The sequence below is a fragment of the Shimwellia pseudoproteus genome, from assembly GCF_016415625.1.
Classification (GTDB): Bacteria; Pseudomonadota; Gammaproteobacteria; order Enterobacterales; family Enterobacteriaceae; genus Shimwellia; species Shimwellia pseudoproteus.
The window spans coordinates 1-57671 of the sequence record NZ_WBXP01000016.1 but is presented as its reverse complement, the minus strand read 5'-3'; the positions used below and the strand labels follow the sequence as shown (position 1 = coordinate 57671).

Sequence of the window (57671 nt, the reverse complement as noted above, 5' to 3'; positions counted from 1 at the left end):
GAGGCCCAGGACGGGCCGAGGCATATCCTGCACGACCCGCCATTATGTAGAAAGCCTTCCCCTTCCCCTTCCCCTTCCCCTTCCCCTTCCCCTACTCCTCACTCCCCAGCGCCGCAAAATCCGCCGCAAACCGGGACAGGAGCTGCACCAGTTGCTGGTACTCCTCCGGGGCCCATGACTGGAACAACTGCTGATAAACCTGCGCCCGCACCTGATCAATCCGGTCGGTTAATCCCTTGCCCTGCGCCGTAATCACCGCCTCGTTAATGCGCTTATCGCGCACATTCTTTTGCCGCTGCGCCAGGCCGCTTTGTTCGAGCTTCGCCACCTGACGGCTAACCGTGGTGTAATCCCGCCCGACCCGATCCGCTAACTCCACAATACCAATCGGACCAAAACGGCCAATTTGCACCAGCAGCGGGAATAATGCCCTGTCCAGCGGAATACCAGACTGGGCTATCATCATCTCATCGCGCTGGGGGCGGTTAAACGTGCCAACGATACCCAGCAGTGTGTTATGCAGTTTGTCGTAGTTATCAGGGTTACCAGAGATATGTGTATTTTGCACATTTTCCATTGACAAGCGCTCCTTCAGGAAATAATGTGCATTATACACATATATTATCACGAGGTGTCCGATGAAAGCCGCTATCGTCTCAGCAAAAGGACAAACGCCCAGCTATCACGATTTTCCTGAACCCCAGGCCGATGATCAGCATGTGATTGTCACCGTAAAAGCCGCTGCCCTGAGCCAGCTCACTAAATCCCGGGCTGCAGGTACCCACTACAGTGCAGAAGGCCAGTTTCCTTTTATTGCCGGTGTCGACGGCACTGGCTACCTCGCCGACGGGCAACCGGTTTACTTCCTCGCCTTCACACCGCCCTGGGGAAGCATGGCCGAAAAGACCCGGGTGCCGGGTGCCGCCGTGGTGCCGTTCTCCCCCACCCTCGACCTGGCAGAGGTAGCCGCCCTGGCAAACCCGGGGATGTCATCCTGGGCTGCGCTAACCCGCCGGGCGCAGTTACGCCGCGGGGAAACCGTATTAATTAATGGCGCAACCGGTGCATCCGGCGGCCTGGCGGTCCGCATTGCCCGCTACCTCGGCGCCGGGAAAATTATCGTCACCGGCCGTAACCCCGATGCGCTACACCGCTTGTTAACCGAAGGGGCCGACATCGCACTGCCGCTGGACACGCTGGCTGCGAAACTCCCGGCCCTGATGGCTGGCGGCATTGATGTGGTGCTGGACTACCTCTGGGGGCAAAGCGCCCTTGATATTATGACTGCCGCCGTCACCGGGGGCGATCGCGCGCTGCGCTTCGTCCAGATAGGCTCCCTGAGCGGGGAAAATATAGCGCTACACAGCAAGCTGCTGCGCGCATCCGGCCTGACCTTAATGGGCAGCGGGCTGGGCAGCGTCTCAAACCGCGAGCTTATTGCATCAGTTGGTGAGCTGCTGGATGCCGCCACCAAAACAGACTTTACCGTGCCTTCACGTACCGTCCCGCTGGCCGGGGTCAATCAGGCATGGACTGAAGAGAGCAACCGCCAGCGCATTGTCTTCACCCTCTGACCGCGCAACCCGCCACATTACCGGTAACCATCGCCTCACCCCGGGCGGTGGTTGCCGGAGCAAAACAGCGGGTCCCCCTCTCTTTGCCGCGCCAGTGTACTCGCCTCATCCCGGACCAGCTCCCATATGGCCTGGGCCGCACTCGACAGCGAACGGTTCTTGCGCTTTGCCAGCATCAGTTGCCGGTCCACCACCGGCACCAGCGGCTTCACAACCAGGCCACGCCCTTCCGGCAGCGGCAGCGCCAGTGCCGGAAGAATACTAATCCCGATGCCCGCCTCGACCATCGGGAACAAGGTGGCCGGGTGGCCTATCTGCTGGACAATGCGCGGCACCACCCCCTGGCTGGCCAGGGCCTGGTCGATCAGCGGCCGGCTGCCGGAGGCATAATCCTGCAATATTACCGCCTTGCCCTGGAGCGCTTGCCACGCCACCTGGTCCTGCCCGGCAAACGGATGGTCATCCCGGCACAGTAATAAAAACGGCTCCGACAATACCTCAGTACACTCCAGATCGCTGGCCTGGCCCGGATCGATAACAATCCCGAAATCCACTTCCCCCAAGCGAATGCTTTCCAGCACCCACTGTTGGGGGCGATCATGAAGCACAAACTGAATCGCCGGATAACGCAGATTACTGCTGGCAATCGACTGCGGGATCAGATGGGCGGAAATCGTCTGGCTGGCGGCAACCCGCACCGTGCCGGTTAATTTTTGCCCGACAGTGCGGGCATCCAGTAATACGCCGTGCAAATCTTCCAGCACCGGCTCCAGTCGGCTGGCCAGCTGGGTTCCCGCATCGGTCAGCACCACTTCCCGGGTGGTCCTGTCCAGCAGGCGCACACCGATTTCGTTTTCCAGCTCCTTGACACTGTGGCTGACCGCAGACTGGCTCAGCCCGATAATCTCCCCTGCCCGACTAAAGCTCCCGGCCCTGGCCACCGCCACAAACACCTTCAACTGCCGTAATGAGTAATTCATCTGTTTTATTCATGTATACATGCAATAAATCAATTTTATTTCTTAAAACAAATTCCGTACAATCTTTAGTGAACTTTCTGAGGTGCGTCCATGAATCTATTAAAAATTTTCGATCCTTTTACCCTCACCCTAGTCATCACGGTATTACTGGCCACCTTTTTTCCGGCCACCGGTGTCTGGGTTGGTTTCTTTGACGGGCTAACCACCGCCGCCATTGCCCTGCTGTTTTTTATGCACGGCGCGAAGCTCTCCCGGGAAGCGATTATTGCCGGTAGCAGCCACTGGCGCTTACACCTGTGGGTGATGTGCAGTACCTTTGTGTTATTTCCGGTACTGGGGGTGCTGTTCAGCTGGTGGGCGCCGGTTAACGTCAGCCCGGAAATTTACGCCGGTTTCCTCTACCTGTGTATTTTGCCCGCCACGGTGCAGTCCGCCATTGCGTTTACCTCCCTGGCCGGGGGCAATGTGGCCGCCGCCGTTTGCGCCGCCTCGGCCTCCAGTCTGTTAGGGGTATTTGTCTCGCCACTGCTGGTGGGGCTGGTGATGCACGTCCACGGGGCCGGCGGCAGCCTGCAACAGGTGGGCAGCATTATGCTGCAACTGCTGGTGCCGTTCGTGCTGGGGCATCTGTCCCGGCCCTGGACCGGTAACTTTGTGGCGCGCCATAAGAAATGGATAGGAAAAACCGATCAGTCGTCCATTCTGCTGGTGGTGTACACCGCCTTCAGCGAAGCAGTGACCCACGGTATCTGGCACAAAGTAGGGGTGGGAACGCTGCTGTTTATTGTGGTGGTCAGCCTGGTATTACTGGCGATTGTGATTGCCATCAATACCCTGGTGGCCCGGCGCTGCGGGTTCAGTAAAGCAGATGAAATTACCATTGTGTTTTGTGGTTCGAAAAAGAGCCTCGCCAATGGGATCCCGATGGCCAATATTCTGTTCCCCGCCGCCACGGTAGGTATCCTGGTGCTGCCGCTGATGATCTTCCACCAGATCCAGCTGATGGTCTGCGCCGTACTGGCACGGCGCTATAAACGCCAGACAGACGCCGCCGCAAGGCAGGAAAGCGTGGCAGTCAAAAACTAATGGCCTTTCAGGGGGCGGACCAGATGGTCCAGCCCCTCGATTTTAATCAGCAAGGTGAGCGCCATCAGTTCCCCCAGTTGCCCCTGGGGGAATTCGCCCTTGCGGGAAAACCACAGCAAATACTCCTCGGGCAGATCGATCAACATCCGCCCCTGATACTTCCCGAACGGCATCACCGTATTGGCAATCGCCACTAATTGCTGTTTATCCATTTACTCACCCAGCAGACGTAACATTTCAGCTTCATCAATCACCGCAATGCCCAGCTCCTGCGCTTTAGCCAGTTTTGAGCCTGCGGCCTCCCCGGCAATGACCAGATCGGTTTTCTTCGAGACACTGCCGCTGACTTTCGCCCCCAGCGCCACCAGGCGGGCTTTCGCGTCATCGCGGGACATCAGGCTCAGGGAGCCGGTCAGCACCACGGTCTTACCGGCGAACGGGCTGTCTATCTCTTCCGCCCGGATAACCACCGGCGCATCCCAGTGAATACCTCGCTCGTCAACCAGCTGACGGATCACCTCGCGGTTGCTCTCCTCCTGGAAGAAATGAAACACGTGGTTTGCCACCACAACCCCGACATCCGGCACTTTTTGCAGCTCGTCAATGCTGGCGGCAGCCAGGGCCTCAAGAGTACCAAAATGGGCCGCCAGACCAGCGGCAGTGGCTTCACCCACTTCGCGGATCCCCAGCGCATATAAGAACCGGGCAAAGGTGGTATGCCGGGATTTATCCAGTGCATTGACCAGATTGGTTGCCGATTTTGGCCCCATCCGATCCAGCCCGGTCAGCACGCCGGCGGTCAGCCCGAATAGGTCCGCCGGGGTGTGGACATACTCTTTCTCCACCAGTTGGTCGATTATCTTGTCCCCCATGCCGTCCACGTCCAGCGCCCGGCGGGAAACAAAGTGCTTAAGGGACTCTTTACGCTGGGCACCGCAAATCAGGCCACCGGTACAGCGGGCCACGGCTTCACCTTCTACCCGTTCGATATCTGAACCACATACCGGACAATGCAGCGGGAACACAATCTCCCGGGTATCGTCCGGGCGTTCTGACATCACCACCCCCACCACCTGCGGGATAACGTCCCCGGCGCGGCGTACCACAACCTTATCGCCGATCCGCAGCCCCAGACGGTCAATCTCATCGGCATTATGCAGGGTCGCGTTGCTGACCAGCACACCGGCCACCTGAACCGGCTCCAGCCGCGCCACCGGCGTGATAGCCCCGGTGCGCCCCACCTGGAACTCAACATCGCGCACAATGGTCATCTGCTCCTGGGCCGGGAATTTAAACGCCGTCGCCCAGCGCGGAGCGCGTGCCACAAACCCTAGGCTTTCCTGAAGCGCCCGGTCATTGACCTTGATAACCACCCCGTCAATATCAAACCCCAGCCCCGGACGATCGGTGCCGATTTGGTGATAGAAATCCAGCACCGCCTGGGCGCCGGTACACAGACGGATGCGATCGCTTACCGGCAGACCCCAGGCCTTAAACTGGTTGAGGCAGCCCATATGGGTATCCGGCAATGTGCCGCCTTCCAGCAGGCCAAAGCCGTAGCAGAAAAAGGTCAGCGGACGTTTGGCGGTGATGCGCGGATCAAGCTGGCGCAGGGAACCGGCCGCCGCGTTACGCGGGTTAGCAAACACTTTGCCACCGGTGCGGCGGGCGTCGTCATTGATTTTCTCAAAACCGGCCTGGGGCAGAAACACTTCGCCGCGCACTTCAACCCGGGCAGGAATATTGTCGCCGTGCAGGCGCAGCGGGATAGCCCGGATGGTGCGCACGTTAGCGGTAATATTTTCCCCGGTGGTGCCGTCACCACGGGTGGAGGCGCGCACCAGCAGGCCATCTTCGTACAGCAGGCTCACCGCCAGGCCATCAAGTTTCAGCTCACAGCAGAACGTTATCTCCTGGGTGTCCCGCAACCGGTCCTGAACCCGTTTATAGAAAGCGAGGAAGCTCTCTTCGTCAAACACGTTGTCGAGGGACAACATCGGCACTTCATGGCGCACCTGGGTAAATTCACTGAGCGGCGCCGCCCCCACCCGCTGGGTAGGGGAGTCAGGTGTAATTAACTGCGGGTGGGTCTGTTCCAGCGCCCGCAATTCACGCATCAGCCGATCGTATTCGGCATCCGGGATCTCCGGCGCGTCCTGGACATGATAAAGGTATTCGTGATGGCGAAGCGTGGTGCGCAGATGAGCCAGCTGTTGTTCGATGGTGTCCATATTATTTACTCACCCTGGAAATATGAAAAACCCCCGGCTGGCGGGGGTTCTGGATAGAAATGATGTCGTAGCTGTCGGGGAAATTACCCGCCGATAACATCCCTGATGCGGTCCTGATACTCACGCAGTTTCTGGGGGGTCATCATGCGGCGCTGTTCATCCAGCACCACACCGCCAACTTCATCAGCAATATGCTGAGCGGACTGCAACATCAGTTTAAAGTTCTGCAACGCATCACCGTAGGACGGCACCTGCATAAAAATAGTGACGCCCGGCGTGGTAAAATCACGCATATTTTCCGGATCAAAAGATCCCGGCTTCACCATGTTTGCAAGGCTGAATAACACCTTGCCGCTACCGTCCGGGCTCAGATGGCGATGGAAGATATTCATCTCGCCAAACTTAAAGCCGGCCTGCTGAATACTGTTCAGCAGTATGCCGCCGTCAAGCTGGGTCCCGGCGTGGGCGGCAACGTTCATCACGATAACCGTCTCTTTCAGTACCGGTTTTTCCGGCACAGGTGCCGCTGGCTGTGGCACTGCCGCGGGGGCAGGCTGCTGCGGTACCGGCGCATCGGCTACCGGCTGGGGCGCAGGCTGCGCCACCGGCTGCTGCGGCGCGACAGCGGGCTGTTGATATCCCGGCTGCGGTTGCTGCGGTGCACGGTACTCCGGCTGGCCCGGCTGAGGCATAACCGGACGTGGCGGTTGTTGCCCTTGCAGCGGATCAGGTTGCTGAGCAGATTGATAAGGCTGAGGCTGCTGTTGGGGCTGCTGCGGCTGACGCTGCTGCGGCGCCCCATAAGGCGGCTGGTACTGGTGCTGCGGTGCCTGCTGTGGCTGACGCTGCGCCTCCTGCCCCCATGAGCCCTGATCCTGAGGCGGATTCACACGATGAACCCGGACCTCACCGACCCCTTCTTCTTGTTCGTTAAAGTCGTTCTCGTCGTCAGACTCTTCACCACGCCGCCCCGACGCACGCTTAAGCGGACGATCGCGAAAAACAGACGAACGCTCCTTACGACTGGTCCACAGTCCGTGCACCAGTAAGGCTATTATGGCTATCGCGCCAACAATGATTAATATCAGACGCAAATCCTGCATCATTATATTCTCTGTTGTTCTAACACCTTGCCACCGCGGCAATCATTCATTCCCTAAGAGTATTTGCCCCTTTCCATAAGTGCAAGCGGACTCTCAAGTTTCAGCCCATAAAGATGAGCCTAACCGTATTTTTTGCTGTTTTTTCGACCATTTCTTAACTGGTTATCCTTTTTCAGTTCGCTATCATAGTGTGGCACAACTTTTTTGGTTGCATTAACAGGAGTTCTTCCCCGGTATGGCTACTCATTTGTCGTCCACCCCGCATAGCGGATTTCACTATTTTTCCCAGGGATGGAAATTGATCCACCAACCCGGAATCCGCCGTTTCGTGATCCTGCCGTTACTCATCAATATTCTCCTGATGGGGGCCGCCTTTTGGTGGCTGTTTACCCGCCTGGAAAGCTGGATCCCGTCGCTGTTGTCATTGGTTCCTGACTGGCTCCAGTGGTTAAGCTATCTGCTCTGGCCCCTGGCCGTCATCTCTTTGTTTCTGATTTTTGGCTATTTCTTCTCGACTATCGCTAACTGGATAGCCGCACCATTTAATGGCCTGCTGGCAGAACAGCTTGAGGCCAGGCTCACCGGGGCAACCCCGCCAGACACCGGTATCCTGGACATCATGAAAGATCTGCCGCGCATCATGAAACGCGAATGGCAAAAATTGACCTGGTATCTGCCCCGGGCCGTTGTGCTGCTGCTGCTCTACTTTATTCCCGGTTTAGGGCAAACCCTGGCGCCGGTGATTTGGTTCCTGTTCAGCGCCTGGATGTTCAGCCTGCAATATGCTGATTACCCCTTCGATAATCACAAAGTGCCTTTTAAAACCATGCGTGCGGCCCTGCGGGAGCGCAAAATGATCAATATGCAGTTCGGTACCCTGGTGAGCCTGTTTACCATGATCCCGGTTCTGAACCTGTTCATTATGCCGGTTGCCGTCTGCGGGGCGACCGCCATGTGGGTTGAGTGCTACCGCGATAAGCACAATATGTGGAAATAATCCCCCCTGCCCTCACCACAGAGGCGGCATATGCCGCCTCTTATTCCATCTTGCGGTTCATTATTTCCCCTGCGAATATAGATATACTAAATCCTTACTTCCCCATATGATTTCAGGCGGTATGCTGGGGTGGTCGCTAAATTTCATACAGTTAAAGGATGGGCCATGAGCAAGATCTACGAAGACAATTCTCTCACCATCGGTCATACACCGCTGGTTCGACTGAATCGCATTGGCAATGGACGTATTCTGGCCAAAGTTGAATCCCGTAATCCCAGCTTCAGCGTAAAATGCCGTATCGGCGCCAATATGATCTGGGACGCAGAGAAACGCGGCATCCTGAAACCTGGCGTCGAGCTGGTGGAACCCACCAGCGGCAACACCGGTATTGCTCTGGCCTATGTGGCGGCGGCGCGGGGCTACAAGCTAACGCTGACCATGCCGGAAACCATGAGCGTTGAGCGCCGTAAATTACTGAAAGCACTGGGAGCAAACCTGGTGCTGACCGAGGGCGCTAAAGGGATGAAAGGCGCTATCCAGAAGGCGGAAGAAATCGTCGCCAGCGATCCGGTTAAATATGTGCTGCTGCAACAGTTCAGCAACCCGGCTAACCCGGAAATCCACGAGAAAACCACTGGCCCGGAAATCTGGGAAGATACCGATGGTGACGTGGATGTGTTCATTGCCGGTGTCGGTACCGGCGGTACGCTGACCGGCGTAACTCGCTATATCAAAAACACCAAAGGCAAAAAAGCGCTGATCAGCGTGGCCGTTGAGCCAACGGATTCACCGGTGATAACCCAGGCGCTGGCCGGTGAAGAAATCAAACCCGGCCCGCATAAAATCCAGGGTATCGGTGCTGGCTTTATCCCGGGTAACCTGGATCTGAAGCTTATCGACAAAGTGGTGACCATCAGCAATGAAGAAGCCATCTCCACTGCCCGTCGTCTGATGGAAGAAGAAGGCATTCTGGCCGGGATTTCCTCCGGCGCCGCCGTGGCCGCAGCGCTGAAACTCCAGCAAGATGAAACCTTTGCCAATAAAAATATCGTGGTTATCCTGCCCTCTTCCGGTGAGCGTTATTTAAGCACCGCCCTGTTTGCCGATCTGTTCACTGAGAAAGAACTGCAACAGTGATGCCAGGTCCGCGAAATTGACTAAAAAAACACCCTTCTGGGTGTTTTTTTGTGCCTCGCGTCATAAATTGAGCCCACGTAGCATTGCCTGCTGGCTAAAGCTCTGGTATTTAACCTGCATTATTTTGATGCGTGAAATCAATAGATCGCACATCACCACGGCTGAATCGATTTATCGGTTTGGTGGCCAGCAGCGTTTAGCGGCATAATGGATGGCGATGAGCGAACTCCCGGTGCAACATATTTGACTGGCTTGCTCCGCATCAGTGTCCAGCACCAGCTGGTACTGGCACCAATAATACAGGCTAAAGTGTAGCCGCCAGGCTAGACTTTAGTTCCACAACACTAAACCTATAAGTTGGGGAAATACAATGTTCCAGCAAGAAGTTACTATTACCGCTCCGAACGGCCTGCATACCCGCCCTGCTGCTCAGTTTGTTAAAGAAGCGAAAGGCTTCACTTCCGATATCACCGTAACCTCCAATGGCAAAAGCGCCAGTGCCAAAAGCCTGTTTAAACTGCAGACACTGGGCCTGACTCAGGGCACCGTTGTGACCATCTCCGCTGAAGGCGAAGACGAGCAGAAAGCAGTTGAGCATCTGGTTAAACTGATGGCTGAACTCGAGTAAGCTGCGGCTCTCAGAGGAAACTGGATTTCATTCAAATCAGTCACAAGTAAGGTAGGGTTATGATTTCAGGCATTTTAGCATCCCCGGGTATCGCTTTCGGCAAAGCGCTTCTGCTGAAAGAAGATGAGATTGTCATCGACCGGAAGAAAATTTCTGCTGACAAGGTTGACCAGGAGGTTGAACGTTTCCTGAGCGGTCGTGCCAAGGCATCCGCACAGTTAGAAGCGATCAAAACCAAAGCTGGTGAAACTTTCGGTGAAGAAAAAGAAGCTATCTTTGAAGGCCACATTATGTTGCTGGAAGATGAGGAGCTGGAGCAGGAAATCATAGCCCTGATTAAAGATAAGCTCATCACCGCCGACGCAGCGGCATATCAGATTATTGAAGGGCAGGCTTCTACTCTGGAAGAGTTAGACGACGAATACCTGAAAGAACGTGCCGCAGACGTACGTGACATCGGTAAACGCCTGTTGCGTAACATTTTGGGCCTGGCGATTATCGATCTGAGCGCAATCCAGGAGGAAGTTATCCTGGTGGCAACCGATCTTACCCCGTCCGAAACCGCACAGCTGAATCTTAAGAAAGTGCTGGGCTTTATCACCGATATCGGTGGCCGCACGTCACATACCTCGATCATGGCGCGCTCCCTTGAGCTGCCGGCTATCGTGGGTACCGGTAATATCACGACCCAGGTCGTAAGCGGTGATTATCTGATCCTCGATGCGGTTAACAACAACGTCTACGTTAACCCGACTAACGACGAGATCGATGCACTGCGCCAGCTGCAAACTCAGGTTGCAGAAGAAAAAGCCGAACTGGCTAAACTGAAAGACCTGCCGGCGATCACCCTTGATGGTCACCAGGTAGAAGTCTGCGCCAACATCGGTACCGTACGCGATGTGGCCGGTGCAGAACGCAACGGTGCAGAAGGTGTTGGTCTGTATCGTACAGAATTCCTGTTTATGGATCGCGACGCACTGCCGACCGAAGACGAACAGTTTGCTGCTTATAAAGCAGTGGCTGAAGCGTGCGGTTCTCAGGCGGTCATCGTCCGTACCATGGACATCGGTGGCGATAAAAAGCTGCCGTACATGAACTTCCCGAAAGAAGAAAACCCGTTCCTCGGCTGGCGTGCTATCCGTATCGCAATGGACCGTAAAGAAATCCTGCGCGATCAGGTACGTGCCATCCTGCGGGCGTCTGCTTTCGGTAAACTGCGCATCATGTTCCCGATGATAATCTCTGTTGAAGAAGTGCGTGCACTGAAAGCAGAAATTGAGAAATACAAAGCGGAACTGCGCGACGAAAACAAAGCATTTGATGAGTCAATTGAAATTGGCGTGATGGTGGAAACCCCTGCGGCAGCGACAATTGCGCATCATTTGGCCAAAGAAGTTGATTTCTTTAGTATTGGTACCAACGATTTGACGCAGTACACACTGGCGGTTGACCGTGGTAATGATATGATCTCCCACCTCTACCAGCCGATGTCTCCGTCAGTCCTGACCCTGATTAAACAGGTAATTGACGCTTCTCATGCAGAAGGTAAGTGGACCGGTATGTGCGGTGAGCTTGCTGGCGATGAACGTGCTACACTACTGTTGCTGGGGATGGGTCTGGACGAATTCAGTATGAGTGCCATATCTATCCCGCGCATCAAGAAGATTATTCGTAATACGAACTTCGAAGATGCCAGGGTATTAGCAGAGCAAGCTCTTGCTCAACCGACAACGGACGAGTTAATGGCGCTGGTTAACAAGTTCATTGAAGAAAAAACAATCTGCTAATCCACAAGATACGGCCCAAATTACTGCTTAGGAGAGAAGGCTAATGGGGTTATTTAGTAAACTTTTCGGTGACAAAGGCAACAGTGACACCGGAATCATTGAAATCGTTGCTCCACTGTCTGGTGAAATCGTCAACATTGAAGATGTGCCTGATGTGGTATTTGCCGAAAAAATCGTTGGTGATGGTATCGCCATCAAACCTACTGGCGACAAAATGGTCGCACCGGTAGACGGCACCATTGGTAAGATCTTTGAAACTAACCATGCTTTCTCTATCGAGTCCGATAGCGGCATTGAGCTGTTTGTTCACTTTGGTATCGACACCGTTGAACTGAAAGGCGAAGGTTTCAAACGTATCGCCGAAGAAGGCCAGCGCGTCAAGAAAGGTGATGTTGTCATCGAATTCGATCTGCCCCTGCTGGAAGAGAAAGCCAAGTCTACCCTGACCCCGGTTGTTATCTCCAACATGGACGAGATCAAAGAGCTGATCAAGCTGTCTGGTAGTGTGACCGTGGGCGAAACCCCGGTTATTCGTATCAAGAAGTAATCACTCTCCTGATTAAAAAATGGCGCCTGATGGCGCCATTTTTATTGCCGTTATCGCGCAATTCGTCGCTAGATCCCTTCCCCCTGGTGGAAGCTCTCCTCACTGAATACCCCGGTAGACAAGTAGCGGTCCCCGCGATCGCAAATAATCGCCACCACCACCGCCCCCGGGTTATCCCCGGCGACCCGTAATGCCCCGGACACCGCCCCACCGGAGCTGACGCCGCAAAAAATGCCCTCTTTCATCGCCAGTAGACGCGTGGTGCGTTCTGCCTCTGCCTGGCTGATATCCAGTACCTTATCCACCAGCGACGCGGTAAAAATCCCCGGCATATATTCTGCTGGCCAGCGGCGGATCCCCGGAATACTGCTGCCTTCACAGGGTTGCAGGCCAACGATGGTGACCGGCTTATGCTGCTCTTTCAGGAAACGGCCGGTACCGGTAACCGTGCCGGTTGTCCCCATGCTCGACACAAAATGGCTGATCCGCCCGCCGGTCTGGCGCCAGATCTCCGGGCCGGTAGTACGGTAATGGGCCAGCGGATTATCCGGGTTATTAAACTGATCAAGGATATACCCCTCTCCGCGGCGGGCCATCTCCTGGGCTAAATCCCGGGCCCCTTCCATGCCCTGCGCTTTAGTGACCAGCAGCAGTTCAGCCCCATAAGCCCGCATTGCCGCCTTGCGCTCAAGGCTCATATTGTCAGGCATCAATAGCGTCATCCGGTACCCTTTCAGGGCGGCAATCATCGCCAGGGCAATACCGGTATTGCCGCTGGTGGCTTCGATTAGTCGATCCCCCGGGCGAATATCACCCCGTTTTTCCGCCTCAACGATCATTGACAGCGCCGCGCGATCCTTCACCGATCCTGCCGGATTGTTGCCTTCCAGTTTGACCCAGACTTCACTGCCGTTTTCCGGCCCCATACGCTGGAGCCGCACCAGAGGCGTATTGCCAATGGTGGTTTCTAATGTTGTGTTCACGTTGCCTGTCCACTACCCATAAAAAAGCGGCCACGAAAGGCCGCCTGCTCATCGTTTGATTAACCTATCAGGCCGTCTGTGCCAGAGCAACACTCTGGATCGGCTGCTGGTCATGATAAATACGCGCATTTTGCAGCCCGACAAACAGACGCTCGCCCCGTAACGGGACGCGCTCCCCCGCCAGCACGACGGTGATAGGATCCGGATACCAGCCCTGGGGTTGCACCACCAACTGGACGAAATGCCCGCGTAGGCTGGCTTCAACAACCTGTACCGGCAGCGGTGAGTCGAGGCTGGTCCGGTCGCTGACATCCACTTCCCAGGGCCGCAAGAACAGATCAACATCCCCCTGCCAGGCCGGCGTGAACCCCAGCGGCCAGCGGTGAGCGCCCACATGGAACTGGCTACCGCGGATAGTCCCTTTCAGGCGGTTAACCTCCCCGAGAAACTCCAGCACAAAGCGGGTGGCCGGTTCCCGCCAGACGATTTCCGGGCTGTCGGCCTGTTCAATATTCCCCTGGCTCATGACCACCACGCGGTCCGCCACTTCCATGGCCTCCTCCTGGTCATGGGTCACAAATACGCTGGTGAATTTCAGCTCTTCGTGCAGCTCACGCAGCCAGCGGCGAAGTTCTTTACGTACCTGGGCATCCAGCGCACCGAAAGGCTCATCCAGCAGCAGGATCTGCGGCTCCACCGCCAGGGCCCGGGCCAGCGCCACGCGCTGCTTCTGGCCGCCGGACAGTTGCGCCGGATAGCGATCGGCCAAATGAGCAAGTTGCACCATTTCCAGTAACGCAGTCACCTTCTGCTTAATTGCCGCCGCCCCGGGCCGCGCCTTACGCGGTAACACCGTCAGCCCAAAAGCGATATTGTCAAACACCGTCATATGGCGGAACAGCGCATAGTGCTGGAACACAAAGCCGACTTTCCGGTCCCGGGCATGCAGGCGGCTGACGTCAGTGCCCTGGAAGCGGATATGCCCGCTGGTCTGGTGTTCCAGCCCGGCAATAATACGCAGCAGCGTGGTTTTCCCGGAGCCCGATGGCCCCAGCAGCGCCACCATCTGGCCCGAAGGAATGTCCAGTGAGATATCATTCAGCACCTGGGTATGACCAAACGACTTACGGATATTGGCTATCTGAATACTCATTGATGTTCCTCCTTCTGGCGTTTCTCCTGGTTGGCCAGGCGCCACTGTAATGCACTTTTCATAAACAGGGTCAGGATTGCCATCAGCGCTAATAGCGCCGCCGCCGTGAAGGACCCCACGGTGTTGTAATCCTGCTCCAGTAATTCAATCTGTAACGGCAGTGAGAGGGTTTCACCGCGGATCGAGCCCGATACCACGGACACCGCCCCGAACTCGCCAATGGCGCGGGCATTGGTCAATACCACGCCGTATAACAACGCCCAGCGGATGTTGGGTAACGTTACCCGGCGGAACATCTGCCAGCCGGATGCCCCCAGCAAAATGGCCGCTTCATCTTCCTGGCTGCCCTGGCTGTGCATCACCGGCACCAGCTCACGCACCACAAACGGACAGGTTACGAAAATGGTCACCAGCAACATACCCGGCCAGGCGAACATAATTTGCAGATTATGGGCATCAAGCCACGGCCCCAGAGGGCCATTGGATCCATAAAACAGCAGATAGACCAGACCAGCCACCACCGGGGATACCGCGAACGGGATATCCAGCAGGGTCAGCAGCAACTGGCGGCCCGGAAAGGTAAAACGGGTCACCAGCCAGGCCAGCAGGGTACCGAACACCAGGTTCACCGGCACCGAAATCAACGCAATCAGCACCGTCAGCCAGATAGCGTGCAGCATGTCCGCATCGGCCAGGTTGTGCAGCACCGGCATCAGCCCTTTGGCAAATGCCTGGCAAAAGATATAGATAATCGGCACCAGCAGGATAAACGTGGACAACAGCACGCCAATCCCGATTAACGCCCATTTTCCCCAGTTAATCGGCTGCCGCGCGCGCGCGGCGGTTGCCAGTGGAGTAACATTCGCCATTAGTGACCTACCACCCGCTGACCAAAGCGGCTTTGCAAGGTATTGATGCTAAACAGCAGTAACAGGGAAGCGCCGAGGATAACCGAGGCAACCGCACTGGCCGCCGGGTAGTCAAACTCCTGCAGGCGGACAAAAATCATCAGCGAGGTCACTTCGGTTTTCCAGGCAATATTCCCGGCAATAAAAATCACCGCCCCGAACTCGCCCAGGCTGCGGGTAAACGACAGCGCCACCCCGGCAATCAGCGCGGGGGACAGCTCCGGTAATACCACCCGGCGAAAACTCTGCCAGCGCGTGGCGCCGAGGGTCTGGGCCGCTTCTTCATATTCTGGCCCCAGTTCCTCCAGAACCGGCTGTACCGTGCGCACCACAAAAGGGATGCTGGTAAACGCCATGGCGACGGCAATCCCAAGCCAGGTATAGGTGACTTTAATCCCCAGGGTCGCCAGCCATTCACCGTAGAAGCCATTCACCGAGAACAGCGACGCCAGGGTCAGGCCCGCCACCGCGGTGGGTAACGCAAAAGGCAAATCCATCAGCGCATCCAGCAGGCTGCGGCCGGGGAACTCATAGCGGGTCAGGATCCAGGCCATCAGCATCCCGAACACGCCGTTAAATATCGATGCCACCGCCGCGGACAGTAATGTCACTTTATAGGCCGCCACAATTTGCGGGTTGGTTATCACCGTCCAGTACTCTGACCAGGTCATCTGCGCCAGTTGCATCACCAGCGCACTCAGCGGTAATAACAGGATCAGGCAGACAAACAGCAGGCTGGTGCCCAGGCTCAGGGTGAACCCCGGCAACACCCGCTTTGAGGCAACAGAAAACATTACTTACGCCCCGCCGCCAGTAACTTGTCCAGCTCACCGCCGCTGGCAAAGTGGGTTTTCATCACTTCCGGCCAGGAGCCAAACTGATCTTCCACCCGGAACAACTCGGTCTGCGGGAACTTGTCTTTCAGTTTATCCATCACCGCCGGGTTGTTTACCCGGTAGTAGTAGCTGGTAATGATCGCCTGGGCCTGCGGGCTGTAAAGGTATTTCAGGTAATCCTGCGCGGCTTTTTCGGTACCGTTGGCCTTAACATTTTTATCCAGCCAGGCCACCGGAAACTCCGCCAGGATATTGACCTGCGGCACCACCACTTCGTAACCCTCTTTGGCGTATTGGTTACGGATATTGTTCACTTCAGATTCAAAAGTGATCAGCACATCACCCAGGCCACGTTCCACAAACGTCGTGGTCGCCCCGCGTCCGCCGGTATCAAAAACCGCCACGTTTTTCAGGAACTGGGTCATAAACTGTTCGGTTTTGGCGTTATCGTTACCGTCGGCTTTAGCCGCCGCCCCCCAGGCCGCCAGATAGGTGTAACGGGCATTGCCGGAAGTTTTCGGGTTCGGGAACACGAGCTGAACATCCGGGCGCACCAGATCGGCCCAGCTGTGGATATTTTTCGGGTTTCCCTTACGCACCAGGAACGCCATGGTGGAATAGAACGGCGAGCTGTTATTCGGCAGGCGGCTTTGCCAGTTGGCCGGGATAAGGTTGCCCCGGTCATGCAGGATCTGGACATCTGTCACCTGGTTATAGGTTACAACGTCTGCTTTTAAGCCCTGCAAAATAGCCAGTGCCTGTTTAGACGAGCCCGCGTGGGACTGTTTAATGGTCAGCTTATCGCCGCCATTTTCTTTGGCCCATTGCTGTTCAAACGGCGGGTTCAGCGCGGCAAACAGTTCCCGGGAAACATCATAAGAGCTATTGAGCAATTCTGTTGCGTGGGCCTGGCCTGCCAGCAGCAGAGAAACAGCAGCAATACGCCATACTTTTTTAACTGACTTAACGGCCATGAGATCCCCTTATAAAAACTGTCAACATCACGCTTAATACGGTGTCCAGTTTATTTATAACGGGAGGCAAAGCTGTAACGCTTTTATATACCGTTTGGCGATTTGCAAGTTCGAAACAATATAAGCCACGGCACAGCAGGGATTACGACACTAAACGGCGCGACAGACATCGCGCCGGAAGGGAGGGTTACAGCGCGTTCAGTACGGTCAGAGAAGGGGCAAAATAGTAGCCGCCGGTTACCGGTTTGGTGAAGCGCAGCAGCGCATCTCGCTTACCGTCCAGCTCGCCAAACATGCTCAGCAGTTGCTGTTCAATATTGTGCAGGCGCGCCGCGTAAGAGCAGAAGTAGAGACCGTGCTCGCCGCTGGCGGTGCCGTAAGGCAGGCTCTGGCGCACAATCTTCAAGCCTTTGCCGTCTTCTTTTAAATCAACCCGGGTCACGTGCGAGGTGACCGGGCGTTCATCCGGTTCGATCTCCACACTGTCGGCCTTAGTACGGCCAATGATCATCTCCTGATCGTGTTCACTCAGGCGGTGGAAGGCAGGCAGGTTATGTACCCAGCGCTGGGACAACACGTAGCTACCGCCATCATCAATCCCGCCGTTGATCACGGCAGCATCACGGCGCGGGGTATCACCGGCAGGGTTTTCGGTACCGTCGACAAACCCGCTCAGGTCACGTTCTTCAACCCAGCGGAACCCGTGGGTCTCTTCTTCGATTTTCAGTGTCTCGCCAAACGCCGCCAGCGCCGCCTGTGCCACGGAAAAGTTCACGTCATGGCGCAGGGACATAATATGGATTAGCACATCATGTTGCGTGGCCGGTGCCAGCCCCTTGCCCAACGGGGTAAAGTTTTTCAGTTCTGCGGCACTCCCGGCAGCCCCCAGTTCACGCCAGACATCGTGACCAAATGCCACGACCACCCCAAGGTGCGCATCCGGATATTTTTCCTGAAATGCCGCAACCTGCTGGCAGAATACCTTGCTCCCCTGACGTAACGCCGCCAAGTTACCTGCCAGGCTGGCTTCCAGCTAAATAGCTGCACGACAATGCTCCGGTAAAATACCGCTTTGAACCTCAGACATAATGCCTCCAAAAGAACGACCAATAGCGTGATCAGGTACGCCACCCTGGCGTAAAAAAGGTCTGTGACCACGCTTTATGTGGCTATATTACCGCTGCCAGACAATTTTATTAAGTGTCCAGTCTTTCAGCGTGTCGTCAGAAGGCAGTAATCCCTCAGGACCGCGCCACTGGCCGCTAAACAGATAGGTAATATGCTGGCTGTCCGGTGCCTTACAGGCCACCATGCCGCTGTTGTCGCCACTGGCCTGTTCACAGGCGCCAAAGGCTTTGCTGTACAGGGTATGGAACGGTGTTCCCAGGGTAACCCCGCTGTCGGTTGGGATGCCTTTATCCAGTACCACTACCCGGGAAAGCTGGCCTTTATCCCCTTCAATCACTAGCGCCAGCTGATTGTCTTTCAGCGCTTCGAAATAGCGCACAACACTGCCATTGGCCATTTTCATGCCGCTGCGCAGGCGATAATCGCTGCCAATGGCATCTTCCATTGCTTCTTGGGTCATCGGGGTACTGGCGGTGATGTTGCCCACGCCTTTTTCACTCACCGTCATTGATGAGCCAAACCAGTTCCACGGGGCCATATTTGACCAGTGTACGTTCGAGAGTGTTGAACACCCACTTAACGCCAGCGGCGCAATAAGCATCATCAGACGCAGGCTTTTCATCCGGACTTCCTTAGTAGTCAGTAACAATCCATGATTGGAGTCTTAATGGCACAAAAAGTGCCATCTCACAGCAACTCATGGGAAAAACAGTCCCGTACACGCTGCTGAAACAGCAGTAACCACAGGGCAAAGACATCGCCCGTCAGTAACGCAACGCCCGGCCCGGACAGCGCAGAGAAGCCATTCAGGGCGAGCAATTGTAAAGCAATTATCACCAGTTGTGTGGCGATAAGCACCCAGCGCCAGCAATACCATAAGCGGGGGAAAACCTGTCGCCGCCCGGTCAATAAAAACGCCAGCACCGCCGGGACACCCGGTATCAGCCCCACCAAAAACAGGCTCCGATCCGGGTAGAACAGCGCCAACAGCGTACCCCCCTCACTGCGGGAGGCGCCGGCAAGCAGCAGTAATACCCAGTTTCTGGCCTGGAGCAGCAGAATGCCCCAAAATGCCGGCGGCAGGCGTAACAGCCCGTGGCGATCAAAATCGGAAGGCAGGTAGTTCATAGACCCGGTAATCAGCGAGAGAAAGATAGGCCGCGTCGCAACGGGAAAGCAGCGCTTCGCTCCCCCGCCGCGCCGGTTCAGTATTCGTCGTCTTCAATCAGACGCTTACCCAGGGTAATACTGTCCTGGTGGTCATAACCAATCTTTTCATACAGGCCGATGACCAGGTCATTCTCCTCGCGCACCATGATGTGCAGCTTCGGACACCCGCGGGCAATCAGCTTTTTCTCCAGCCGGTTGAGTAGCGCATTAGCGATACCGCGCCCCCGGTAATCCGGGTGCACCCCCAGATAATACGCCGAACCGCGGTGGCCGTCGTAACCGCCCATTACGGTACCGATTACTTCGCCGCCCACTTCCGCCACCAGGAACAGATCCGCCCCGTACTGCATTTTACGTTCGATATCCATTTCCGGATCGTTCCAGGGGCGCAGTAGCTCACAACGCTCCCACAAGGTGATAACTTCGTCGAAATCCGCCTGGCGAAAAACGCGTATCTCCATCGATATTCTCGTTTCTGTGATAGTAAAACGCAGATTATGGCGTTATCTGACCAATTAGCCAATATCTGCGGTATATACCCAATAAAAGTGGCATAATGTCAGCCGTCATTATCTGAAATGAATGGTTAAACATTTCGCCGTAATACGCATCGTGTCATGATACGCAATACGCTATAACTTCTGCTCGTTCTGGTTTATTCATGAGATAAAATTTGGGTCGCATGAGAAAAATAAAATCACTCACACTCACCTCGCGCCGCCAGCTCCTGAAAACGGGCCTGGCAGCCCTGACATTATCCGCCGTTCATGGCGTACAGGCTCAGGAGAGCAAGCCTTTAAAGCTGACTAACAGCCACAGCAAAGCCGCGACGAAAAAAGCCGGGGCCAAACGCATCGTGATGCTGGACCCGGGCCACGGCGGTATTGATACCGGCGCCATTGGCCGCAACGGTTCCAAAGAAAAACACGTGGTATTGGCCATTGCCCAGAATGTCCGCGCTATCCTGCGCAGCAAAGGCATCGACGCCAGGCTGACCCGTACTCAGGATGAGTTTATTCCACTCTATGACCGGGTGGAAATTGCGCAAAAGCACGGGGCGGACCTGTTTATGTCGATCCATGCGGACGGTTTTACCAATCCCTCAGCTGCGGGGGCGTCGGTATTTGCCCTGTCGAACCGCGGAGCCAGTAGCGCCATGGCGAAATATCTGTCGGACAAAGAAAACGCCGCGGATGATGTTGCCGGCAGTAAGGTCAAAGATAAAGACCACTATCTGCAACAGGTGCTGTTCGATTTAGTCCAGACCGACACCATAAAAAACAGCCTGACCCTGGGTTCTCACGTACTGCGCCAGATTAAACCAGTACACAAGCTACACAGCCAGAGCACAGAACAGGCAGCTTTTGTGGTGCTCAAATCGCCGTCTATTCCGTCGGTACTGGTAGAAACCTCGTTTATTACCAACCCGGATGAAGAACGGCTGCTGGGGACCACGGCGTTTCGCCAAAAGATTGCTACCGCAATCGCCTCCGGCATTATCAGCTACTTCAGTTGGTTTGATAACCACAAAGCCCACTCGAAACGCTGATCATGAGTAGCCAACCGGATGTTCAGGCCGTAAAACAGTTTCTGCTCAATTTGCAGGACAGGTTATGCCAGCAGCTTAGTGCCGTTGACGGCGGCGCGGCGTTTCAGGAGGATAACTGGCAGCGCAGCGAAGGCGGCGGCGGGCGCAGCCGGGTACTGCGCGATGGCGCGGTCTTCGAACAGGCCGGGGTAAACTTCTCCCACGTACACGGTGATGCCATGCCCGGATCGGCAACGGCGCACCGCCCTGCCCTGGCCGGGCGCAGCTTTGAAGCACTGGGGGTTTCCCTGGTGGTACACCCCCGTAACCCCTATGTCCCCACCAGCCACGCTAATGTGCGCTTTTTCATTGCCGAGAAGCCCGGTGAAGCGCCAGTATGGTGGTTCGGCGGCGGCTTCGATCTGACCCCGTTTTACGGCTTTGAAGACGATGCCCGCCACTGGCACCATACCGCACAGCAGCTCTGCCAGCCCTTTGGCCCGGAGGTGTATCCGCGCTACAAGAAATGGTGTGATGACTACTTCTGGCTGAAGCACCGCCAGGAGGCCCGGGGGATCGGCGGGCTGTTCTTTGACGATCTCAATAGCCCGGATTTTGACCACTGCTTCGCGTTTATGCAGGCGGTGGGCAACGGCTACCTCGATGCCTACCTGCCCATTGTCGGCCGCCGCAAGGCATTGCCCTGGGGGGAACGGGAGCGCCAGTTCCAGCTCTACCGCCGGGGCCGCTATGTGGAGTTTAATCTGGTGTGGGATCGCGGCACCCTGTTTGGCTTACAAAGCGGCGGGCGTACGGAGTCGATTCTGATGTCCATGCCGCCACTGGTGCGCTGGGAGTATGACTACCAGCCGGAGCCCGGCAGCCCGGAGGCTGCACTGGACGCGTTTATTCAGATTCGCGACTGGGTATAACCGCATGGCTCCCCCGCCGTTCCCGGCGGGGGTATTTATTACAGCGGTGCGGTCTGCGCTTCCACTACCGCCAGCGCCACCATGTTCACTATCCGGCGTACCGAGGCAATCGGCGTCAGGATATGTACCGGTTTGGCGATGCCCATCAGTACCGGCCCCACGGTCACCCCTTCCGAACTGGACACCCGCAGCAGGTTATAGCTAATGCGCGCGGCTTCCATATTCGGCATGATCAGCACATTAGCCGCGCCTTTCAGCGGGCTGTCCGGCATCCGCTCATTACGAATACTTTCCACCAGCGCCGCATCACCGTGCATTTCACCATCAATGCTCAGTTCCGGGGCCCGGGCGCGAACCATTTCGAGGGTATCGCGCATTTTGCGCGCCGCCGGCGAGTCCGAAGAACCGTAGTTGGAGTGGGACAGTAACGCCACTTTAGGTTCAATACCGAAACGGCGCACGGTTTCCGCCGCCATCAGGGTAATTTCCGTTAACTGTTCCGGTGTCGGATCGTCATTAACGTAGGTATCGGCAATAAAGGTGTTACCGCTCGGCAGCAACAGGGCATTCATTGCCCCGGCAGTGCGGGTGCCGTTACGGTAGGCGAACATTTTTTCAATCACCGCGAAATGTTCATGGTAGTCCCCCACGGTGCCGCAAATCAGCGCATCGGCCTCACCGCGATGCAGCATGATGGCGCCAATCACCGTGGTATTGCCAATCACCGCGCGCTGGGCCTGTTCCTGGCTTATCCCCTGGCGCTTCATCATGTTGTAGTACTCAGTCCAGTAGGTTTTAAAGCGCGGATCGGATTCGTTATTGACGATATCAAAATCTTTTTCCGCCTGGATTTGCAGCCCCAGTTTTTTGATACGCATTTCGATAACGCCAGGACGGCCCACCAGAATCGGTCTTGCCAGCCCGAGGCTGACCAGCTCCTGGGTTGCGTGCAGCACGCGGCTCTCTTCCCCTTCCGCCAGGATAACGCGCTTAGGATCTTTGCGGGCCTGGGAGAAGATAGGCTTCATAAACAGGTTGGTTTTATAAACAAACTCCGTCAGTTTTTCGCTGTAGGTGTCAAAGTCGGCAATCGGGCGCGTCGCCACCCCGGACGCCATCGCCGCCTTCGCCACCGCCGGGGCTATCTTGACTATCAACCGCGGATCGAACGGTTTAGGGATCAAATACTCCGGCCCAAAGGTGAGTTCCTGATCGCCATAGGCTGAAGCCACCACTTCGCTCTGCTCTGCAAGGGCCAGCTCAGCAATGGCGTGGACCGCCGCCAGTTTCATCTCTTCATTAATGGTGGTGGCGCCCACGTCCAGCGCGCCGCGGAAAATAAACGGGAAGCACAGCACGTTATTCACCTGGTTCGGAAAATCCGAGCGCCCGGTACAGATAATCGCATCCGGGCGGACCGCTTTCGCCAGCGGCGGCAGAATTTCCGGTTCCGGGTTGGCCAGCGCCAGGATCAGCGGCGACGTGCCCATTTTTTTCACCATCGACTGGGTCAATACCCGCGGCCCGGAACAGCCGAGGAAGATATCAGCCCCGTCGATAACATCATCCAGAGTGCGTTTGCCGTCATCGTTAACCGCGTAGGCGGCTTTGGTTTCCGCCATGTTTTCTTCGCGGCCTTTGTAGATGACCCCTTTGGAGTCACACACCACGATGTTGTGCTTTTGCATTCCCAGTGCCACCAGCAAATTCATGCAGGCAATGGCGGATGCCCCGGCGCCAGAAACCACCAGACGCACGTCAGAAATGTTCTTTTCGACCACCCGCAGGCCATTGAGCACCGCCGCGGTACAAATAATGGCCGTGCCGTGCTGATCGTCATGGAATACCGGAATATTCATGCGCTCGCGCAGTTTCTTCTCAATATAAAAACACTCCGGCGCTTTGATATCCTCAAGGTTTATCCCGCCGAAGGTGGGCTCCAGCGCCGCCACCACATCGATAAATTTATCCGGGTCCAGCTCGTCCACTTCGATATCAAACACATCAATACCGGCGAACTTCTTAAACAGCACCCCTTTACCTTCCATGACCGGTTTACCCGCCAGTGCCCCAATATTCCCCAGCCCCAGTACCGCGGTACCGTTGGAAACCACCGCCACCAGGTTACCCCGGGCAGTATATTTATGGGCCGCCAGCGGGTCCGCGGCGATTTCCAGGCAAGGTGCCGCAACCCCCGGGGAATAAGCCAGCGCCAGATCGCGCTGGGTGGCTAACGGCTTAGTGGGAGAGACCTGAATTTTCCCCGGAACCGGGAACTCATGAAAATCGAGGGCACTTTGTTTTAACTGGTCGTCCATTTTACTGTCCTTTACGTAGGGTATAAAAAAAGCAACGCATAACACCAAAAGCAGCAACACTGAAAGCCATCAGGTTGCGTGATACGTTCAGCGACCGGCTGCCCTTAAGGTGATTGCGCAATATTGTTAGAAATTTATAAACACTATGTTACTCATCCCGGCGCGCATTGCTATTCCCCTCTGCTATGCTTTTTTGTCAGGGAGACTATTTTTCCTGACCACTGTGCCAAGACACGTAGGTTAACCTTTTGTTATCCATTGATAACCCGCAAAGGGTCGCTCCTGCGATAGCCGGTATCATGATATCAACGCTTACAGTTTTCTCTGTGACCAGACACCACTTACCGGACAGGAGCGCCATTTTCTTCAGTAAAACCAACGGCGTTTACCACGGAGTGCACCATGTCATCTCGTCAACGACTCGCTAATGCCATTCGCGCCCTCAGTATGGATGCGGTACAGAAAGCCAACAGCGGCCACCCAGGGGCACCGATGGGCATGGCCGATATTGCCGAAGTATTGTGGAACGACTTCCACAAGCACAATCCAGGCAATCCTCACTGGTATAACCGGGATCGCTTTGTGCTGTCTAATGGCCATGCCTCAATGCTGCTTTACAGCCTGCTGCACCTGACGGGCTACGATCTGCCCATTGAAGAGCTGAAAAATTTCCGGCAGCTGCATTCCCGTACCCCGGGGCACCCGGAGCACGGGCTCACGCCTGGGGTGGAAACCACCACCGGCCCCCTGGGCCAGGGGCTGGCCAATGCCGTCGGGCTGGCCATTGCCGAACGCACCCTGGCGGCACAATTCAACCGCCCCGGTTACGACATTGTCGACCACTACACCTGGGTCTTTATGGGGGATGGCTGCCTGATGGAAGGCATATCCCATGAGGCATGCTCACTGGCCGGCACCCTGGGGCTGGGAAAACTGATTGGCTTTTATGACCATAACGGTATCTCCATTGATGGCCATACCGAGGGCTGGTTTACCGACGATACCGCCCTGCGTTTTGAAGCCTATCACTGGCATGTGATCCGCGATATCGACGGCCACGATCCGCAGGCGATTAAAAAAGCCATTAACGACGCAAAAGGGGTTACCGACAAGCCGACCCTTATCATGTGCCGCACCGTGATTGGCTTTGGCTCCCCAAACAAAGCCGGTACAGAAGAAGCCCACGGCTCCCCGCTGGGGGAACAAGAAGTCGCCCTGGCCCGCCAGCAGCTGGGCTGGGCTTATCCGCCGTTTGACATCCCCCCGGATATTTATCAGGCGTGGGACGCGCGCCAAAAAGGGGCCCAGGCCGAGCGCCAGTGGAATGCGGTCTACGCCAGCTGGCAGCAGGCCCACCCGGCGCTGGCCAGTGAATTTACCCGGCGCATGGACGGGCAACTTCCGGCGGACTGGCAGCCGATCAGCCAGCAGTACATTACCCAGCTCCAGGCTACCCCGGCGAGTATTGCCTCCCGTAAGGCATCGCAAAATTACCTTAACGCCCTTGGCCCTCATTTACCGGAGCTGATGGGCGGCTCTGCCGACCTGGCCCCCAGCAATCTGACGATCTGGTCTGGTTCACGGGAGCTACTCACCCACCGCGACGGTAACTACATCCACTACGGGGTGCGCGAATTCGGGATGACCGCCATCGCCAACGGGATTGCCCTGCACGGGGGGTTTGTCCCCTACAGTGCGACCTTTTTGATGTTTGTGGAATATGCCCGTAACGCCGCGCGTATGGCGTCACTGATGAAGGCCCATCAGATAATGGTCTACACCCATGACTCCATCGGGCTGGGCGAAGACGGGCCGACCCATCAGGCCGTTGAACAGCTGGCCAGCCTGCGCCTGACCCCGGGGTTCAGCACCTGGCGCCCCTGTGATCAGGTGGAAACCGCCGTGGCGTGGAGCCGGGCACTGGAGCGGCAACATGGCCCGACGGCACTGATATTGTCACGTCAGAACCTGGCCCAGATGCCAAGGACCCCGGAACAAGTAGCGGATATCGCCCGGGGGGGCTACATTCTGCGCCCCTGTGCCGGTAAGCCCGACCTGGTACTGATAGCCACCGGCTCGGAAGTAGAGATAACTATTCAGGCGGCGGATGAGCTCAGCCAGCAGGGGGTGGCGGTACAGGTGGTCTCGATGCCGTCCACCGACACCTTTGATGCCCAGGATCAGGCGTGGAAGGATCTGGTGCTGCCGCCGGATGTTAGCCGGGTGATTGCGGTGGAAGCGGGGATTGCCGACTACTGGCACAAATATACCGGCCGCCACGGGGCAATTATCGGCATGACCAGCTTTGGGGAATCGGCCCCGGCAGGCAAGTTGTTCCCGTTCTTCGGCTTTACGGTGGAAAATATTGTCAAACACGCCCGGCAGCTTCTGGGTCAATCCCTGTCTGCCGGCAATAGCATTGGGTAGCCTGCGGGGTTACTGGGTCACCCACAGGGTGGGCCAGCTATCGGCCCCGTGCCAGCCATCGCACTGGCTCTCCTGGGCATAGCGCACCAGTTGAAACCGCTGGCCGTCAAACCGCCAGCGGGTCGCCACACCACAGTCCCCCACCCCGCGCCACTTGGCCAGGGTGGCCAGTTCATTACGGGCTTCATCATAGCGGGCGTTCATCAGCACGACCTCCCGGGGCTGGTTGGCCGGGCTAAATGGCAATAACAGCCGCAGCGGGCGGGCAGCATACGGCGGCGTGCGCGACACCAGCCACGCCAGCTCCACCACATTATAGGCCCCGGCCTCACAGTCGATCATGATCAGGGCTTTATCACCGCTCAGGGCAGCAAGATGCAGTTGCCGCCGCCCGGGGTCCAGGGAACAATTGCTGTAGGCCATCCGCCAGTCACCGTAATCCCGTAACCCCGCGAACTCTTGCTGGCTGAGGGGCGCAACAGCATTTTTGGGGGCGGTCACCGTACTGAGCGCCGGTGCCGGGGGCACGTTTAACGGTGAGTTATCCCCTTTCTGAACCCAGGCGGTTTCACTGCCCGCACGGCGCTGCTGTTGATCAATAAAATTGAGTGCGCCCATCAGGCCGCTTAGCGAAATGGTCTGTTTCCCACCGGAAAGCGACAGGCTGCTGGCGGGCTGAAGCTGGCTGAGCAGCCGGTTCACGGCGCCGGTATCGTCAGTATAAAGGTGGTGGGGAGTGGCTTGCCATTTTCCGGATAGCACCAGGGGGGCGCCATCCAGTCGCAGGTCGGTGGTGAGGACATCCGGGCTGGATATTGGCCGGTCAATACTGCCGAGATCGAGGCGCAGAGAAAGATCATTTTTGGCTCCCGGGCTGCGCCCCAGGGTCATCACCAGCCCACTATAGGCCCCGGTATTACGGGCCTGGCAGAAGTTCTGATTATTACAGGTTACCTGCCAGTCACCGAATGATTGCTGCACCGGATCCGCCATGGCTGCGCCTGTCGACAGCAACCACACGATAACGATGTTTAATATCCGATGCCCCATGACCGGCGTTTCCTGAATCAGCAATAGACAGCACAGCGAAGGGCTATCTTGGTACCTGGCAGCGCCTGACTCAATCGGATTTATCGGATAGCCAGACGGCAAAAATATGACTACTTGCCCGGTTGCAAGATCCCCTCCAGCGCCAAATGCTGGAGCAGAATAACGGTTTTCGCGTCGCAAATATCGCCGCTGCGGATCATGGCCAGTGCCTGGGGGAAAGGCAGCTCCAGCACATCAATATCTTCATCATCCACCCCGCCACCGCTACCGGTATGCTGAGAGGGCTGATACTCACCAGTAAACAGGTGGACTTTTTCGGTGACCCCGCCCGGGGACATAAACAACCCATACACCTGGCAGACATCATCCACCCGGTAGCCGGTCTCCTCCATCGCCTCTTTGCGCACACACACCTCTGGCGCATCGTCATCCAGCAGCCCGGCACAGGCCTCAATCAACATGCCGTCCGGGTTACCGTTGTGCCAGGTGGCAATCCGGAACTGGCGGGTTAACACCACGCTATTACTGGCGCGGTTGTAAAGCAGGATCGCCGCCCCGTTACCCCGGTCATACACTTCGCGGCGCTGGCGCACCACCTCGCCATTTTTACGGGTTAAATCATAGGTAATATTGCGCAGAATAAAATAGTTATCTGACAACAGCTTATCTTTAATAATCTGAATGTTGACTGGCATAACGGTTCCGTACTGAAAGGATCACGCCCTATCTTACGACGAACCGTTAATGCTGTCTTTGGCAAGGGATAAGACGGATTACGGAAAAGCACCGGCAGCGCCTGGCTGCCGGTACACGCGGATTAGCCCGCGACGATCAGGCGCTCAGCGCCTGGGGCGGCACCTGCAGCCAGTCGATAATCCCCTGGGCCGCATGGCGCCCCTCTGCCATGGCGGTAACCACCAGATCGGCACCGCGCACCGCATCCCCGCCGGCGAAGATCTGCGGGTTAGTGGTCTGGTAGCGAATATTGCTATTCACACTGGCCACAATGCGGCCTTTATCGTCCAGTTTCACGCCCTGAGCTTCCAGCCAGGGCAGCCCATGAGGGTGGAAACCAAACGCCACGATCACCGCATCTGCCGGCATCACAAACTCGGAGCCGGGGATCGGTTCCGGGCGACGGCGGCCCTGGGCATCAGGTGCCCCCATCCGGGTGCGCAGCAGGCGAATACCGCTCACCGCGCCCTGCGCATTGAGCACTATCTCCAGCGGCTGGACATTAAACTCAAATTCCACCCCTTCTTCCCGGGCGTTTTTAACCTCTTTACGGGAGCCTGGCATATTAGCTTCATCCCGGCGGTAGGCACAGGTCACCCGGGTAGCCCCCTGGCGAATCGAGGTCCGCACACAGTCCATGGCGGTATCCCCGCCCCCCAGTACCACCACGTTTTTACCGGCCAGGTTGATATAGGGCTGCTCAGCCAGTTCCGGCAGGCTCATCACCTGCTTAGTATTGGCAATCAGGAACGGCAGCGCGTCGTAGACCCCCGGGGCCTCTTCATTTGGCAACCCGGCCTTCATGGAACGGTAAGTTCCTACCCCGACAAATACCGCGTCATAGTCGGCCTGCAGCTGGTCGAGAGTAATATCCCGGCCAATTTCGCAATTCAGGCGGAACGCAATCCCCATGGCGGTAAAAATCTCCCGGCGGCGGGCGAGTACTGATTTATCCAGTTTGAATGACGGAATACCGAAGGTCAGTAAGCCGCCGATTTCCGGGTGGCGGTCAAACACCGTAGCCTGCACCCCGTGGCGGGCCAGTACATCCGCACAGGCCAGCCCCGCGGGCCCGGCACCGATAATCGCCACCCGGCGCCCGGATGCGCTGACACCGGACAAATCCGGTCGCCAGCCGCAGGCCAGGGCCTGCTCGGTAATAAAGCGTTCAATATTGCCAATCGTCACCGCCCCGCTGCTGTCGCGCAGGGTGCAGTTGCTTTCACATAACCTATCCTGCGGGCACACCCGGCCCGTGACTTCCGGCAGACAGTTGGTCTGGTGGGATAGCTCAACGGCCTCCCTGATTTTTCCGGCTTTCACCAGTTCGACCCACTGGGGAATATGGTTGTGGAGCGGGCATTTCCATTCACAAATACTGTGTTCACCACAGGTCAGGCAACGCTCACTCTGGGCGTGCGCCTGCTGCGGGCTGAACGTGATGTACAGCTCATCGAACCCGGTTTTACGCAGCGGCAGCGGAATTTTGTCCGGGTCCTGACGTGGTGCTGTCGCCGCCATCTGGCGAACTTTGCTGAGATCAGGCTCAGGGTGCTGCTGTTGCTGATACTCCCGGGCGGTGGTATTCCAGGGCAGTGCTTCCTGCAGCGCCGCCCGCTGACGCCGCTGCCGGGATAAGTTGCGCAGCGCCTCTGGCGCCATTAACCGCAGCGCACCGCTGGGGCAATTCTCCACACAGGCGGGTCCATTTTCACGCCCGCTGCACAGATCGCATTTCAGGGCCGAGGCTTTCACCCGATTAGCAGAGACTTGCTCATTAATCACCTGCATCGCGCCGAAGGGGCAGGCGACTTCACAGGTTTTACACCCGATGCAGCGTGACTGCTGCACCTGGATACTGTCATTTTGTTTGCTGATAGCGCCGTTAGGGCAACTTCTCAGACAAGGGGCATCCTCACAGTGACGGCAGGTGACCGCATTACGAACAGTCGCGGACGTTACCACCTGGATGCGCGGGTGGAATTTTTCACTGGTCAGAACGTGCTGCTCATTATTATGAGCCATCACACACGCGACCTCACATGCATGGCAACCGAGACATTGCTGTGCATTGGCGATTACAAAACGATTCATTACTCTTGCCTGATACAGTCATATTATGGTTTTTATCAAGACTACTCTATTACCCGACTGCATCGCTGGCTGGCAATGTGCATCTGCACCAGGTGCCCTGGAATCTAACCTTTAACTGAGATATATCAAGAAAAGTTCCCGTTGCGGCGTCAGGGCTGGTCAGAGGCACATTTGGCGTAGTATTTTTCCCGCAATACCGCCTGGCAAGAAGGGTAAAAAAGGCAAACGATTCACCCCCGGCGCAGTTAATTTCCCTGAGCGTGTTCGAAAAGCGCGCAAATAATAACGCCGGATTCCGATTAGTTTGCTCTATAACATGCTTTACACTATCTCCTTTATTTCTTCACGTTTACCTAAGCCAGACAGTCTACAGTGGTGGACTGTTTTCAGTTTGACGATAAAAATACATATGAGGTTCTGATTAAATGGCTAATTTTTTCATTAATCGCCCAATATTTGCCTGGGTAATAGCCATTATTTTATGTCTGACGGGGATCATGGCGATAATTTCATTACCCGTTGAACAGTATCCTGACCTGGCACCGCCAAACGTCAGAATTTCAGCGACCTATACCGGCGCTTCCGCCCAGACCCTTGAAAATACCGTTACCCAGGTCATTGAACAGAACATGACCGGCCTGGATAACCTGATGTATATGTCCTCCCAGAGCAGTAATACCGGCCAGGCCACGGTAACCCTCACCTTTACCGCCGGTACCGATCCTGATGAAGCGGTACAACAGGTGCAGAACCAACTCCAGACCGCGATGAAAAAGCTGCCCCAGTCGGTACAGAACCAGGGGGTGACGGTACGTAAAACCGGGGATACCAACATTCTTACCCTGGCGTTTATCTCCACCGACGGCAGTATGGATAAACAGGACATTGCTGACTATGTGGCCAGTAACCTCCAGGATCCGCTGAGCCGGATCAACGGGGTGGGCGATATTGATGCCTACGGCTCGCAATATTCAATGCGTATCTGGCTGGACCCGATAAAACTGACCAGTTTCCAGCTCACCACTCAGGATGTGGTCGATGCGATTCAGTCACAAAACAGCCAGATTGCGGTGGGCCAGTTAGGGGGCACCCCGTCCGTGGATAAGCAAGCACTGAACGCCACGATCAATGCCCAGTCAATGCTGGAAACCCCGGCACAGTTTCGCAATATCTCACTGAAAATCAACCAGGATGGTTCCCAGGTCCTGCTTGGGGATGTGGCTACCGTCGAGTTGGGGGCCGAAAAGTACGACTATCTCAGCCGGTTTAACGGGATGCAGGCCTCCGGGTTGGGGATCAAGCTGGCCTCTGGCGCTAACGAGATGGCAACCTCGGAACTGGTCCTGAAGCGCTTAAATGAATTATCCCAGTATTTCCCTCACGGCCTGGAATACAGGGTGGCCTATGAAACCACCTCATTCGTCAAAGCCTCCATCGAAGATGTGGTCAAAACCCTGTTCGAAGCGGTGCTGCTGGTATTCCTCGTGATGTACCTGTTCCTGCAAAACCTGCGGGCAACGCTGATCCCCACTATCGCGGTGCCGGTGGTTCTGCTGGGCACCTTCACCGTGCTCTACCTCTGCGGCTACAGCGTTAACACCCTGACCATGTTCGCCATGGTGTTGGCCATCGGCCTGCTAGTGGATGATGCCATCGTGGTGGTGGAAAACGTAGAGCGCATCATGTCCAGTGAGGGGCTCTCCCCCCGCCAGGCCACCCGTAAATCAATGACCCAAATTCAGGGCGCGCTGGTGGGGATTGCCATGGTGCTGTCGGCGGTATTTATCCCGATGGCCTTCTTCGGCGGTACCACTGGGGCGATTTATCGTCAGTTCTCCATCACGATTGTTGCCTCAATGGCCCTGTCGGTACTGGTGGCGATGATCCTGACCCCGGCCCTGTGCGCCACCTTATTAAAGCCGATGGCCCCCGGAGAGTCCCACGAGAAAAAAGGATTTTTTGGCTGGTTTAACCGCCAATTTGATCATCAGGCAGATCGCTATGAGCGCGGTGTGGCGGTCATTTTACGCCGCAGCGCACGCACCATGCTGGTCTACCTGCTGCTGCTGGGCGGGATGGTATTTATTTTTATGCGCCTGCCCACCTCGTTCCTGCCCCAGGAAGACCGGGGAATGTTTTTAACCTCTGTCCAGCTACCCAGTGGCGCAACCCAGCAGCAGACCTTAAAAGTGGTCGAGAAAATTGAGCACTACTATCTGACCGAAGAAAAAAACAACGTGGTGTCGGTGTTCTCTACGGTAGGCTCCGGCCCCGGGGGGAATGGCCAGAACGTGGCGCGAATGTTCGTGCGCCTGAAAGACTGGGATGAGCGGGACCCGAAAACCAGCAGCGCTTTCGCGATTATTGAACGGGCCACCGCGGCATTTAACAATATCAAAGAGGCGCGGGTTATCGCCTCCAACCCGCCGTCCATCAGCGGGCTGGGTAGCTCCGCCGGTTTTGATATGGAATTACAAGATCACGCCGGTGCCGGCCATAACGCCCTGATGAAGGCGCGGGATCAACTGCTGTCGCTGGCCGGGGGGCAAAAATCCCTTACCCGGGTGCGCCACAACGGGCTGGATGATAGCCCGCAGTTGCAAATCGATATTGATCAACGCAAGGCCCAGGCGCTGGGGGTCTCCGTCGATGATATTAATAACACCCTGCAAACGGCCTGGGGTGCCAACTATGTCAATGACTTTATTGATCGCGGCCGGGTAAAAAAAGTGTACGTCCAGGCCGCCGCCAAATACCGCATGCTGCCCGGTGACATTAACCAGTGGTATGTGCGTAACAGTACCAACGGTATGGTGCCATTCTCGGCGTTTGCCAGCTCCCGCTGGGTCACCGGCTCACCACGTCTGGAGCGCTATAACGGTTATTCTGCGGTGGAAATCATCGGCGAAGCGGCCCCCGGGGTAAGTACCGGTACCGCCATGGATGTTATGGAGCAGTTGGTACATCAGTTGCCGGGGGGTTTTGGCCTTGAATGGACCGCCATGTCATTCCAGGAACGGCTTTCTGGCTCCCAGGCCCCTGCCCTGTATGCCATCTCCCTGCTGGTGGTGTTCCTGTGCCTCGCCGCACTCTATGAAAGCTGGTCGGTGCCGTTCTCCGTCATGCTGGTAGTGCCGCTCGGGGTACTGGGGGCGCTGATAGCCACCTGGGCGCGCGGGCTGGAAAATGACGTCTATTTCCAGGTCGGGCTACTGACGGTTATCGGCCTGGCGGCCAAGAACGCCATTTTGATTGTCGAATTTGCCAATGACATGAACGCCAAAGGCACAGATCTGACGGAAGCCACGCTCCACGCCTGCCGCCAGCGGTTACGGCCCATTCTGATGACCTCACTGGCCTTTATCTTCGGGGTGTTGCCAATGGCAACCAGTAATGGCGCAGGCTCCGGCAGCCAGCATGCGGTAGGGACCGGGGTAATCGGCGGGATGATCTCAGCCACTATCCTGGCGGTCTTTTTCGTCCCGCTGTTCTTTGTGCTGATACGCCGCCGCTTCCCGCTGAAAGAGGATACCGGCGAGTAAACCGCCGCCCCGGGCGTGCCGGGGCCAACAGCATCAGAAAAACAAAAAGGCGGCCCCGAAGGTCGCCTTTTTTGTGCTGGCTATTGCCACATATCATCCGTGAGAGGAAACAGCGTATTGCTTCCAGGAAACTCCGGTAAGATTATTTACGAAGCATGCCTTCGATAAAGTCTTTCCAGTTCCCTAATTCGTGTTCAATCATAAATACCTCTCTTTTTATTGTCGGAGATTATACGAGAACAAAACCAAGGATTGAATAATCTTTATCCTATTAGTGAAATTGGTTTCCTTAAAAACCGTGATTTTCTTGTGAGTTAACTATGCGCGCTGAAATGTAATCAAAATGTGATTTAGCGCAACATTTTGATACATTTACTCACCCTGAGTGACATGGATAGCATTTATCTGTCAGTAAGTTAGTTAACTTCCGGGCGGGCTTGCTGCGCCACATTATCCGGGGAAAAAAACACTACATTTAAATAACATTTTTGCCATGGCGAAAAGCGCGATCATCCTGTATTTCTCGCCCCGCCCTCCCGGGATGGATAGCTATTTCCCCGCCGGCGGCGCGCAGTGGCATAATTATGCGTTACCCTTTCTTTACCGATGCGCGGGTGGAATAACATCCGCGGGAAACATCAGGTATAGTGGGTAGGATCACCTGCTGACGAAAATATTATTCGTTAAACATGCAAAACCATACGCTAAATAATCGGAAAGATACGCAGATGTCCTGCCGACGTATGGCGAGTATCCACCTTCGCAACCCTAAGGACTGCATGGTTATGACCACCCTCTACGGCATTAAAAATTGCGACACTATAAAAAAGGCCCGCCGCTGGCTGGAACAGAATCAGATTGACTACCGCTTTCATGACTACCGCGTCGACGGGCTGGATGCTGACCTGCTGGGTCAGTTTATCGGCGAGCTTGGTCGCGATGCGCTACTAAATACCCGGGGCACCACCTGGCGCCAGCTGGATGCTGCCCGTAAAGCCGCCATTGTTGATGACGCCAGCGCCATCGCCCTGATGCTCGATATGCCGGCGATTATTAAACGTCCATTGCTCTGGTCGCCCGGTAAGCCTATGCTGCTGGGTTTCGATACGTCCCGTTATCAGCAGTTTTTCAGTGAGGTGTAGTGTTATGTCATGCCCGGTTATTGAGCTGACCCAACAGCTTATTCGTCTCCCCTCCCTTAGCCCGGATGATGCCGGGTGTCAGGCGCTGCTTATTGAACGTTTGCGCGCCATCGGCTTCACCATCGAAGAGATGAACGTGGCTGACACCCAGAATATCTGGGCCTGGCGCGGCCAGGGGGAAACCCTGGCCTTTGCCGGCCACACCGATGTGGTGCCTGCCGGTGATGAATCCCGCTGGATCAACCCGCCCTTTGAACCAACGATCCGCGACGGTATGTTATTTGGCCGTGGTGCCGCGGATATGAAAGGCTCCCTGGCCGCGATGGTGGTCGCCGCCGAACGCTTTGTGGCCCAATTTCCCGACCATAAAGGCCGGCTGGCATTCCTGATCACCTCCGATGAAGAAGCCAGCGCCCATAACGGCACCGTGAAAGTGGTCGAAGCGCTGATGGCCCGTAAGGAACGCCTCGATTACTGCCTGGTTGGCGAGCCCTCCAGTACCGAGGTGGTCGGTGATGTGGTCAAAAATGGCCGCCGCGGCTCGCTGACCTGCAACCTGACCATCCACGGTGTCCAGGGCCACGTGGCTTACCCCCACCTGGCGGATAACCCGGTACACCGCGCCGCGCCAATGCTGGATGAGCTGGTGAATATCGTATGGGATGAGGGCAATGAATTCTTCCCGCCGACCAGTATGCAGATTGCCAATGTGCAGTCCGGTACCGGCAGTAACAATGTGATCCCGGGTGAGATGTTCGTGCAGTTTAACTTCCGCTTCAGCACCGAAGTGACTGACGAGATCCTCAAGCAGCGGGTTATCGCCCTGCTGGACAAATACCAGTTGCGTTATACCCTGGAGTGGTGGTTATCCGGCCAGCCGTTCCTGACCTCCCGGGGGAAACTGGTGGACGCGGTGGTTAATGCCGTTGAGCACTATAATGAAATAAAGCCACAGTTGCTGACGACTGGCGGCACATCCGACGGGCGCTTTATTGCCCGGATGGGGGCCCAGGTTGTTGAGCTGGGGCCGGTAAATGCGACCATTCATAAAATTAATGAGTGTGTTAATGCGGCAGATCTTCAGCTACTGGCACGCATGTACCAGCGCATTATGGAACAGCTCGTAGCCTGAATTGATATACAAAGAGGAGCCGCCCATGGACTGGCTATCAAAATACTGGTGGATTATTATCCTGGTCATCCTGTTAGGGATGTTTATTAACGTTATCAAAGATCTTAATCGGGTTGATCCCAAGAAATATCTCGATAATAAGCCCGATCTTCCCCCTCATCGTGACTGTAACGATAAGTGGGATGACGAAGATGACTGGCCGAAAAAGAAATAACTGGCCCCGTGGGAATAATACCCAACGCCGCACCCGGGTGCGGCGTTGTTATTTCTGCGGCTTATAGCAGGGTGATAATATCGTCCCCGGGTTTTGCCCCGCCCCCCAGCGCCTCATCAAAGTAGTGCTTCGGCACGGTATAGCGCAAATGATCGAGGGCAAACTGCATACTGCGCTGATCAATGGCGTGCCCCAGATCCTCAACGATATCCAGCGTCGCATCGCCGCCGGCCGCAACCAGCGCCTCCTGGGCATTGACCGCGTGGATCAGCGGCATCACCGGATCATCCTCACCGTGAATCAAATGCACTGCGGTGGCGCTATGTACTGCCGCCGGCAATGAAGCAAAACGCCCGTTAAAGGCAATCACGCGGGCAGCGAGCCCGGGCGCGGCCTTAAGGCTTTCCAGCGCCATTATCGCCCCCTGGGAGAAGCCCACCAGCGCGGTGGCAGATGGCCCGACCCCGCTGTGCTTCTGCCACGCCTGCACTTGGGCAATAAACGCGGGCATAATATCATCAACCCGCTGCTGGCGGTTTTCCTCGGTCACCCCGTTAACCGGGAACCAGGCCCGGCCAGGGTGCGGCCCACTGGCAATTGGCCCACCGATGCTGACCACCAGGGCTTCCGGGAACAGTGGCGCAAACCAGCGGCCAATCTCCCCCATTGCCACCGGGTTATCGCCCACCCCGTGGAATAACAGGATCAGTTGCTGGGCCGGGGTTGCAGGGCTCTGAACAATAAAATGGTCGTCTTTCATGATGTTCTCCTGATGGCCTGCCCCGTACCACTGTCCGGGCCAGTCTCATTATCACTGCCGTCATTCTAGGCCCGGCGAAATAAATGACCATACGCTGCCACTGAACAACTTAGTTGAAAAATTGCAATTGCAAAATCTGTTGCCGCCGCTGGGCTGCCATCTCCGGGTCCTGGGCACTGAGCGCCTCAGCGACCTCTTCGCGCCAGCGACAGAGCAGCGCTTTACGGCCCGCCAGCCGGAACTGGCGGCAAATCGCCTCATCCCCACACTGCTGCTCAAGGCGGCTGCGCAGTACCGGCATCCCCGGTAGCGTGGCCAGTAGCCTGCCAAGGCTGCCGAGGCAGGCCTCCAGCGGCCGGTGTGCGAAGGCAAAACCGGCCAGCTCCAGAGCGTCGTCTGAAGTAAGCGTAGTGCCTGAAGGGCCGGAAAGCGCAAGCGATTCATCAATCCAGGGCCGCAGCCAGGGCCAGTCCGCACACAATCGGCGGTGCTCGTGGTCAGCCATGACCTGCCCGGCGGAGGATACCGGCAGCAGCGCCATGGCGTTATAGCAACCGCTACTGGCCTCCCGGTGGCTGCCGATCCGCACCAGGGTAAACCCACAGCGGGCCCAGAAGCGCCAGAGCTGTGGCGTATAACCAAAGCTGACCGACAGATAGTCAACCTCGTCCCCCCAGGTGTGGCGAGCCGCCGCCACCAGTTTCTGGCCCAGCCCCTGTCCCTGGCGCGTCGGGGTAACCGCAATCCGGGTGATCCGCAGCCCGCGCAGCGTCGCCGCCAGCGGGCTGCCGCCGTGGGCAGCCAGCGACTGGGCCACCAGGTTACCCCGCGGGCGGCGATAGCCCGCCCACACAGCCTGGCTCAGGGCGGCGGTTAATCCCCCTTCCCTGACCAGCCACGCCGCCCCACCCACCACACCGGCGTGGCGTGCCGCCATAAAATATTGCGCCGGGGCATCCATCATACGGCGTAAATCAAGAGGAGAGGTACGGTAATGGGCGCCGCATAGCAGCGCATACAGGCTGGCGGCCTCACGGCTGTCTGCCAGCCAGTGCCGGCGATCCGCCGGGGTGATTGTCAAAGGCCCACTGACGGGAGCAACACTGGCGTGGTCATCAAATAGCAGCATCTGGCCAATAACCCGCTCCAGGGGATCACTGGCGCACCAGCGTAGCGGGATATCCAGAACAAAATGTTGCAGATCGGGAATAGCGGCGCAGAACTTAAGTAAAAATCCCCTACCGGTGCCCTCGTAGCCCTGCACCGTAGTGGTCAGCAGAGTACGCGGGTAGGCAGCAATAAGCCGGGTGAGTAGCGGCCCGGGAATCGCCGCCGCTTCATCAATAATCAGCCAGTCTGCCTCCGGGGCCGTGCCGTTATCCAGCGCGGCCAGCAGTGCATCCGGGGCAATAAACTGAAATTTATCACCGCCGTGGCGGGCCAGAACATCCACCGCGACTTTGGCCGGGGCGCTCACCAGTACCGGGCCTGACCACGCGCGCAATAGCATCCCCGCCAGGGCTGACTTCCCGCGCCCGCGTGGGGCGGTGATCACCGCCACACCGCGCCGCATATCCTGTAACTGAGCCAGTATTGCCGCCTGCCCCGCCGCCGGGGCGCCAGAGGCCGGGTACCACGGAGGGCGCGCTGGGGCGTCGCGATACTGCAACCCCGCCGGGGACCAGAAAACCACCTCCGGGTCATTCAGTAAGGTGCGGATAGCATGGTGGATAAAACACGGGGTCGCGATCGGCCCGGGGGTATCGCTCCAGCGTACCGAATCACTGTCGGGGAGAAGGGGCCAACGGGGCAGCGGCGGGATCAGCAGTACCAGCCAGCTCCCGGCAGTCAACGTGCCGCTCATGGCGGCCAGGGCCTCGACATCAAGGCCGCTGCGGGCATCAAATACCCCGTGCCGGAACTCCCGTCCCAGCACTGAACGCATCTGGCGCGGCGGGCAATAATAACCCCGCTGAGGCGCCGGCCCCATCCACAGCCAGTCCCCGGCCAGGGCGTCAATCAATTGCCCGACACAGTGCAGGCTCCAGTCCGGCTCGCCACTCACCACCAGTAAACGCCGACATCCGCTGTGCGCCATAGTTTGCGCTGTGGCGCACAGGGTGGACACAATGGCCCGATCATCCATGATAGTCACAACTTACAGCTGGCCTTCGAAAGTATCACACTGTTTGATATCGCCGGTGTCAAAACCGCGTTTGAACCAAGTGTAGCGCTGTTCAGAGGTCCCGTGGGTAAAGCTGTCCGGCACGATCCGGCCCTGGCTTTCCTGTTGTAAACGGTCATCCCCGATAGCCTGTGCCGCGTTCAGGGCTTCTTTGAGGTCGCCCGAGTCCAGTACCTGTTGTTGTTGCATTTTCTGGCCCCAGATCCCGGCAAAGCAGTCAGCCTGCAGCTCAAGGCGTACCGACAACTGGTTTACTTCTTTCTGTGAGGCGTTCTGCTGCAGCTGGCGAACTTTCGGTTCGATACCCAGCAGGTGCTGGACATGGTGGCCAACTTCGTGAGCAACCACATACCCCTGAGCGAAGTCACCGTCAGCGCCCAGTTTGTTTTTCATTTCGTCATAGAAAGAGAGATCAATATAGACCGTGCTGTCCGCCGGGCAGTAGAACGGCCCCATCACGGACTGGCCAGTGCCGCAACCGGTACGGGTCGCCCCGCGGTACATCACCAGCTTCGGCTGTTGATAGGTTTTCCCCATGCTTTTAAAGATTTCGCCCCAGGTATCCTCAGTGGTACCCAGAATAACCGAGGTAAACTTCGCCGCCTGATCATCATTCGGGCTAATGGACTGGCGCTGTACCGACTGCTGCGGTGCACCAGACATATCGCCGGTCAGCAGCGGGCTGAGATCCACCCCGTAATAACCTGCAACCACCACCACGACCAGTAAAATCAGGCCGCCCTTGCCACGGGGAATGCGAAAACCGCCGCCACCGCCACCCAGCGCGGGGCCCTGCGAGTCGTTACGTCGGTCTTCCACATTTTCGCTTTCGCGGCGATCTTTTAAATCCATACTGCGTACTCCAGATAACCATCCCAAAGAATAACGGACTCTGGTGCCGGTAAAAATAAAACCGGAAAAACCAGGACCGCGACCTATTGATCCTGGGTGATTCCCGGAAGAATTACCATAAGAAAGCGGATAAAAAACAGGGATACCGTACTGGTATCCCCGTGAGCGTAAGGAAACGATTGCGCGGTTAGTCTATTTTAACGCCCAGACGGTGTGCGACTTCTTCATAGGCTTCAATCAGGCCACCCAGGCTCTGGCGGAAGCGGTCTTTGTCCATTTTGTCCATGGTTTGCTTGTCCCACAGGCGGCTACCGTCCGGGGAGAACTCATCGCCCAGCACCACTTTACCGTTGAACAGGCCAAATTCCAGTTTGAAATCCACGAGGATCAATCCGGCGTCATCAAACAGCTTTTTCAGTACGTCATTGGCCTTAAAGGTCAGCACTTTCATGGTGGCGAGGTTTTCTTTGTTCACCCAGCCGAACGTTTCGCAATAGGACTCGTTGACCATCGGATCGTGCATGGCGTCGTTCTTGAGGAACATATCGAACAGTGGCGGGTCCAGCTCAATACCTTCTTCAATCCCCAGGCGTTTTACCAGTGAGCCCGCGGCGCGGTTACGGATCACGCATTCTACCGGCACCATCTCCAGTTTTTTCACCAGTGACTCGGTATCAGACAGCAGTGCCTCCATCTGGGTTGGGATACCGGCTTCTTCCAGTTTGGTCATAATGAAGTGGTTAAACTTGTTGTTCACCATCCCTTTGCGATCGAACTGCTCAATGCGGGCCCCGTCCCCTGCTGAAGTATCGTTGCGAAATTCGAGCACTAACAAATCGGGATTTTCGGTGCTGTAGACAGTTTTCGCTTTGCCACGATACAACTCAGCTTGCTTTTGCATCTTTCTTACTCCGGATAAATGACCACTTGCGTGGTATGAGGATTTAACACATGGATCCCTGATCATCGCGCTACGCACACGTTTGCGGAGTGATGATTAAAAAAGGCCGGATCGCTCCGGCCTTTTTATTATTTGTTAAATGCCGCCTGGAATACTGCGACCAGGGCATCATTCTGGGACTGCGTCAGCGTATGGCCTTTCGGATCAATAAACTGAATACTGCTGCGGTTATCCAGATCGCCTACCTGAATTTTGTAGTCGCCGGAAGACAGACCCGGATCGCTCACCCCTAATGCACTCCAGTCAGCATTGCCCGGTTTATATTCCACCGTCATGTTGCCTGTTGAGCGGGTGCTGTCCGTCACCTTCATGCCCACTTTTTGCAGCGTGGCGGGCAGACGTCCCCAAATCACATTGAACGGGGCACGAGCCACCAGCAGCGGCAGACCGGTATCATCCGCACCGCTCTGGACGCTTATCTGGTTAACGCTGCGGTTATCCAGGGCGTTCTGGCGCGCCGTTTGTGCTTTATCAAGGCCCGCAGAAATCACGTTCAGCATCTGGGCGCTATAGCGCTGCAGTGCAGAAGGATCGGCAACGGCTTTGCCCGCCTGCTCCAGATTGACCAGCTTGACGATAACCGCCTGCTGATACCCCTGAGGACGAACGGTAATTTGATAGCGACCGCGATATTGCTGATCTTCATCAGCGCGGTTCCACTGCACCCAGTCAGTAGACAATGTCTGAGCGGCATCATCACGTTTGGTGATGGTGTAGTTCTGCCCCTGGACGACGTTAACAACCTGCGGCCACAGCGCACCATCGCGCCCGTTTTCCACCATCAGGGTGGCGGTATCACCGGTGAACTGCGTGCGTCCACCTGTCACCAGCGCCAGCGCCTGAGCCGGTGGACGAATGTCCAGTTGCTTACCGGTCAGCCCACTACCATTGGTGACCGGAATATAGTAATCCCCGATGGTTACCGGCAGGATCATCCCTGCGGGGGCATGCAATTCAGACAACGGCGCAGCCTCAAGGTACGACTCATCACCGCTCACCTGGCGTTTGTACCGCGAATCACTGCTACATGCTGTCAGCATCATAGTGAGCGCCAGGCCCACTACGGTTGCTACCGTCGACTTCTGTACTGAGTAAGCCATCAAATCTCCCTAAACTTTACAGCAGGCCGGCGTGCTTCAGCGCGTTAACCATCACCGGCTCGTACTGCGTGCTCAGTGGGGTCAACGGCAGGCGCATCACATCGGTCGCCACAAGTCCCAACGCCTTGCATGCCCATTTTACCGGGATAGGATTGGGTTCAATAAATAAGTCATGATGCAGCGGCATCAAACGCAAATTGATCACTTGCGCTTCATCATATTTGCCCGCGGCCGCCAGGCGGCACATCGTGGCCATATCGGCTGCAGCTACGTTTGCCGTGACTGAAATCACCCCGTGGCCACCCAGACGCATAAAATCCAGCGCGCTGGCATCATCACCACTTAGCAGAATGAAATCATCCCCGGTCAGCGCTTTGATCTGCTGAACGCGGGTTAAGTTCCCGGTTGCCTCTTTAACAGCGACAATATTTTTTACTTTGGACAAACGGCCCACAGTTTCCGGCAGCATGTCGCAACCGGTACGGGATGGCACATTATACAGAATTTGCGGTAAATCGGTGCTCGCAGCAATGGTGCTGAAATGCTGGAACAGCCCTTCCTGGGTCGGACGGTTATAATATGGCGTTACCGTCAGGCACCCTACCACGCCAGAATCAGCAAAGCTTTTTGTCAGCGCTACAGCTTCTGCGGTTGCATTTGAACCAGCCCCTGCAATCACGGGGATACGGCCATCGGCCAGCTCAACGGTGAGTTTGACAACATCAACGTGCTCATCGTGGCTCAGGGTAGCAGATTCCCCGGTAGTCCCTACAGAAACAATCGCCGAAGTCCCGGCGGCGATATGATAATCGATCATTTTTTTCAGGCTAGACCGGCAGACATTACCTTTGTCATCCATCGGTGTAACAAGCGCGACAATACTTCCCGTGAACATTGGCGATCCTCTACGCAAACAAGTCCCGTAATGGTACGTTTGGTATAGCCTTAAAAGCAAGCGGCGAGGGGTGCTCCAGCGGTTGTATGGCGGTTTTTTTTATGCTTTCCTTATAATTATCTCTTCCCGCCACAGGAATCACACGCTTGACAGCCTCATCACAACATCATTTGGTCATTACTGCTCTCGGGGCGGACCGCCCGGGGATCGTGAATACCATTACCCGCCACGTCAGTAGCTGCGGCTGTAATATTGAAGACAGCCGCCTGGCGATGCTGGGGGAAGAATTTACGTTTATTATGCTGTTATCCGGCACATGGAATGCCATTACGCTGATTGAGTCAACCCTGCCCCTGAAAGGCGCAGAGCTTGATTTACTGATTGTGATGAAACGTACCACCGCCGGGGATCGCCCCCCGATGCCGGGCACTGTTTGGGTGCAGGTGGAGGTCGACGACTCCCCTCACCTGATCGAGCGGTTTACCGATCTGTTTGATACCTGGCAGATGAACATTGCCGAGCTGGTATCGCGCACTCAAAACGATAACAACGATGCGGTACCGCGGCTGTATATTCAGATTACCGCACATAGCCCGGTGTCACATGACGCACTAAAAATTGAACAAGCCTTTAATGCACTCTGTACAGAGCTCAATGCACAGGGCACTATTAGTGTCGTGAATTTATCGCCGTAAACAGACAGACAGATGAATAAAACGAAGACGGAGAGTTGTAATGAATCCACTGAAAGCCGGTGATACCGCACCGAAATTTAGCTTGCCCGACCAGGATGGCGAACAAGTGAATTTAACCGACTTCCAGGGGCAGCGCGTTCTGGTTTATTTTTACCCTAAAGCTATGACCCCTGGTTGTACCGTTCAGGCCTGCGGCCTGCGTGATAACATGGATGAGCTCAAAAAAGCCGGTGTTGACGTACTGGGTATCAGCACGGATAAACCGGAAAAACTGTCGCGCTTCGCTGAGAAAGAGCTGCTCAACTTCCCCCTGTTGTCCGATGAAGATCATCAGGTATGCGAGCAGTTCGGCGTCTGGGGTGAAAAATCCTTTATGGGGAAAACCTACGACGGCATTCACCGCATCAGCTTCCTGCTGGATGGCAATGGCGTGGTTGAAAAAGTGTTTGATGACTTTAAAACCTCCAACCATCACGACATCGTACTGAGCTGGCTGGCAGAACACGCCTGATTAGCCGCCTGACATCATAAAGCCGGTAATAACCGGCTTTTTTTGATGGCGCTATTTCTCCCTTGCCCTCTCCAGGGCGGGATTGTCCGGTAACGCCCGCCATACGGCCTTAATCAGGGTCGCCAGCGGGATGGCAAAAAATACCCCCCAGAATCCCCACAGGCCGCCAAAAATAACCACCGACAGGACAATCACCAGCGGATGCAGGTTAACCGCTTCGGAAAACAGCACCGGTACCAGCAGGTTACCGTCCAGCGCCTGAATCACCAGATAAGCAATAAACAGCGTCCAGAAATCGGCCGTTAGCCCAAACTGAAACAGCGCGACGCACACCACCGGGATGGTGACCGCCACCGCACCGATATACGGAATCAGTACCGAGAACCCCACCAGTACCGCCAGCAGCAGTGAGTAGTTGAGATCGAAAAAGATAAACACAATCCACGTGCTTACGCCGACCACAACCATCTCAACCACTTTGCCGCGAATATAATTACTGATCTGCTGGTTCATCTCCTGCCATACCTGCCCGGCCAGGCCGCGATTACGGGGCAGCACCCGGCGCACCGCATTGAGCATCTGGGTTTTATCTCTTACCAGGAAAAAGACCATCAGCGGCACCAGCACCAGATAAATGGACAGCGTCAGCAGCCCTACCAGGGAAGCGATAGAAAGCTTGACCACCGAATCCCCCATCACCAGGAGCCTGGCGCGCACATTCTCAGCAACCGCATCAATAATCCCGGCATCCACCAGCGCCGGATAACGCTCCGGTAGTGTTGAGGCAAACCCGGAGAGCTTAGTCAGCATCCCGGGCATATCGCGAATCAGGTAAATCCCCTGCTGCCAGGCAATGGGCGCCACCACCAGCACCTGAACCAGTAAAATCCCGACAAACACCACCAGCACCAGTGACGTTGCCAGCCACCGGGAGTAGCCTAACCGCTCAAGGCGCGCGGTGGGCCACTCCAGTAAGTACGCCAGCACAATCGCCACCAGCAGCGGTGCCAAAATGCCCGAGAAGAAAAATAAAATAATAAAACCCGCGCACAGGATCACCAGCAGCGCTATCGCTTCCGGATCGCTGAAACGCCGGCGGTACCACTGCAATATCAAATCGAGCATTGATCCTTTCCTTGATCACAAAACGGGGATAACAATGGAGCCTGAAGTGTATCTAAATGTCACAGAAAAGTACCAGAATTTTGCCGGGCTGACGGGGCGATAATAGTTGCTATTATTGACGTTTCATTCCCGCGAGGGAGCGGCTACACTCGCAGTCTGTCAGAATCAATGAACAATTCACTACCGGGCCGGTCAAAAATGGGAACTAACTTTACAGGACAGAAGTTATGCTCAGGCAACTAAAAATAACATTGATGGCCTCGCTGATGGCAGGAGTGCTTATCGGCCAGGTTGCACCCGCTAGTGCAGACACCACGATTGATCAGTTGCCGGATATTGGCACGTCCGCCGGTAATACGTTGTCTATCGGCCAGGAACTGCAGATGGGGGATTTTTACGTGCGTCAGTTGCGCGGCAGTGCCCCGCTGATAAACGACCCACTGCTGGTGCAGTATGTGAATAATCTCGGCATGCGGCTGGTCTCTCACGCCAACTCCGTACGCACCCCATTTCATTTTTACCTGATTAATAATGACGACATTAACGCCTTCGCCTTTTTCGGCGGCAATGTGGTACTGCACTCGGCGCTGTTTCGCTATACCGATAACGAAAGCCAGCTTGCGTCGGTTATGGCGCACGAAATCTCTCACGTTACCCAGCGCCATCTGGCCCGCGCTATGGAAGATCAACAGCGTAACGCCCCGTTGACCTGGGTCGGCGCGCTGGGGTCAATTTTACTGGCAATGGCCAGCCCCCAGGCCGGTATGGCGGCGCTGACCGGTACCCTGGCGGGTACCCAGCAGGGGATGATCAGCTTTACCCAGCAGAATGAACAGGAAGCGGACCGTATCGGCATTCAGGTCTTGCAGCGCTCGGGGTTTGATCCTCAGGCCATGCCGGCATTTATGGAGAAACTGCTCGATCAATCCCGCTACGCAACCCGGCCGCCGGAAATCTTACTCACCCACCCCCTGCCGGAAAGCCGTCTGTCTGATGCCCGTAACCGCGCCAACCAAATGCGTCCGGTGGTGGTTCAGTCTTCAGAAAATTTCTATCTGGCCAAAGCCCGTATTATGGGGATGTATGGGCCGGACGATCAAAAAGGGCTGGTCAGCGATCTGTTAGCCGGTTGGGCAAACGGCAACAGCCGCGAACAGACCGCCGCCCGCTATGGCCGGGCCGTGGTTGCCATGCAGAATAAAGATTTTGCTAAAGCCGCTCAGGAACTTCAGCCCCTGCTCCAGGCCCAGCCCACAAATCCGTGGTATCTGGATCTGATGACCGATATCAACCTCGGCCAGAACAAACCCCAGGAGGCGATTAAACGGCTCCAGTCAGCACCGGGGCTGAACAATAATCCGGTTCTGCAACTCAACCTAGCGAATGCCATGGTGGAAGGCGGCCAGCCCGCCGGCGCGGTGACCATTCTCAACCGCTATACCTTTGCCCATCCGGACGATACTAACGGCTGGGATCTGCTCGCCCAGGCACAGTCTGCGCTGGGTAACCGGGATCAGGAGCTAGCGGCCAGGGCTGAGGTCATGGGGCTGATTGGTAACCTGGATCAGGCGATTTCGTTACTGAGTAGCGCCAGCAGCCAGGTGAAGCTCGGTAGTCTGCAACAGGCGCGTTATGATGCGCGTATCGATCAGTTCCGGGGCCTGCAACAGCGCTTCCGCCCCTACGAAAAACGCTAAGGACATTGCATGAATTCAGCCGTGACGATTTATCACAACCCGCGCTGCTCTAAAAGCCGCGAGACCCTCGCCCTGCTTCAGCAGCACGGCGTAACACCGGAAGTGGTGCTGTATCTGGAAACCCCACCGGATAAAACCACCCTCAAGGCGTTACTGAAGATGCTGGGGATGCACAGCGCGCGTGAGTTAATGCGCCATAAAGAGGATTTGTACCGGGAGCTGCAGCTGGCCGATGCGGCGCTGAGTGAAGAACAGTTACTTGATGCGATGGTTGCCCATCCCAAATTAATCGAACGGCCCATTGTGGTGCATCACGGTAAAGCGCGAATTGGCCGCCCGCCGGAGCAGGTACTGGAAATACTGCAATAATATATCGCGCAGGCCGCGTTCTGTGGCCTGCCGGTTACTGGTTTTTGCTAACCAGTCATCAGAATATATCCGGCGCGAACTACAGGTACAAAATCTCTTTTACAAACGGAATAGTCAATTTGCGCTGGGCGGTAATGGACGCGTGGTCGAGCTGATCGAGGGTCATAAACAGCGTGCGCATCTCGCGCTCCAGCCGTTTAAGTAAAAAGCGCCCGACATCTTCCGGCAGTTCAAATCCCCGTAACCGGGCGCGCAGTTGCAGCGCCTGTAACTTATCATCATCCGATAGGGGCTGTAATTTGTAGATCTGCCCCCAGTCAAGGCGGGAAGAGAGATCCGGTAAATGCAGATTAAGCTGGCGCGGCGGACGATCGCCGGTGATCAGCAGCCGGGTTTTGCCCGACTCCAGAATGCGATTATAGAGGTTAAAAATCCCCATTTCCCAGGGGTCATCCCCGGCAACACATTCGATATTATCGATGCATACCAGCGACAGATGTTCCATACCGTCCAGCACTTCGGGCACAAACCAGGTGCGCTTATCCAGCGGGACATACCCGACAGCATCCCCCCGCTGGGACAGTTCAGCACAGGCCGCGTGCAACAAATGACTGCGACCGGCACCTTCCCGGCCCCACAGATAGATGTACCCACTGTGCTCCTGACGCAACACATTTTGCAGGGCCGCTAATAAAGACGCGTTATCCCCTGCCCAGAAACTCGCAAAGGTTTCGTCGTCAGGTAAGTAGAGTGGCAAAGAGAGCTGTGCCGGCGTATTCAGAAAAACCTCTTCAGGTATGGCGGAAAAACGGGGTGAAGTTTATCACAAAATCACAACCGGGCGGAACTCTCCGCCCGGCCACGGGCATCAGGGCTGCTGATCAACGCTGTCCTGCACCGTTTCTTCCGGGCGCACCAGGCTAATCACTTTAAAGATCAGGCTCAGGCCCACCCCAACAATGGTCGCCAGCGCCATGCCTTTCAGCTCGGCGGCACCAATATGCACCTTCGCCCCGCTGACGCCGATAATCAGGATAACCGAGGTCAGGATCAAGTTCTGGGCTTTGCTGTAGTCCACTTTAGACTCAATCAGTACGCGAATACCGGAGGCGCCAATAACGCCGTACAGCAGCAGGGAAACACCGCCCATTACCGGTACCGGAATTATCTGGATAGCCGCCGCCAGTTTACCTACGCAAGACAGCAATATGGCGAAAATCGCCGCGCCGCCGATAACCCAGGTGCTGTAAACCCGGGTGATGGCCATCACACCGATATTCTCACCGTAGGTGGTGTTCGGCGTAGAACCAAACAACCCGGAAATAATCGTAGAAAAGCCATTGGCAAACATGGAGCGGTGCAGCCCGGGGTCACGGATCAGATCTTTCTTGACGATATTGGCGGTGACCACCAGATGGCCGACATGTTCGGCAATCACCACCAGCGCCGCAGGCAGGATCGTGAAGATAGCAAACCACTCAAAACGCGGGGTATAAAAGGTCGGCAGCGCAAACCAGTGGGCATTAATAATCGGGGTGACATCCACCATCCCCATCGCGAATGACAGCGCATACCCCACCAGCACCCCAATCAGGATTGGGATAATCGCCAGAAAACCGCGGAACAGCACCGAGCCAAAGATAGTCACCCCGAGGGTGATAAGCGACACGGTAATCGCCTTCGTATCCGGCGCCGTCCCCTCTGGAGGCAACAGTCCGGCCATATTCGCCGCCACGCCCGCCAGCTCAAGGCCGATAACGGCAACAATTGCCCCCATCGCCGCCGGTGGGAACATCACATCCAGCCAGCCGGTCCCGGCTTTTTTAACAATCAGCGCCACCAGGCAGAACAGCACGCCACACATGATAAAACCGCCCAACGCCACTTCGTATCCCAGCGGCAGCAGCAGTAATACCGGGGAGATAAATGCAAAGCTGGACCCCAGATACGCCGGGATTTTGCCCTTACAGATAAACAGGTACAGCAGCGTACCTACCCCGTTAAACAACAAGACCGTTGCCGGGTTGATGTGGAACATAATCGGCACCAGTACCGTTGCGCCAAACATGGCGAACAAGTGCTGCAAACTGAGCGGGATAGTTTGTAATAATGGCGGTCTTTCATTTATCCCGATGGCCCGGCGTGTCATAGCATTTTCCTCAGCATCTTATTGTTAAGGTGGAATAAACCAAAAAAAAGCCGACTATCAAGTCGGCTCACATTGTTATTTAGTACCAAATATCTTGTCGCCCGCATCGCCGAGGCCGGGAATAATGTATCCGTGCTCGTTGAGCCCCTGATCCACTGACGCGGTATACAGCTCCACATCCGGGTGGGCTTTTTCCAGCGCGGCAATACCTTCCGGGGCCGCAACCAGGACCAGCACTTTAATGCTGGAGCAGCCGGCGTTTTTCAGCAGGTCGATGGTCGCAATCATTGAGCCACCGGTTGCCAGCATCGGGTCTACCACCAGCGCCATACGTTCATCAATGTTGGACACCAGCTTCTGGAAGTACGGTACCGGCTCCAGGGTTTCTTCGTTACGGTAAATCCCCACCACACTGATACGGGCGCTCGGCACGTGTTCCAGAACCCCTTCCATCATCCCCAGACCGGCGCGCAGGATAGGAACAACGGTAATTTTCTTACCTTTAATCTGTTCAATTTCGACCGGACCGTTCCAGCCTTCGATGGTCACTTTTTCAGTTTCCAGATCGGCCGTGGCTTCATAAGTCAGCAGGCTACCGACTTCAGAGGCGAGTTCGCGAAAACGTTTCGTGCTGATGTCATGCTCGCGCATCAGGCCCAGCTTATGTTTGACGAGTGGGTGTTTCACTTCCACGATCTTCATACTCATTCTCCTAAAAGGCGGTAACCGCAAAAAAAATCGCCGGATTATACCGCTTTTTTTGCGCAGCGCCACCGGTAAGGTGGCTGATCTGGATCAACGGAATAGCAAAGAGCCCGCTTTGATAATAATTCATTTCGTCAACATAAGAGGCTCGCAAACGTTTGCTTTGACTGTTAGAATTGCGCCGTTTTCTACTCTATACCACCCGTGGGGACTTGAGCCGTGACCGATAAAACCACTCTTAGCTATAAAGATGCCGGTGTTGATATTGATGCAGGGAATGCGCTGGTCGACAGAATTAAAGGCGTTGTAAAGAAAACTCGCCGTCCGGAAGTCATGGGAGGTCTCGGTGGTTTCGGCGCGCTCTGTGCGCTGCCGCAAAAATACCGCGAACCGGTGCTGGTCTCCGGCACTGATGGGGTGGGTACCAAATTACGTCTGGCGATGGATTTACATCGCCACGACACCATCGGTATTGATCTGGTGGCCATGTGCGTGAACGACCTGGTGGTCCAGGGCGCAGAGCCGCTGTTCTTCCTCGACTACTACGCCACCGGCAAACTGGATGTCGATACCGCCGCCAGCGTGATTAGCGGCATCGCCGAAGGTTGCCTGCAATCCGGCTGTGCCCTGGTCGGGGGCGAAACCGCCGAAATGCCGGGCATGTACCACGGTGACGATTACGATGTGGCCGGTTTCTGTGTTGGCGTGGTTGAGAAAGCCGATATTATCGACGGCAGCAAAGTTGCCGACGGTGACGTGTTAGTCGCCCTCGCCGCCAGCGGCCCGCATTCCAATGGCTACTCGCTGGTGCGCAAAATTCTCGAGGTCAGCGGCACCGATCCCCTGACCGAGATGCTGGACGGCAAACCGCTGGCCGACCATCTGCTGGCCCCGACGCGCATTTATGTTAAGCCGGTTCTGGAACTGATTGCCAAGACGGAAGTTCACGCCATTGCCCACCTGACCGGGGGCGGTTTCTGGGAAAATATCCCGCGCGTACTGCCAGACAATACCCAGGCCGTAATTAACGAAGCCAGCTGGCAGTGGCCGGCGGTATTTAACTGGATGCAGCAGGCGGGTAACGTCAGCCGCCACGAAATGTACCGCACCTTTAACTGCGGGGTGGGTATGGTCATTGCGCTGCCGGCGGACCAGGCCGATAACGCCGTCAACCTGCTCAACGCACTGGGTGAGACAGCCTGGGTGATCGGCGCGATTAACGCCTCTGAAGACGATCAGCAACGTGTGGTTATCGCGTAAATGACGCGTATCGTAGTGCTTATCTCCGGCAACGGCAGTAATTTGCAGGCGATTATTGATGCCTGCCAGCAGGGTAAAGTTGCCGGCCATGTCTGTGCGGTATTCAGCAATAAGGCCGATGCCTACGGGTTGCAGCGTGCGGAAATCGCCGGGATCCCCGGCTATGTTGTCGATCCCCGTCCCTTTGCCGACCGCGACGCATACGATAGCCAGCTGATGACGCAAATTGATGCCTGCCAGCCAGATCTGATTGTGCTGGCGGGGTATATGCGCATCCTCAGCCCGGCGTTCGTGCAGCATTATCAGGGCCGGATGCTCAATATTCATCCGTCGCTGCTGCCGAAATATCCCGGCCTGCATACTCACCGTAAAGCGCTGGAAAACGGTGATAGCGAACACGGCACCTCGGTGCACTTTGTCACCGAAGAGCTGGACGGCGGCCCGCTGGTTTTACAGGCTAAGGTCCCGGTGTTCCCGGAGGATGACGAAGCCCTCGTTGCGGCCCGGGTCCAGCACCAGGAGCATGCGATTTATCCGCTGGTGATCGGCTGGTTTGCCAGCGGCCGCCTGCAAATGTGCGACGGGACGCCCCAGCTGGATGGCCAGCCCCTGCCGCCGGAAGGCTACGCCGCCGACCTCTGATCGCATCACCTCTCCTGCCACTCTGCGGCGCTTGCCCGGTCGGGAACTGCGCCGCAGAGTGTGTGTTTTTCTTGTCTTCTCTTCGGGTTGGACATATTACTGGAAAGCTCGCCATAATAATCAGCGGGTGAGACGGATTTTCCACATCCAGAGATCAGTAACCGGAGCATAGTTGGAATGGGACAGGATAAGCTTTACATCGAAAAAGAACTGAGCTGGTTATCATTTAACGAACGCGTTCTGCAGGAAGCCGCCGATAAAAGCAATCCGCTGATTGAGCGCATGCGTTTCCTCGGTATCTATTCGAACAATCTGGATGAGTTCTATAAAGTTCGCTTTGCCGAGCTGAAAAGCCGTATTCTGATCAGCGAGGAGCAAGGCTCCAACTCCCACTCTCGCCATCTGCTGAGTAAGATCCAGAACCGGGTACTGAAAGCGGATCAGGAGTTCGACGCGCTCTACAATGAATTACTGCTGGAGATGGCGCGCAACCAGATCTTCCTGATCAACGAACGCCAGCTCTCCCCTAACCAGCAACTCTGGCTGCGGGATTACTTCAAACACTATTTGCGCCAGTATATCACTCCGATCCTTATCACCCGGGAGACGGATCTGGTGCAGTTCCTGAAAGACGATTACACCTATCTGGCGGTGGAGATCATTCGCGGTGACAGCACTCACTATGCCCTGCTGGAGATCCCGTCAGATAAAGTGCCGCGCTTTGTAAACCTGCCCCCGGAAACCCCGCGACGCCGTAAGCCGATGATCCTGCTGGATAACATCATGCGTTATTGCCTTGATGATATTTTTAAAGGTTTCTTCGACTACGACGCGCTGAACGCGTATTCAATGAAAATGACCCGGGATGCTGAATATGACCTGGTGCATGAGGTGGAGTCCAGCCTGCTGGAGCTGATGTCATCCAGCCTGAAACAGCGCCTGACCGCAGAACCCGTCCGCTTTGTCTACCAGCGGGATATGCCGGATGCCCTGGTAGAGACCCTGCGTGAAAAACTGAGTATTTCACGCTACGACTCGATAGTACCCGGTGGCCGGTATCACAACTTTAAAGACTTTATTAAATTCCCCAATGTCGGCAAAGCAAACCTGGTGAATAAACCAATGCCGCGCCTGCGCCACATCTGGTTTGATAAATTCCGTAACGGGTTCGACGCCATTCGCGAACGGGATGTGTTGCTCTACTACCCCTATCACACGTTTGAACATGTGCTGGAGCTACTGCGCCAGGCGTCCTTCGACCCGAATGTGCTGTCGATAAAAATCAATATTTACCGGGTGGCCAAGGATTCACAGATTATTGAGTCGATGATCCACGCCGCCCACAACGGCAAAAAAGTCACCGTGGTGGTTGAGTTACAGGCCCGTTTTGACGAAGAGGCCAATATCCACTGGGCCAAACGCCTGACCGAGGCCGGGGTGCACGTGATTTTCTCTGCCCCGGGGCTGAAAATTCACGCCAAACTGTTTTTGATTTCCCGGCGGGAGAACGGCGACATTATTCGCTATGCCCACATCGGTACCGGTAACTTTAACGAAAAGACTGCCCGGGTCTATACCGACTACTCACTACTGACGGCCGACGCCCGTATCACCAACGAAGTGCGCCGGGTGTTTAACTTTATTGAGAACCCCTACCGGCCGGTCACCTTCGACCATCTGCTGGTGTCGCCGCAGAACTCCCGGCGGCTGCTCTACTCATTTATTGATAAAGAGATCGCCGCCGCCAGCGCCGGGCAGCCTTCCGGCATCACCCTGAAACTGAACAACCTGGTGGATAACGGCCTGGTTGACCGGCTGTATGCGGCTTCCTGTGCCGGGGTGCCCGTCAACCTGCTGGTGCGCGGTATGTGTTCGTTGATCCCACAATTGGAGGGCATCAGCGAGAATATTCGGGTGATAAGCATTGTGGACCGGTTCCTGGAGCATGACCGGGTTTATATCTTTGAGAACGGCGGCGATAAAAAAGTCTTTTTGTCCTCCGCCGACTGGATGACCCGCAATATCGATTACCGTATTGAGGTTGGCGTGGCGCTGCTCGATCCGCGCCTTAAGCAGCGCGTGCTGGATATCATTGAGATTTTGTTCAGCGACACGGTCAAAGCGCGAATTATCGACAAAGAACTCAGTAACTGTTATGTTCCGCGCGGAAATCGCCGCAAGGTTCGCGCCCAGACGGCAATCTATGACTATATAAAATCCCTGGAACAGCCCGAATAACAGACTATGCCGATAACCAAACAGCTACCCCGGCCGCAGGAGTTTGCTGCCGTCGATCTTGGCTCTAACAGCTTCCATATGGTGATCGCCCGGGTGGTAGACGGTGCGCTGCAAATTATTGGCCGCCTGAAGCAACGGGTCTTCCTGGCCGAAGGGCTCGACCATGAGAACAACCTCACCGAAGAGGCAATGGCGCGCGGGCTGAGCTGCCTGGCCTTGTTTGCCGAACGCCTGCAGGGCTTTCCGGCGGATAACGTCACCATTGTGGGGACCCACGCACTGCGCCAGGCAGCGAACCTGGCCGAGTTTGTTAAACGCGCGGAGGCCTTCCTCCCCTACCCGATTGATGTTATTTCCGGCAACGAAGAAGCGCGGCTGATTTTTATGGGGGTGGAGCACACCCAGCCCGAAAAGGGCCGCAAACTGGTTATCGACATTGGCGGTGGGTCAACGGAGCTGGTTATTGGCGAGGATTTTGAACCCCAGCTTATCGAAAGCCGCCGTATGGGGTGTGTCAGTTTTAATCAGCTGTTTTTCGCCAGCGGCAAACTGAACAAAACGAATTTCGGCCGCGCGCGCTTAGCGGCGGTCCAAAAGCTGGAGTGTCTTTCCTGGCAGTACCGCCTGCACGGCTGGAGTGTGGCGCTGGGGGCCTCCGGGACCATCAAAGCGGCCCGGGAAATCCTTATCCAGATGGGCGATGCTGACGGGATTATTACCCCGGAACGCCTCGAAAAGTTAGTGGATTGCATCCTGAAATTTGATTCGCTTGATGCCCTCAGCCTGCCCGGGCTTTCTGATGAACGTAAAGCGGTCTTTGTGCCGGGGCTGGCAATCCTGTGCGGTATTTTTGACGCCCTGAAAATCCGCGAGTTGCGCCTGTCGGAAGGTGCCCTGCGGGAAGGGGTGCTGTATGAAATGGAAGGCCGTTTCCGCCATCAGGATATCCGCAGCCGCACCGCACAAAGCCTGGCGCACCAGTACCATATTGACGGTGAGCAGGCGCGGCGCGTCCTGGAGACCACGTTACGCATTCACGACCAGTGGCAGCAGCGGCATCCCAAACATGCGACCCCGCAAACCGAAGCGCTGATCAAGTGGGCCGCCATGCTCCATGAGGTGGGGATCAGCATCAACCACAGCGGCATGCATCGCCATTCTGCCTATATTCTGCAAAACAGCAATTTGCCGGGCTTCACCCAACAGCAACAGCTGTTTATGGCCGCCCTGGTCAGGTTCAGCCGTAAGGGGATTAAGCTCAGCGAATTACCGCGCTTTACCGTGTTTAAGAAAAAACATTTTCTGCCGCTGGTAAAAATGCTGCGCCTCGGTCTGCTGCTTAACAATCAGCGCCAGGCCACCACGCGCCCGGATACCCTGGTACTGGAGATGGACGAGCACCACTGGACCTTACGCTTCCCCCACAACTGGCTGCGCCAGAACGCGCTGGTGCTGCTGGATCTGGAGCGGGAACAGCAATACTGGGAAAGCATCCCCGGCTGGAAACTGACCCTCGAGGAAGAAGCCGCCCCCGAAGCGGTGGCTTGATCCCGGGGCTGTACATCAGGCCGTTATCTGCTCCAGCAATACCGGCCTGCTGATTGCCGACCCCTGCAGATAATCAATCCCCATACTCTCTACCGCGTTACGCAGCGCCTCCGTTTCCACATAGGTGGCCACAATTTGCAGCCGCTTCGCCCGGGCCAGCTGGCAGATAGACTCCACAATCTGGTAATCCACACTGCTTACCAGCAGGTTGCGGATAAAACTCCCGTCGATTTTCATGATATCCGCGTGCATTTCCCGCAGGCTCAGGTAGCTGGAGCCGCCGCTGCCAAAATCGGCGATAGCAATGCGACATCCCATTTTGCGTAGCACCCGCAGGGTGGCGTCTGCCTGAGCAAAACGTGAAGAGACGCGATTTTCGGTGACCTCAAAAATCAGCTGCCAGGGCTCAACATGGTAGCGGTGTAACAGTGCACGAACATCATCAGGAAACTGCGAGCGGCACAGTGATGCCGGGGTCAGACTGATAGCACAGCGTATTCCTGGTAAGGTTTCCCGGCGCTTATCAATAAATGCCAGTGTCGCCCGGAGTGTCCATAAATCCATTTTTGATGACAGCCCAAACTCCTGCGCCACCGACAAAAACTGGCTGGGGAAATAGATATCATCTTCTCCCTGCATCTGGAGCTGGATTTCATAATAATGGTCGCCGCGCACCCCCTGCACCCGCTGGGCCTGCACTAAGAACGCGTTGTTATCCAGGGCATGCTGGAGCTGGTTGAGCATATCCACTTTACGTTTTACCGAGTTCTGGACATGTCTGGCCCCGCGCAGTTGAACACTCTCCGGGCGGTTGGTCATTAACGAGTGGTCCGCCATGCTGCTGAGCTCTCCCAGTAACAGGGGTAAATGGTCCACCGGGTAGCGCACATAGCAGTAGCTGAGCCCCACCTGCGGCTGCAGCGGCATACCGTCCCACTGGAAGCGGAACGCCTTCACTTGCTCATACAGATGGGCAATCCGTTCGGCGGTGGCATCACCGTTCAGCCGCAGGGCCAGTTCATGGCCAGACAACTGATAGACCAGTTCGTTATCTGCCACTTCCCGGCGCAATATGACCGACAGCTTCTGCTTGTAATTAATCCGCAGCATCACGCCATAGTTTTGCCCCAGCAACTCCAGACCCGGAATACGCAAGAAGCACACCACGGACGAGGTATACATCCCCAAATCCAGCGACAGCGCCCGCAAATTCGGCAGCCGGACCATCGGGTCAATCAGCGACAATCTGCGCTCCAGGGCGGAGTCTGCCCGCTGGCGGGTAGTCACAATGGCCATCAGGCATATAGAGAATGAAAATACCGCGTAACAGGAAGAGGTTATTGCCAGTTGCAATTTATAATCATTACCCTGTGGAACATACCGATAGAAATAGTGACTCAGGATAGTAATTATTATTGTCCAGGCAATCATTATAAATAAATAGCCAAAACGCATCGCCCCCCACAACATCATGGGTAAAATAAGCGTTAAGGTATAATTCGTGTTAAATATTGTACTATCGTTTGTCAGCGGCAATATCAGTAATGCTAAGGAAGGTGCGAATAAGCAGGTCATTTCTTCCCAAGCTGACTCGCTGATTAAAATTTCGCGGATCTGGGCCGATTTTTTTCCCGCAAACACAT

General features: G+C 56.0%; 52 protein-coding genes and 1 other RNA gene (1 of these 53 running past the window's edge). 23 read left to right on the top strand and 30 right to left on the bottom strand.

Features of this window, described 5'->3' with window-relative positions:
* Positions 1-42: non-coding RNA, RtT sRNA (locus F9C28_RS09400), on the top strand (it extends 95 nt beyond the left edge of the window).
* Positions 43-91: 49 nt separating this feature from the next.
* Here the strand turns inward: F9C28_RS09400 and F9C28_RS09395 are convergent.
* A complete protein-coding gene (locus tag F9C28_RS09395; RefSeq protein WP_199014957.1) occupies positions 92-577 on the bottom strand; it encodes a MarR family winged helix-turn-helix transcriptional regulator in 486 nt (161 codons plus the stop codon).
* Positions 578-638: 61 nt separating this feature from the next.
* Between F9C28_RS09395 and F9C28_RS09390 the strand changes: the two genes are divergently transcribed.
* A complete protein-coding gene (locus F9C28_RS09390) occupies positions 639-1574 on the top strand; it encodes a quinone oxidoreductase family protein (RefSeq protein WP_199014956.1) in 936 nt (311 codons plus the stop codon).
* Positions 1575-1609: 35 nt separating this feature from the next.
* Here the strand turns inward: F9C28_RS09390 and F9C28_RS09385 are convergent, their stop codons facing one another.
* On the bottom strand, positions 1610-2554 hold the full coding sequence (locus F9C28_RS09385) for a LysR family transcriptional regulator (protein WP_199014955.1): 945 nt from the start codon (positions 2552-2554) through the stop codon (positions 1610-1612).
* A 90-nt stretch (positions 2555-2644) separates the two neighbouring features.
* Here F9C28_RS09385 and F9C28_RS09380 point away from each other — a divergent pair, with 90 nt between their 5' ends.
* A complete protein-coding gene (locus F9C28_RS09380) occupies positions 2645-3640 on the top strand; it encodes a bile acid:sodium symporter family protein (RefSeq protein WP_199014954.1) in 996 nt (331 codons plus the stop codon).
* Here F9C28_RS09380 and F9C28_RS09375 read toward each other — a convergent pair.
* The 3 genes from F9C28_RS09375 to zipA all read right to left on the bottom strand — a co-directional run bounded on the left by F9C28_RS09375 (position 3637) and on the right by zipA (position 6977).
* A complete protein-coding gene (locus tag F9C28_RS09375) occupies positions 3637-3852 on the bottom strand; it encodes a DUF3820 family protein (RefSeq protein WP_199014953.1) in 216 nt (71 codons plus the stop codon). The genes F9C28_RS09380 and F9C28_RS09375 overlap by 4 nt on opposite strands.
* Positions 3853-5871 (bottom strand): NAD-dependent DNA ligase LigA, encoded by a 2019-nt coding sequence (ligA, locus tag F9C28_RS09370; protein WP_199014952.1) that lies wholly within the window; start codon positions 5869-5871, stop codon positions 3853-3855.
* A gap of 83 nt (positions 5872-5954) precedes the next feature.
* Positions 5955-6977: a cell division protein ZipA gene (zipA, locus tag F9C28_RS09365; protein ID WP_199014951.1), complete on the bottom strand. Its 1023-nt coding sequence runs from the start codon at positions 6975-6977 to the stop codon at positions 5955-5957.
* Positions 6978-7209: 232 nt separating this feature from the next.
* On the opposite strand from zipA, the gene cysZ reads away from it, so the two are divergent.
* The 5 genes from cysZ to crr all read left to right on the top strand — a co-directional run bounded on the left by cysZ (position 7210) and on the right by crr (position 12070).
* The gene (gene cysZ / locus F9C28_RS09360) at positions 7210-7971 is read left to right on the top strand and encodes a sulfate transporter CysZ (RefSeq protein WP_199014950.1); all 762 of its coding nucleotides are present in this window, start codon (positions 7210-7212) and stop codon (positions 7969-7971) included.
* Positions 7972-8136: 165 nt separating this feature from the next.
* A complete protein-coding gene (cysK, locus tag F9C28_RS09355; protein ID WP_199014949.1) occupies positions 8137-9108 on the top strand; it encodes a cysteine synthase A in 972 nt (323 codons plus the stop codon).
* 370 nt (positions 9109-9478) lie between these two features.
* Complete coding sequence (gene ptsH, locus F9C28_RS09350) at positions 9479-9736, top strand: phosphocarrier protein Hpr (protein ID WP_004936458.1); 258 nt, start codon at positions 9479-9481, stop codon at positions 9734-9736.
* Positions 9737-9795: 59 nt separating this feature from the next.
* On the top strand, positions 9796-11523 hold the full coding sequence (gene ptsI, locus F9C28_RS09345; protein ID WP_199014948.1) for a phosphoenolpyruvate-protein phosphotransferase PtsI: 1728 nt from the start codon (positions 9796-9798) through the stop codon (positions 11521-11523).
* Between the two features lie 43 nt (positions 11524-11566).
* Positions 11567-12070, top strand: a complete 504-nt coding sequence (crr, locus tag F9C28_RS09340; RefSeq protein WP_002441232.1) for a PTS glucose transporter subunit IIA — start codon at positions 11567-11569, stop codon at positions 12068-12070.
* Positions 12071-12138: 68 nt separating this feature from the next.
* On the opposite strand, the gene cysM is transcribed toward crr, so the two are convergent.
* The 9 genes from cysM to F9C28_RS09295 form a co-directional block, all read right to left on the bottom strand.
* Positions 12139-13053 carry a cysteine synthase CysM gene (gene cysM, locus F9C28_RS09335; RefSeq protein WP_199014947.1) on the bottom strand — a complete coding sequence of 305 codons (915 nt, stop codon included), beginning with the start codon at positions 13051-13053 and terminating at the stop codon, positions 12139-12141.
* A gap of 67 nt (positions 13054-13120) precedes the next feature.
* On the bottom strand, positions 13121-14206 hold the full coding sequence (gene cysA / locus F9C28_RS09330; RefSeq protein ID WP_199014946.1) for a sulfate/thiosulfate ABC transporter ATP-binding protein CysA: 1086 nt from the start codon (positions 14204-14206) through the stop codon (positions 13121-13123).
* The gene (gene cysW, locus F9C28_RS09325; RefSeq protein WP_199014945.1) at positions 14203-15075 is read right to left on the bottom strand and encodes a sulfate/thiosulfate ABC transporter permease CysW; all 873 of its coding nucleotides are present in this window, start codon (positions 15073-15075) and stop codon (positions 14203-14205) included. The genes cysA and cysW overlap by 4 nt, the downstream gene beginning before the upstream one ends.
* Positions 15075-15908: a sulfate/thiosulfate ABC transporter permease CysT gene (gene cysT / locus F9C28_RS09320; RefSeq protein WP_199014944.1), complete on the bottom strand. Its 834-nt coding sequence runs from the start codon at positions 15906-15908 to the stop codon at positions 15075-15077. The genes cysW and cysT overlap by 1 nt, the downstream gene beginning before the upstream one ends.
* Positions 15908-16924 (bottom strand): sulfate ABC transporter substrate-binding protein, encoded by a 1017-nt coding sequence (locus F9C28_RS09315; RefSeq protein ID WP_199014943.1) that lies wholly within the window; start codon positions 16922-16924, stop codon positions 15908-15910. Before F9C28_RS09315 ends, cysT begins: the two co-directional genes overlap by 1 nt.
* A gap of 187 nt (positions 16925-17111) precedes the next feature.
* On the bottom strand, positions 17112-17957 hold the full coding sequence (locus F9C28_RS09310; protein WP_233149007.1) for a Dyp-type peroxidase: 846 nt from the start codon (positions 17955-17957) through the stop codon (positions 17112-17114).
* A 141-nt stretch (positions 17958-18098) separates the two neighbouring features.
* Positions 18099-18674 (bottom strand): RpoE-regulated lipoprotein, encoded by a 576-nt coding sequence (locus F9C28_RS09305; protein ID WP_199014942.1) that lies wholly within the window; start codon positions 18672-18674, stop codon positions 18099-18101.
* Between the two features lie 65 nt (positions 18675-18739).
* Positions 18740-19180, bottom strand: coding sequence for a DUF2919 domain-containing protein (locus tag F9C28_RS09300; protein ID WP_199014941.1), 441 nt, complete (start codon positions 19178-19180; stop codon positions 18740-18742).
* Positions 19181-19257: 77 nt separating this feature from the next.
* Positions 19258-19683 (bottom strand): GNAT family acetyltransferase, encoded by a 426-nt coding sequence (locus F9C28_RS09295; RefSeq protein WP_199014940.1) that lies wholly within the window; start codon positions 19681-19683, stop codon positions 19258-19260.
* A 221-nt stretch (positions 19684-19904) separates the two neighbouring features.
* On the opposite strand from F9C28_RS09295, the gene amiA reads away from it, so the two are divergent.
* Positions 19905-20771 carry an N-acetylmuramoyl-L-alanine amidase AmiA gene (gene amiA, locus F9C28_RS09290; RefSeq protein ID WP_199014939.1) on the top strand — a complete coding sequence of 289 codons (867 nt, stop codon included), beginning with the start codon at positions 19905-19907 and terminating at the stop codon, positions 20769-20771.
* 2 nt (positions 20772-20773) lie between these two features.
* The gene (gene hemF, locus F9C28_RS09285; RefSeq protein ID WP_199014938.1) at positions 20774-21682 is read left to right on the top strand and encodes an oxygen-dependent coproporphyrinogen oxidase; all 909 of its coding nucleotides are present in this window, start codon (positions 20774-20776) and stop codon (positions 21680-21682) included.
* Positions 21683-21720: 38 nt separating this feature from the next.
* Here the strand turns inward: hemF and maeB are convergent, their stop codons facing one another.
* A complete protein-coding gene (maeB, locus tag F9C28_RS09280; protein ID WP_199014937.1) occupies positions 21721-24000 on the bottom strand; it encodes an NADP-dependent oxaloacetate-decarboxylating malate dehydrogenase in 2280 nt (759 codons plus the stop codon).
* A 402-nt stretch (positions 24001-24402) separates the two neighbouring features.
* Between maeB and tkt the strand changes: the two genes are divergently transcribed.
* Positions 24403-26427: a transketolase gene (tkt, locus tag F9C28_RS09275; RefSeq protein ID WP_199014936.1), complete on the top strand. Its 2025-nt coding sequence runs from the start codon at positions 24403-24405 to the stop codon at positions 26425-26427.
* Between the two features lie 9 nt (positions 26428-26436).
* On the opposite strand, the gene F9C28_RS09270 is transcribed toward tkt, so the two are convergent.
* From F9C28_RS09270 to aegA, 3 genes are all read right to left on the bottom strand, one after another.
* Positions 26437-27477, bottom strand: coding sequence for a DUF1176 domain-containing protein (locus F9C28_RS09270; RefSeq protein ID WP_199014935.1), 1041 nt, complete (start codon positions 27475-27477; stop codon positions 26437-26439).
* Between the two features lie 110 nt (positions 27478-27587).
* Complete coding sequence (gene nudK / locus F9C28_RS09265; protein ID WP_199014934.1) at positions 27588-28172, bottom strand: GDP-mannose pyrophosphatase NudK; 585 nt, start codon at positions 28170-28172, stop codon at positions 27588-27590.
* A gap of 136 nt (positions 28173-28308) precedes the next feature.
* Entirely contained in the window at positions 28309-30306 is a 1998-nt protein-coding gene (gene aegA, locus F9C28_RS09260) for a formate-dependent uric acid utilization protein AegA (RefSeq protein ID WP_199014933.1), read from the bottom strand.
* A 425-nt stretch (positions 30307-30731) separates the two neighbouring features.
* On the opposite strand from aegA, the gene acrD reads away from it, so the two are divergent.
* Positions 30732-33848 (top strand): multidrug efflux RND transporter permease AcrD, encoded by a 3117-nt coding sequence (acrD, locus tag F9C28_RS09255; RefSeq protein WP_199014932.1) that lies wholly within the window; start codon positions 30732-30734, stop codon positions 33846-33848.
* 142 nt (positions 33849-33990) lie between these two features.
* Here the strand turns inward: acrD and ypfM are convergent, their stop codons facing one another.
* The gene (gene ypfM, locus F9C28_RS09250) at positions 33991-34050 is read right to left on the bottom strand and encodes a protein YpfM (RefSeq protein WP_100181659.1); all 60 of its coding nucleotides are present in this window, start codon (positions 34048-34050) and stop codon (positions 33991-33993) included.
* 583 nt (positions 34051-34633) lie between these two features.
* Between ypfM and F9C28_RS09245 the strand changes: the two genes are divergently transcribed.
* From F9C28_RS09245 to F9C28_RS09235, 3 genes are read left to right on the top strand one after another with little or no spacing between them, the layout of a single operon-like run.
* A complete protein-coding gene (locus F9C28_RS09245; protein WP_199014931.1) occupies positions 34634-34990 on the top strand; it encodes an ArsC family reductase in 357 nt (118 codons plus the stop codon).
* Positions 34991-34994: 4 nt separating this feature from the next.
* Positions 34995-36122 carry a succinyl-diaminopimelate desuccinylase gene (gene dapE / locus F9C28_RS09240; RefSeq protein ID WP_199014930.1) on the top strand — a complete coding sequence of 376 codons (1128 nt, stop codon included), beginning with the start codon at positions 34995-34997 and terminating at the stop codon, positions 36120-36122.
* Between the two features lie 25 nt (positions 36123-36147).
* Entirely contained in the window at positions 36148-36336 is a 189-nt protein-coding gene (locus F9C28_RS09235; RefSeq protein ID WP_199014929.1) for a YpfN family protein, read from the top strand.
* A 61-nt stretch (positions 36337-36397) separates the two neighbouring features.
* On the opposite strand, the gene ypfH is transcribed toward F9C28_RS09235, so the two are convergent.
* From ypfH to dapA, 6 genes are all read right to left on the bottom strand, one after another.
* On the bottom strand, positions 36398-37096 hold the full coding sequence (gene ypfH, locus F9C28_RS09230) for an esterase (RefSeq protein WP_199014928.1): 699 nt from the start codon (positions 37094-37096) through the stop codon (positions 36398-36400).
* A gap of 109 nt (positions 37097-37205) precedes the next feature.
* Positions 37206-39242 carry a tRNA(Met) cytidine acetyltransferase TmcA gene (locus F9C28_RS09225; RefSeq protein WP_199014977.1) on the bottom strand — a complete coding sequence of 679 codons (2037 nt, stop codon included), beginning with the start codon at positions 39240-39242 and terminating at the stop codon, positions 37206-37208.
* Between the two features lie 12 nt (positions 39243-39254).
* Positions 39255-40133: a KPN_02809 family neutral zinc metallopeptidase gene (gene ypfJ / locus F9C28_RS09220; RefSeq protein ID WP_199014927.1), complete on the bottom strand. Its 879-nt coding sequence runs from the start codon at positions 40131-40133 to the stop codon at positions 39255-39257.
* Between the two features lie 187 nt (positions 40134-40320).
* The gene (purC, locus tag F9C28_RS09215) at positions 40321-41034 is read right to left on the bottom strand and encodes a phosphoribosylaminoimidazolesuccinocarboxamide synthase (RefSeq protein WP_199014926.1); all 714 of its coding nucleotides are present in this window, start codon (positions 41032-41034) and stop codon (positions 40321-40323) included.
* Between the two features lie 128 nt (positions 41035-41162).
* Entirely contained in the window at positions 41163-42194 is a 1032-nt protein-coding gene (gene bamC, locus F9C28_RS09210; protein WP_199014925.1) for an outer membrane protein assembly factor BamC, read from the bottom strand.
* A gap of 16 nt (positions 42195-42210) precedes the next feature.
* Positions 42211-43089 carry a 4-hydroxy-tetrahydrodipicolinate synthase gene (gene dapA, locus F9C28_RS09205; protein ID WP_199014924.1) on the bottom strand — a complete coding sequence of 293 codons (879 nt, stop codon included), beginning with the start codon at positions 43087-43089 and terminating at the stop codon, positions 42211-42213.
* Positions 43090-43235: 146 nt separating this feature from the next.
* Here dapA and F9C28_RS09200 point away from each other — a divergent pair, with 146 nt between their 5' ends.
* Together F9C28_RS09200 and bcp are read left to right on the top strand one after the other, a co-directional pair.
* Positions 43236-43784: a glycine cleavage system transcriptional repressor gene (locus F9C28_RS09200; protein ID WP_199014923.1), complete on the top strand. Its 549-nt coding sequence runs from the start codon at positions 43236-43238 to the stop codon at positions 43782-43784.
* A gap of 40 nt (positions 43785-43824) precedes the next feature.
* Positions 43825-44295 (top strand): thioredoxin-dependent thiol peroxidase, encoded by a 471-nt coding sequence (gene bcp, locus F9C28_RS09195; RefSeq protein ID WP_199014922.1) that lies wholly within the window; start codon positions 43825-43827, stop codon positions 44293-44295.
* A gap of 51 nt (positions 44296-44346) precedes the next feature.
* Here bcp and F9C28_RS09190 read toward each other — a convergent pair whose 3' ends face one another.
* Complete coding sequence (locus tag F9C28_RS09190) at positions 44347-45420, bottom strand: AI-2E family transporter (RefSeq protein ID WP_199014921.1); 1074 nt, start codon at positions 45418-45420, stop codon at positions 44347-44349.
* Positions 45421-45647: 227 nt separating this feature from the next.
* Here F9C28_RS09190 and bepA point away from each other — a divergent pair, with 227 nt between their 5' ends.
* Both bepA and arsC read left to right on the top strand, forming a co-directional pair.
* On the top strand, positions 45648-47117 hold the full coding sequence (gene bepA / locus F9C28_RS09185) for a beta-barrel assembly-enhancing protease (protein ID WP_199014920.1): 1470 nt from the start codon (positions 45648-45650) through the stop codon (positions 47115-47117).
* A gap of 9 nt (positions 47118-47126) precedes the next feature.
* Positions 47127-47486 (top strand): arsenate reductase (glutaredoxin), encoded by a 360-nt coding sequence (gene arsC / locus F9C28_RS09180; RefSeq protein WP_199014919.1) that lies wholly within the window; start codon positions 47127-47129, stop codon positions 47484-47486.
* Between the two features lie 79 nt (positions 47487-47565).
* Here the strand turns inward: arsC and F9C28_RS09175 are convergent, their stop codons facing one another.
* The 3 genes from F9C28_RS09175 to upp form a co-directional block, all read right to left on the bottom strand.
* The gene (locus tag F9C28_RS09175) at positions 47566-48267 is read right to left on the bottom strand and encodes a DnaA inactivator Hda (protein ID WP_233149006.1); all 702 of its coding nucleotides are present in this window, start codon (positions 48265-48267) and stop codon (positions 47566-47568) included.
* An 87-nt stretch (positions 48268-48354) separates the two neighbouring features.
* Complete coding sequence (gene uraA, locus F9C28_RS09170; RefSeq protein WP_199014918.1) at positions 48355-49635, bottom strand: uracil permease; 1281 nt, start codon at positions 49633-49635, stop codon at positions 48355-48357.
* Positions 49636-49710: 75 nt separating this feature from the next.
* On the bottom strand, positions 49711-50337 hold the full coding sequence (upp, locus tag F9C28_RS09165; protein ID WP_199014917.1) for a uracil phosphoribosyltransferase: 627 nt from the start codon (positions 50335-50337) through the stop codon (positions 49711-49713).
* A 222-nt stretch (positions 50338-50559) separates the two neighbouring features.
* Between upp and purM the strand changes: the two genes are divergently transcribed.
* The 4 genes from purM to ppx all read left to right on the top strand — a co-directional run bounded on the left by purM (position 50560) and on the right by ppx (position 56028).
* On the top strand, positions 50560-51600 hold the full coding sequence (gene purM / locus F9C28_RS09160) for a phosphoribosylformylglycinamidine cyclo-ligase (protein WP_199014916.1): 1041 nt from the start codon (positions 50560-50562) through the stop codon (positions 51598-51600).
* Positions 51601-52242: a phosphoribosylglycinamide formyltransferase gene (gene purN, locus F9C28_RS09155; RefSeq protein ID WP_199014915.1), complete on the top strand. Its 642-nt coding sequence runs from the start codon at positions 51601-51603 to the stop codon at positions 52240-52242. It begins immediately after the preceding gene.
* 177 nt (positions 52243-52419) lie between these two features.
* Entirely contained in the window at positions 52420-54480 is a 2061-nt protein-coding gene (gene ppk1 / locus F9C28_RS09150; RefSeq protein WP_199014914.1) for a polyphosphate kinase 1, read from the top strand.
* A 6-nt stretch (positions 54481-54486) separates the two neighbouring features.
* The gene (gene ppx, locus F9C28_RS09145; protein WP_199014913.1) at positions 54487-56028 is read left to right on the top strand and encodes an exopolyphosphatase; all 1542 of its coding nucleotides are present in this window, start codon (positions 54487-54489) and stop codon (positions 56026-56028) included.
* Positions 56029-56043: 15 nt separating this feature from the next.
* Here ppx and F9C28_RS09140 read toward each other — a convergent pair whose 3' ends face one another.
* Positions 56044-57603 (bottom strand): EAL domain-containing protein, encoded by a 1560-nt coding sequence (locus F9C28_RS09140; RefSeq protein ID WP_233149004.1) that lies wholly within the window; start codon positions 57601-57603, stop codon positions 56044-56046.
* Positions 57604-57671 lie beyond the last annotated feature (68 nt).

What these genes read in the sequence shown, in the direction of transcription:
- F9C28_RS09395 (WP_199014957.1), bottom strand. Translation starts at nt 577, where the DNA reads ATGGAAAATGTGCAAAATACACATATCTCTGGTAACCCTGATAACTAC.
- F9C28_RS09390 (WP_199014956.1), top strand. Translation starts at nt 639, where the DNA reads ATGAAAGCCGCTATCGTCTCAGCAAAAGGACAAACGCCCAGCTATCAC.
- F9C28_RS09385 (WP_199014955.1), bottom strand. Translation starts at nt 2,554, where the DNA reads ATGAATTACTCATTACGGCAGTTGAAGGTGTTTGTGGCGGTGGCCAGG.
- F9C28_RS09380 (WP_199014954.1), top strand. Translation starts at nt 2,645, where the DNA reads ATGAATCTATTAAAAATTTTCGATCCTTTTACCCTCACCCTAGTCATC.
- F9C28_RS09375 (WP_199014953.1), bottom strand. Translation starts at nt 3,852, where the DNA reads ATGGATAAACAGCAATTAGTGGCGATTGCCAATACGGTGATGCCGTTC.
- ligA (WP_199014952.1), bottom strand. Translation starts at nt 5,871, where the DNA reads ATGGACACCATCGAACAACAGCTGGCTCATCTGCGCACCACGCTTCGC.
- zipA (WP_199014951.1), bottom strand. Translation starts at nt 6,977, where the DNA reads ATGATGCAGGATTTGCGTCTGATATTAATCATTGTTGGCGCGATAGCC.
- cysZ (WP_199014950.1), top strand. Translation starts at nt 7,210, where the DNA reads ATGGCTACTCATTTGTCGTCCACCCCGCATAGCGGATTTCACTATTTT.
- cysK (WP_199014949.1), top strand. Translation starts at nt 8,137, where the DNA reads ATGAGCAAGATCTACGAAGACAATTCTCTCACCATCGGTCATACACCG.
- ptsH (WP_004936458.1), top strand. Translation starts at nt 9,479, where the DNA reads ATGTTCCAGCAAGAAGTTACTATTACCGCTCCGAACGGCCTGCATACC.
- ptsI (WP_199014948.1), top strand. Translation starts at nt 9,796, where the DNA reads ATGATTTCAGGCATTTTAGCATCCCCGGGTATCGCTTTCGGCAAAGCG.
- crr (WP_002441232.1), top strand. Translation starts at nt 11,567, where the DNA reads ATGGGGTTATTTAGTAAACTTTTCGGTGACAAAGGCAACAGTGACACC.
- cysA (WP_199014946.1), bottom strand. Translation starts at nt 14,206, where the DNA reads ATGAGTATTCAGATAGCCAATATCCGTAAGTCGTTTGGTCATACCCAG.
- cysW (WP_199014945.1), bottom strand. Translation starts at nt 15,075, where the DNA reads ATGGCGAATGTTACTCCACTGGCAACCGCCGCGCGCGCGCGGCAGCCG.
- cysT (WP_199014944.1), bottom strand. Translation starts at nt 15,908, where the DNA reads ATGTTTTCTGTTGCCTCAAAGCGGGTGTTGCCGGGGTTCACCCTGAGC.
- F9C28_RS09315 (WP_199014943.1), bottom strand. Translation starts at nt 16,924, where the DNA reads ATGGCCGTTAAGTCAGTTAAAAAAGTATGGCGTATTGCTGCTGTTTCT.
- F9C28_RS09305 (WP_199014942.1), bottom strand. Translation starts at nt 18,674, where the DNA reads ATGAAAAGCCTGCGTCTGATGATGCTTATTGCGCCGCTGGCGTTAAGT.
- F9C28_RS09300 (WP_199014941.1), bottom strand. Translation starts at nt 19,180, where the DNA reads ATGAACTACCTGCCTTCCGATTTTGATCGCCACGGGCTGTTACGCCTG.
- F9C28_RS09295 (WP_199014940.1), bottom strand. Translation starts at nt 19,683, where the DNA reads ATGGAGATACGCGTTTTTCGCCAGGCGGATTTCGACGAAGTTATCACC.
- amiA (WP_199014939.1), top strand. Translation starts at nt 19,905, where the DNA reads ATGAGAAAAATAAAATCACTCACACTCACCTCGCGCCGCCAGCTCCTG.
- hemF (WP_199014938.1), top strand. Translation starts at nt 20,774, where the DNA reads ATGAGTAGCCAACCGGATGTTCAGGCCGTAAAACAGTTTCTGCTCAAT.
- maeB (WP_199014937.1), bottom strand. Translation starts at nt 24,000, where the DNA reads ATGGACGACCAGTTAAAACAAAGTGCCCTCGATTTTCATGAGTTCCCG.
- tkt (WP_199014936.1), top strand. Translation starts at nt 24,403, where the DNA reads ATGTCATCTCGTCAACGACTCGCTAATGCCATTCGCGCCCTCAGTATG.
- F9C28_RS09270 (WP_199014935.1), bottom strand. Translation starts at nt 27,477, where the DNA reads ATGGGGCATCGGATATTAAACATCGTTATCGTGTGGTTGCTGTCGACA.
- nudK (WP_199014934.1), bottom strand. Translation starts at nt 28,172, where the DNA reads ATGCCAGTCAACATTCAGATTATTAAAGATAAGCTGTTGTCAGATAAC.
- aegA (WP_199014933.1), bottom strand. Translation starts at nt 30,306, where the DNA reads ATGAATCGTTTTGTAATCGCCAATGCACAGCAATGTCTCGGTTGCCAT.
- acrD (WP_199014932.1), top strand. Translation starts at nt 30,732, where the DNA reads ATGGCTAATTTTTTCATTAATCGCCCAATATTTGCCTGGGTAATAGCC.
- F9C28_RS09245 (WP_199014931.1), top strand. Translation starts at nt 34,634, where the DNA reads ATGACCACCCTCTACGGCATTAAAAATTGCGACACTATAAAAAAGGCC.
- dapE (WP_199014930.1), top strand. Translation starts at nt 34,995, where the DNA reads ATGTCATGCCCGGTTATTGAGCTGACCCAACAGCTTATTCGTCTCCCC.
- F9C28_RS09235 (WP_199014929.1), top strand. Translation starts at nt 36,148, where the DNA reads ATGGACTGGCTATCAAAATACTGGTGGATTATTATCCTGGTCATCCTG.
- ypfH (WP_199014928.1), bottom strand. Translation starts at nt 37,096, where the DNA reads ATGAAAGACGACCATTTTATTGTTCAGAGCCCTGCAACCCCGGCCCAG.
- F9C28_RS09225 (WP_199014977.1), bottom strand. Translation starts at nt 39,242, where the DNA reads ATGGATGATCGGGCCATTGTGTCCACCCTGTGCGCCACAGCGCAAACT.
- ypfJ (WP_199014927.1), bottom strand. Translation starts at nt 40,133, where the DNA reads ATGGATTTAAAAGATCGCCGCGAAAGCGAAAATGTGGAAGACCGACGT.
- purC (WP_199014926.1), bottom strand. Translation starts at nt 41,034, where the DNA reads ATGCAAAAGCAAGCTGAGTTGTATCGTGGCAAAGCGAAAACTGTCTAC.
- bamC (WP_199014925.1), bottom strand. Translation starts at nt 42,194, where the DNA reads ATGGCTTACTCAGTACAGAAGTCGACGGTAGCAACCGTAGTGGGCCTG.
- dapA (WP_199014924.1), bottom strand. Translation starts at nt 43,089, where the DNA reads ATGTTCACGGGAAGTATTGTCGCGCTTGTTACACCGATGGATGACAAA.
- bcp (WP_199014922.1), top strand. Translation starts at nt 43,825, where the DNA reads ATGAATCCACTGAAAGCCGGTGATACCGCACCGAAATTTAGCTTGCCC.
- F9C28_RS09190 (WP_199014921.1), bottom strand. Translation starts at nt 45,420, where the DNA reads ATGCTCGATTTGATATTGCAGTGGTACCGCCGGCGTTTCAGCGATCCG.
- bepA (WP_199014920.1), top strand. Translation starts at nt 45,648, where the DNA reads ATGCTCAGGCAACTAAAAATAACATTGATGGCCTCGCTGATGGCAGGA.
- arsC (WP_199014919.1), top strand. Translation starts at nt 47,127, where the DNA reads ATGAATTCAGCCGTGACGATTTATCACAACCCGCGCTGCTCTAAAAGC.
- uraA (WP_199014918.1), bottom strand. Translation starts at nt 49,635, where the DNA reads ATGACACGCCGGGCCATCGGGATAAATGAAAGACCGCCATTATTACAA.
- upp (WP_199014917.1), bottom strand. Translation starts at nt 50,337, where the DNA reads ATGAAGATCGTGGAAGTGAAACACCCACTCGTCAAACATAAGCTGGGC.
- purN (WP_199014915.1), top strand. Translation starts at nt 51,601, where the DNA reads ATGACGCGTATCGTAGTGCTTATCTCCGGCAACGGCAGTAATTTGCAG.
- ppk1 (WP_199014914.1), top strand. Translation starts at nt 52,420, where the DNA reads ATGGGACAGGATAAGCTTTACATCGAAAAAGAACTGAGCTGGTTATCA.
- ppx (WP_199014913.1), top strand. Translation starts at nt 54,487, where the DNA reads ATGCCGATAACCAAACAGCTACCCCGGCCGCAGGAGTTTGCTGCCGTC.
- F9C28_RS09140 (WP_233149004.1), bottom strand. Translation starts at nt 57,603, where the DNA reads ATGACCTGCTTATTCGCACCTTCCTTAGCATTACTGATATTGCCGCTG.